Source organism: Melioribacter sp. Ez-97 (genome assembly GCF_051488665.1).
In the GTDB taxonomy this organism is placed as follows: Bacteria; Bacteroidota; Ignavibacteria; order Ignavibacteriales; family Melioribacteraceae; genus Melioribacter.
The window spans coordinates 173015-230685 of record NZ_JBPSEG010000004.1; the positions used below are offsets into that span (position 1 = coordinate 173015).

42 protein-coding genes (2 of these 42 running past the window's edge) are annotated in these 57671 nt (G+C 41.6%); 7 read left to right on the forward strand and 35 right to left on the reverse strand.

Annotated features, from left to right (window positions below):
- The 17 genes from ACSSWA_RS07170 to ACSSWA_RS07250 all read right to left on the reverse strand — a co-directional run.
- Window positions 1–1915 carry the 5' portion of a sensor histidine kinase gene (locus ACSSWA_RS07170; RefSeq protein ID WP_437355880.1) on the reverse strand. It extends 134 nt beyond the left edge of the window, so the window shows 1915 of its 2049 coding nt (coding positions 1–1915); it begins with the start codon at window positions 1913–1915; its stop codon lies off the left edge, out of view.
- The gene (locus ACSSWA_RS07175; protein ID WP_437355881.1) at window positions 1915–2766 is read right to left on the reverse strand and encodes an HDOD domain-containing protein; all 852 of its coding nucleotides are present in this window, start codon (window positions 2764–2766) and stop codon (window positions 1915–1917) included. Before ACSSWA_RS07175 ends, ACSSWA_RS07170 begins: the two co-directional genes overlap by 1 nt.
- On the reverse strand, window positions 2741–3082 hold the full coding sequence (locus ACSSWA_RS07180) for a hypothetical protein (protein ID WP_437355882.1): 342 nt from the start codon (window positions 3080–3082) through the stop codon (window positions 2741–2743). Before ACSSWA_RS07180 ends, ACSSWA_RS07175 begins: the two co-directional genes overlap by 26 nt.
- A gap of 502 nt (window positions 3083–3584) precedes the next feature.
- On the reverse strand, window positions 3585–5192 hold the full coding sequence (locus ACSSWA_RS07185) for a putative Ig domain-containing protein (protein WP_437355883.1): 1608 nt from the start codon (window positions 5190–5192) through the stop codon (window positions 3585–3587).
- Window positions 5193–6253: 1061 nt separating this feature from the next.
- The gene (locus tag ACSSWA_RS07190) at window positions 6254–8530 is read right to left on the reverse strand and encodes a cohesin domain-containing protein (protein ID WP_437355884.1); all 2277 of its coding nucleotides are present in this window, start codon (window positions 8528–8530) and stop codon (window positions 6254–6256) included.
- 743 nt (window positions 8531–9273) lie between these two features.
- The gene (locus ACSSWA_RS07195) at window positions 9274–10989 is read right to left on the reverse strand and encodes a putative Ig domain-containing protein (RefSeq protein WP_437355885.1); all 1716 of its coding nucleotides are present in this window, start codon (window positions 10987–10989) and stop codon (window positions 9274–9276) included.
- 100 nt (window positions 10990–11089) lie between these two features.
- Entirely contained in the window at window positions 11090–16921 is a 5832-nt protein-coding gene (locus ACSSWA_RS07200; RefSeq protein WP_437355886.1) for a FlgD immunoglobulin-like domain containing protein, read from the reverse strand.
- A gap of 739 nt (window positions 16922–17660) precedes the next feature.
- The gene (gene rpiA, locus ACSSWA_RS07205) at window positions 17661–18449 is read right to left on the reverse strand and encodes a ribose 5-phosphate isomerase A (protein ID WP_437355887.1); all 789 of its coding nucleotides are present in this window, start codon (window positions 18447–18449) and stop codon (window positions 17661–17663) included.
- Window positions 18450–19486: 1037 nt separating this feature from the next.
- Window positions 19487–19615, reverse strand: a complete 129-nt coding sequence (locus tag ACSSWA_RS07210; RefSeq protein ID WP_437355888.1) for a hypothetical protein — start codon at window positions 19613–19615, stop codon at window positions 19487–19489.
- A 159-nt stretch (window positions 19616–19774) separates the two neighbouring features.
- The gene (locus tag ACSSWA_RS07215) at window positions 19775–20812 is read right to left on the reverse strand and encodes an MlaD family protein (protein ID WP_437355889.1); all 1038 of its coding nucleotides are present in this window, start codon (window positions 20810–20812) and stop codon (window positions 19775–19777) included.
- 10 nt (window positions 20813–20822) lie between these two features.
- Entirely contained in the window at window positions 20823–21560 is a 738-nt protein-coding gene (locus tag ACSSWA_RS07220; RefSeq protein WP_437355890.1) for an ABC transporter ATP-binding protein, read from the reverse strand.
- Window positions 21557–22366, reverse strand: a complete 810-nt coding sequence (locus ACSSWA_RS07225) for an MlaE family ABC transporter permease (RefSeq protein WP_437355891.1) — start codon at window positions 22364–22366, stop codon at window positions 21557–21559. The genes ACSSWA_RS07220 and ACSSWA_RS07225 overlap by 4 nt, the downstream gene beginning before the upstream one ends.
- A gap of 513 nt (window positions 22367–22879) precedes the next feature.
- Entirely contained in the window at window positions 22880–23167 is a 288-nt protein-coding gene (locus ACSSWA_RS07230; protein WP_437355892.1) for a GIY-YIG nuclease family protein, read from the reverse strand.
- A gap of 710 nt (window positions 23168–23877) precedes the next feature.
- The gene (locus tag ACSSWA_RS07235) at window positions 23878–24495 is read right to left on the reverse strand and encodes a ribonuclease HII (RefSeq protein ID WP_437355893.1); all 618 of its coding nucleotides are present in this window, start codon (window positions 24493–24495) and stop codon (window positions 23878–23880) included.
- Entirely contained in the window at window positions 24485–26182 is a 1698-nt protein-coding gene (locus ACSSWA_RS07240) for a BamA/OMP85 family outer membrane protein (protein WP_437355894.1), read from the reverse strand. The genes ACSSWA_RS07235 and ACSSWA_RS07240 overlap by 11 nt, the downstream gene beginning before the upstream one ends.
- Window positions 26163–27131, reverse strand: coding sequence for a 1-phosphofructokinase family hexose kinase (locus ACSSWA_RS07245; RefSeq protein ID WP_437355895.1), 969 nt, complete (start codon window positions 27129–27131; stop codon window positions 26163–26165). Before ACSSWA_RS07245 ends, ACSSWA_RS07240 begins: the two co-directional genes overlap by 20 nt.
- Window positions 27132–27380: 249 nt before the next feature.
- Window positions 27381–28850 carry an RtcB family protein gene (locus ACSSWA_RS07250; protein WP_437355896.1) on the reverse strand — a complete coding sequence of 490 codons (1470 nt, stop codon included), beginning with the start codon at window positions 28848–28850 and terminating at the stop codon, window positions 27381–27383.
- A 100-nt stretch (window positions 28851–28950) separates the two neighbouring features.
- Here ACSSWA_RS07250 and ACSSWA_RS07255 point away from each other — a divergent pair, with 100 nt between their 5' ends.
- The gene (locus ACSSWA_RS07255) at window positions 28951–29337 is read left to right on the forward strand and encodes a YraN family protein (RefSeq protein WP_437355897.1); all 387 of its coding nucleotides are present in this window, start codon (window positions 28951–28953) and stop codon (window positions 29335–29337) included.
- Window positions 29338–30517: 1180 nt separating this feature from the next.
- Here ACSSWA_RS07255 and ACSSWA_RS07260 read toward each other — a convergent pair.
- The 10 genes from ACSSWA_RS07260 to ACSSWA_RS07305 all read right to left on the reverse strand — a co-directional run bounded on the left by ACSSWA_RS07260 (window position 30518) and on the right by ACSSWA_RS07305 (window position 43641).
- The gene (locus tag ACSSWA_RS07260) at window positions 30518–31828 is read right to left on the reverse strand and encodes a TrpB-like pyridoxal phosphate-dependent enzyme (protein WP_437355898.1); all 1311 of its coding nucleotides are present in this window, start codon (window positions 31826–31828) and stop codon (window positions 30518–30520) included.
- Window positions 31829–32119: 291 nt separating this feature from the next.
- Window positions 32120–34819 (reverse strand): CUB domain-containing protein, encoded by a 2700-nt coding sequence (locus ACSSWA_RS07265; RefSeq protein ID WP_437355899.1) that lies wholly within the window; start codon window positions 34817–34819, stop codon window positions 32120–32122.
- 220 nt (window positions 34820–35039) lie between these two features.
- Window positions 35040–35522, reverse strand: coding sequence for a hypothetical protein (locus ACSSWA_RS07270; RefSeq protein WP_437355900.1), 483 nt, complete (start codon window positions 35520–35522; stop codon window positions 35040–35042).
- 100 nt (window positions 35523–35622) lie between these two features.
- Complete coding sequence (locus ACSSWA_RS07275) at window positions 35623–36381, reverse strand: hypothetical protein (RefSeq protein WP_437355901.1); 759 nt, start codon at window positions 36379–36381, stop codon at window positions 35623–35625.
- Window positions 36382–36405: 24 nt separating this feature from the next.
- Window positions 36406–36813 carry a hypothetical protein gene (locus ACSSWA_RS07280; protein WP_437355902.1) on the reverse strand — a complete coding sequence of 136 codons (408 nt, stop codon included), beginning with the start codon at window positions 36811–36813 and terminating at the stop codon, window positions 36406–36408.
- Window positions 36810–37130, reverse strand: coding sequence for a DUF898 family protein (locus ACSSWA_RS07285; RefSeq protein ID WP_014855221.1), 321 nt, complete (start codon window positions 37128–37130; stop codon window positions 36810–36812). Before ACSSWA_RS07285 ends, ACSSWA_RS07280 begins: the two co-directional genes overlap by 4 nt.
- A 152-nt stretch (window positions 37131–37282) precedes the next feature.
- The gene (locus tag ACSSWA_RS07290) at window positions 37283–38686 is read right to left on the reverse strand and encodes a hypothetical protein (protein WP_437355903.1); all 1404 of its coding nucleotides are present in this window, start codon (window positions 38684–38686) and stop codon (window positions 37283–37285) included.
- A 351-nt stretch (window positions 38687–39037) separates the two neighbouring features.
- Window positions 39038–40492 (reverse strand): hypothetical protein, encoded by a 1455-nt coding sequence (locus tag ACSSWA_RS07295; protein WP_437355904.1) that lies wholly within the window; start codon window positions 40490–40492, stop codon window positions 39038–39040.
- 52 nt (window positions 40493–40544) lie between these two features.
- Window positions 40545–41576, reverse strand: a complete 1032-nt coding sequence (locus tag ACSSWA_RS07300) for a hypothetical protein (RefSeq protein ID WP_437355905.1) — start codon at window positions 41574–41576, stop codon at window positions 40545–40547.
- 121 nt (window positions 41577–41697) lie between these two features.
- A complete protein-coding gene (locus tag ACSSWA_RS07305; RefSeq protein ID WP_437355906.1) occupies window positions 41698–43641 on the reverse strand; it encodes a chemotaxis protein CheW in 1944 nt (647 codons plus the stop codon).
- A 229-nt stretch (window positions 43642–43870) separates the two neighbouring features.
- Between ACSSWA_RS07305 and ACSSWA_RS07310 the strand changes: the two genes are divergently transcribed.
- Window positions 43871–46159: a glycosyltransferase family 4 protein gene (locus tag ACSSWA_RS07310; RefSeq protein WP_437355907.1), complete on the forward strand. Its 2289-nt coding sequence runs from the start codon at window positions 43871–43873 to the stop codon at window positions 46157–46159.
- 14 nt (window positions 46160–46173) lie between these two features.
- On the forward strand, window positions 46174–47142 hold the full coding sequence (locus ACSSWA_RS07315) for a glycosidase (RefSeq protein WP_437355908.1): 969 nt from the start codon (window positions 46174–46176) through the stop codon (window positions 47140–47142).
- A gap of 97 nt (window positions 47143–47239) precedes the next feature.
- On the opposite strand, the gene ACSSWA_RS07320 is transcribed toward ACSSWA_RS07315, so the two are convergent.
- Both ACSSWA_RS07320 and ACSSWA_RS07325 read right to left on the reverse strand, forming a co-directional pair.
- The gene (locus ACSSWA_RS07320) at window positions 47240–47659 is read right to left on the reverse strand and encodes an archease (RefSeq protein WP_437355909.1); all 420 of its coding nucleotides are present in this window, start codon (window positions 47657–47659) and stop codon (window positions 47240–47242) included.
- Window positions 47660–47661: 2 nt separating this feature from the next.
- Window positions 47662–48117, reverse strand: a complete 456-nt coding sequence (locus ACSSWA_RS07325) for a hypothetical protein (protein WP_437355910.1) — start codon at window positions 48115–48117, stop codon at window positions 47662–47664.
- A gap of 125 nt (window positions 48118–48242) precedes the next feature.
- Here ACSSWA_RS07325 and ACSSWA_RS07330 point away from each other — a divergent pair, with 125 nt between their 5' ends.
- On the forward strand, window positions 48243–49751 hold the full coding sequence (locus ACSSWA_RS07330) for an NTP transferase domain-containing protein (RefSeq protein WP_437355911.1): 1509 nt from the start codon (window positions 48243–48245) through the stop codon (window positions 49749–49751).
- A gap of 36 nt (window positions 49752–49787) precedes the next feature.
- Here ACSSWA_RS07330 and rpsT read toward each other — a convergent pair whose 3' ends face one another.
- Complete coding sequence (rpsT, locus tag ACSSWA_RS07335; protein WP_422880759.1) at window positions 49788–50054, reverse strand: 30S ribosomal protein S20; 267 nt, start codon at window positions 50052–50054, stop codon at window positions 49788–49790.
- A gap of 132 nt (window positions 50055–50186) precedes the next feature.
- Between rpsT and queE the strand changes: the two genes are divergently transcribed.
- Window positions 50187–50825, forward strand: coding sequence for a 7-carboxy-7-deazaguanine synthase QueE (gene queE, locus ACSSWA_RS07340; protein ID WP_437355931.1), 639 nt, complete (start codon window positions 50187–50189; stop codon window positions 50823–50825).
- Window positions 50822–51241 (forward strand): 6-pyruvoyl trahydropterin synthase family protein, encoded by a 420-nt coding sequence (locus tag ACSSWA_RS07345; RefSeq protein WP_437355912.1) that lies wholly within the window; start codon window positions 50822–50824, stop codon window positions 51239–51241. Before queE ends, ACSSWA_RS07345 begins: the two co-directional genes overlap by 4 nt.
- Here the strand turns inward: ACSSWA_RS07345 and ACSSWA_RS07350 are convergent.
- The 5 genes from ACSSWA_RS07350 to ACSSWA_RS07370 are packed head-to-tail and all read right to left on the reverse strand — an operon-like array spanning window position 51227 to window position 55791.
- Window positions 51227–51985, reverse strand: a complete 759-nt coding sequence (locus tag ACSSWA_RS07350; protein WP_437355913.1) for an SIR2 family NAD-dependent protein deacylase — start codon at window positions 51983–51985, stop codon at window positions 51227–51229. The genes ACSSWA_RS07345 and ACSSWA_RS07350 overlap by 15 nt on opposite strands.
- A gap of 1 nt (window position 51986) precedes the next feature.
- The gene (locus ACSSWA_RS07355) at window positions 51987–52760 is read right to left on the reverse strand and encodes a tetratricopeptide repeat protein (RefSeq protein WP_437355914.1); all 774 of its coding nucleotides are present in this window, start codon (window positions 52758–52760) and stop codon (window positions 51987–51989) included.
- Between the two features lie 17 nt (window positions 52761–52777).
- On the reverse strand, window positions 52778–53782 hold the full coding sequence (locus ACSSWA_RS07360; protein ID WP_437355915.1) for a 3'-5' exoribonuclease YhaM family protein: 1005 nt from the start codon (window positions 53780–53782) through the stop codon (window positions 52778–52780).
- Window positions 53783–53784: 2 nt separating this feature from the next.
- Window positions 53785–54297, reverse strand: coding sequence for a UpxY family transcription antiterminator (locus ACSSWA_RS07365; protein ID WP_437355916.1), 513 nt, complete (start codon window positions 54295–54297; stop codon window positions 53785–53787).
- 9 nt (window positions 54298–54306) lie between these two features.
- A complete protein-coding gene (locus ACSSWA_RS07370; RefSeq protein ID WP_437355917.1) occupies window positions 54307–55791 on the reverse strand; it encodes an ATP-binding protein in 1485 nt (494 codons plus the stop codon).
- A gap of 114 nt (window positions 55792–55905) precedes the next feature.
- On the opposite strand from ACSSWA_RS07370, the gene ACSSWA_RS07375 reads away from it, so the two are divergent.
- A protein-coding gene (locus ACSSWA_RS07375; protein ID WP_437355918.1) for a TonB-dependent receptor crosses the window boundary here: on the forward strand, window positions 55906–57671 show its 5' portion. The gene runs 499 nt beyond the window's last position; 1766 of the gene's 2265 nt are visible here — the first part of the coding sequence; its start codon is at window positions 55906–55908; its stop codon lies off the right edge, out of view.

The window sequence follows — 57671 nt, forward strand, 5'->3', positions numbered from 1 at the left end:
TTCTTTTGTGTCCTTCGCTTGCCTGCCGGAATTCCTGAAATATAATTTCTTTATCCGCATCGTCAATACCGATTCCTGTGTCCTTAATACTGATTAAATTCCATTTAACGTCTTCTTTTTCGATTGCATCAGCGGATATGCTTACCTCCCCTTTCGAAGTAAATTTTATTGCATTGTCAATAATATTGCCTAACGCTCTGGTAAAAAGATTATTATCTATCTCCGAATGCAGCTCAAACCCGGGTAAATTCAGTTTAAATTCGAGTCCTTTTGCCGCTGCGATAGGAAAGAAATAATCATACTGCTTTTTTATCCATCCGTTTAATGAAGATTTCGATAATTGCAAATATCCGGAGAGCGATTCGAGCTCAGATAACTGAAGCACGCTGTCCAGAGTATTCAACAGTCTTTTGCCCGCCGAATTTATATCTCCCACAATTTCTTTGGTTTCCTCGTTAATGTCGTCTTCAAGCAGAAATTCCGTAAAGCCGAGAATGCCGATCAACGGAGTGCGAAATTCGTGGCTCATGTTCGCCAGCAGAGAGGATTTGAGCCGAGCGGCTTCTTCGGCTTTTTCTTTAGACCTGATAATTTCTTCTTCGGCTTTTTTCTTATGTGATATATCCTCGTAGACGGTAAGATAATGCGTAACTTGCCCGCGATCGTTGACGATGCCCGAGACGGAAGCGGAAACCCAGATAAATTCTCCCGTTCTTGTTTTAATCTTAATATCTTTGCGCCAGACTTTATCCTGTCTGATTGCTTCGATAATTTCATCTCTATACGTATTGCTGTCGTCCGTAACGACAACGTCGGCGATTCTTTTGCCGATTACATCGTCGTAATAAAATCCTGTAAGATCGTAAAATTTCGGATTTACGTAGTCTATTTTACCTTCCAGGTCTACAATTACCATTGCAACGGGACTCTGATAAATCGCATAGTAAAGTTTTAATTTTTCTTTTTCCAGCTTCGACCGCGCTTCCATTTCCGATTTCAATTTATCGTACGCGGCTTTCAGTTCCTTTGTTCTGTCTTCCACTTTTTGTTCCAACTCGTATTTCAGTTCGAGCAGTTCGTCCTCAAGTTTTTTTTGTTCGGTTATATCGGAAAAAGTGGATAAAATAAATTGTTCGTTTCCGAGTTTAATTTTTTCTTCGGTAAGCAACACGGGAATCACATTACCGTCTTTTCTTTTCAGTATCGATTCAGAACCGAGCAATTTGCCGAACTCTTTATAGTCCCACGAATTTAGAAGAAAAAGTTCTTCGCGTTTCATGCCGATCAAATTTTCTTTCGACCAACCAGTCAGTTTCTCGGTCATGCTGTTTGCGTCTTCGACAGCTTGAGTAATCGGATTAATCAGCACGATTCCGGCCTGAATCGAATCGAGTATGTTTCTGAGATTCTGTATTCCCTCGAGCAGAGCTTTATTGTGATCGGCGCTTTGTTCGACTATATTTTTATTGTTCGTATCGCAGCCGTTCTTTTTTTGATTGTTATCGAACCAGAGCGAGAGCAATTTTGAAAGCGTCGTATAATCGTCTTCAACCGCAGCCTCATTAACGTATTTAATTATAATAAAACCGAATAAATTTTCTTTGGAGGCAATTCTGATAACTATATCGGTTTTATTACATATAACGGGCAGCTCCGAATTTATCAGACTTGCAACAATTCCATCGTCGATTAACAATTCGTATTCCGATTCAATTTCTTTCGTGTCGCAATCTGGATATATCCGGGAGAGAGTGAAATCGTGGGCTTCTTTGTCGTGAATGTAAAAAGCGCACCATTTTATTAAATTATTGGAATTGGCAAGCGCTTTCAACGCGGCGTCGAATAGAAAATCAACGTCGTCTGAATCGATTGCTTTTAAGATACCGGACAATATGTTTACTTGAGCGGCGTTCATCAGTTAATCATCAGCATCTTAAATATATGTTCGTATTCAAGTATTATTTTTTTACGGTTGTTCGAAAAAAACTTTCCCGGAAGAGACAATTTACGCCAGGCTGTATTTACGGGTTGTTTTATTACCGGGTCGCCCGAATATCCGAGCGACAAGAGCTTTGAAGCGATATCGCCGATATGAACGGCGGCTACCAGAGTTTCCTGCGACGGCAAATCGGAAGTCCCTTTGTGATGATTTTTTAAGGTATTGATAATTATTTCAGGAAGTTTCCATTTCTCAGCCAATTTTGCTCCCAGCTCCGCATGAGTTATTCCGATTCTATCCGCTTCGACCGCCGAAATATCAATTTTGTTTTTTTGTGCAATTTCGAGAGCTTCGGCGTATTCTTTATTCAAATACTCGATAAATAAGAGCTTGCCGAAGTCATGTAAAACTCCGGCGAGAAAATAGTTCTCGATTTTTTTATCCTTAATTTCATTGCCGATAATTCTGGCAACTACGCCCACCGATATCGAATGCGCCCATAAATCAACGGGTTTTAATGCGGATAATATTTTGCTTCCGGGCATAATTTTGAGTAACGAAACCGTAAATAAAATATTTTTCACTTCATTATGCCCCAGGTATAATATAGCCTGTGTAATCGTATCAATCTTGCCCCGGAATCCGAAGAGCGGCGAGTTTGCCACTCTCAATATCTTAAATGAAGAGGACTGATCGGCTGATATAATCTCGGCAATCTTTTCGTTTGTTATATAAGGGTCTTCCATTGCTTTGGAGACCGTCGTATAAACCGTTGGTAAAGTGGGAATGTCATGAATCCTGTCAAGTATTTGTTCTTTTGGTATCATAAAACTTTAACTGTTCGAGTTTATGTTCGGCAGCCATATTTATCAGATCTTCTTCAAACGGATTATCGGGTTTCCATCCGATTTCTTTGAGCAATTCTTTTTTCTTTTGTTCTTTTTCTTCTTCCGTTATAACAACCTTTTCTTCGCCTTCTCCTACAATTGAAATAACCGAAACACCCCAGGTTTTCAGCAGGCGCACATGCTTTTCATTAAGGACGGTTTCGGCGGCTATCAGTAATTGTCCGTATCTGTTTTTAATGTCTTCCGCCAATACCATACCGTTTTTAATCTCGTCGATCGATATAATTTCGGACATCTCAACCTATTCCCGTTCATGAAGGAAAGAATTCCACATATTATTATCGTATTAAATTAAAAATAATTGAGAATGAAACTTAATTTTTCGGCAAGAAATTGATTAATTAAAACGGGCAGTCATTAAACTGATCATTAAAAATATTTAACTTTCGGATTGAAGAAGAATTTACTTCATCTGCCTCTCTTGAAGTCTCACAGACTTATAAATCCTGCGCGTTCTTAATAAAGGATGAGTCGGGCTCTATCGACGTTTACTTTCTGTTGTTACACCGCTACGCTAATGTCTTGCTTCACGAGCTTACAAGCCCGTCGTCCGTTCTTTTTCATTTAATTATTACTCTGTCCCCCCGACTAATCCCCATTAACCAACCCCTAATCCCTAACCACTAATCCCTAGTCCCTCATAATGAATTACAAACAATACGCCTTAAAAGATTGACAATCATAAACCTGCACAAAATTCAAGGCTAATGCCGGTTTGAAACCGATTAATATAAATTCTATTTAACCAGCATCATTTGTTTAATATCGGTAAATTTATCGGTAATAATTTTATAGAAATAAACGCCGGATGTGAATCCGGAAGCGTTGAATTTGAGTTCGTAATTGCCAGCCTGCTGATGGCTATTTACAAGCGTTTCAATTTCGTTGCCCAGCATATCGTAGACTTTAAGACTTACAAAAGACGCCTCGGGAAGCTGATATTTAATCGTAGTTGTGGGATTAAAAGGATTGGGATAATTCTGGAACAATGCAAACTCAGTCGGCTTAACGTCTTCGTTAACCGAAACAACCTGACTCGTGGTTATAACCGAAGTGTCGTTGACAAAAGTGTGCGTATCGAATGCAACCACTATTATCGTAAAAGTTTTGTTTGCCTGGTCTTGAGTGGGAGTCCAGGTGAATAACCCGCCTGCTGTTATGCCGGCTCCGTCAGGAACCTGAAGCGGTGCAAACGTAATCGGGTCGCCTTCGGGATCGGCAGCTTCGTACTGAAAAGAAAATTCAACCGGCACGTTGTGAACGGTTACTATTTCACCGTCCAAAGTTTTGGTAAATACCGGGGGCTGATTTGCGTCATTTACAATAATCGTCAGTTCCTTTGTATCCCTGGCATCATATTCGTCTCTAACGGCAAAAGTAATTGTATAAGTGCCCGCCTGGTCGTATCCCGGAGTCCATGAGAATAAACCGTCCGCCGTCAATTCGGCTCCCTCCGGAAGTGTGCCCAATGTAAAGAATAACAAAGTTGCGCCCGGGTCAGAGTCGTCAGCGGTCAATTGCAATTCGTAATTTTCTCCTTCGTCGATATTCACGGGACTGGTAGTATTTAAATTGAGCGTGGGCGGACTGTTTACATTGTTAACGACAATATTAACAGTTAAAACCGAGGAGGAATTTCCGTCGTTCGCAATAAAGTCGACTTCATACGTTCCCGCCTGGTCGTATCCCGGCGTCCATGTAAATGTCCTGGCGTTGGGATCAAAGGAAGATCCATCGGGCAGTTTATCCGCAGAGTATGTAATCGGGTCTCCTTCGGCATCCGTTGCATTCACGGTAAAGCTTAAAGTTTCGCCTTCGTTTACGGTTTTATCTTCCACCGGGTCGAATACCGGCGGATTGTTTACGGTACTTACCGTAGCCGAACCGTTCTGCCATGTTACAGTAAGAGAAGAAGGACCGAACGATTTCGGATTCACGTTGCCGTTGTCGTAAACAATGTCTCCGAACTCCAATGCGGTTGTGCCCGAGCTTTTGAATTTGATTTTAATATTCAAGAGCGTTCCGCTGCCGGACAGAGGCGACGAACTTGCCCAGGCTACTCTTAAATATCCCTTTGCAGTATCGACTTTAATCGTTGGACTGTTTCCGGAAACTTTTGTGCCCGTTGTGCTGATGCCTGTAATATAAATGGCGCTTTTGTCATAATTTACCTGAAACTGGAACGACGTCACTTCGAGTCCCGTAAGATCGCTGACCGTAATCGGTGACAGAATTTCCGTTCCTGGCGAACCAACCGCATCAGGCAGCGATACGGTTACCTGAGCAAAAGAAAAAGACGTAAAAAACAGCGTTATTATTAACGATTTGAATATATTCCTCTTCATTTCGGAGCCCTTCATAATTGTTATTAATCGAGGTAAATATAAAGTAAATTTTAAGCTTTATCAAAAAGATTTTTATCTCTTTTTGACGTTAAGCACACTGCGGACTTTCTAATTACGGATCGAACAGATCTTTGCTGACAGGTATTACGAGTGAAGCAATAAAACTTCGTCTTTGCGAGGAGTGAGCAAAGCGAGCGACGAAGCAAACCCAGACAAATACCGTTGAGATACTTCCCCCGCCTTCAGCGGGGTCAGTATGACAATTTCGGATCGAATAGGTCTTTGCGACCCCGCAGTATGCGGGGGAAGCAAACTCTGAACAAACTTCGTCTTTGCGAGGAGCGAGCATAGTGAGCGACAAAGCAAACTCACATGAATACCGTTGTGATACTTCCTCCCGCCAAAGGCGGGACTCAGTATGACAAATGACGGATTGTGCAGGTCTTTGCGAACGAGCGGAGCGAGTGAAGCAAACTCTGAACAAAACTTTGTCTTTGCGAGGAGTGAGCAAAGCGAGCGACGAAGCAAACTCAAATGAATACCGGTGAGATACTTCCTCCCGCCAAAGGCGGGACTCAGTATGACAAATGGCGGCTGTGTAAGTCTTTGCGAACGAGCGGAGCGAGTGAAGCAAACTCTAATTAATGCGTGAGATTACTTCGTCCCGCTTACAGCGTGACTCGTAATGACATAATAAACATAAATAAGTCTTTGCGAGGAGTGAGCAGCGCGAGCGACGAAGCAAACCCAGACAAATACCGTTGAGATACTTCCCCCGCCGTTGGCGGGGTCAGTATGACAATTTCGGATCGAATAGGTCTTTGCGACCCCGTAGCATGCGGGGGAAGCAAACTCAAAAGAAAAGACGATGAGATTACTTCGTCCCACCAAAGGCGGGTCTCGTAATGACAGTACAGACATAAGTAAGTCTTTGCGAGGAGCCCCGCCGGCAGCAAGACTCGTAATTACAAACAAATAAAAAAAGCCCCTTATTCAGGGGCTTTAAAAATTGCATCATAAACTAATCCCTAATCCCTAGTCCCTAATAACTAATCCCTAACTTACTTCATATAAATCATCTTCTTGATCGATACGTAATCACCGGCTTCGAGTTTATAGATATAAATTCCGGCATTCAATTCATTTGCGTCGAAAGATACTCTGTGATAACCCGCGCTTTGATTTTCGTTAACGAGCGTCATAACTTCCTGTCCGAGCACATTGTATACCGTCAGGCGCACATGAGCTTCTTTCGGCAATCCGTATTTAATAACGGTAGTAGGATTAAACGGATTCGGGAAATTCTGCAATAACTTGAATTCTTTCGGAATTCCTTCTTCTTCGACGCCGGTAACAACGTCGCTTACTTTGATAATTTTGTTCGATACAGCCGTTAATTCGCCGTCCGAGACTTCAACCATAAGTACATACGATTTACCCGCCTGGTCTGGCATCGGCGTCCAGGTAAATCTTCCGTCAACAGAAACAGCTCCGGGACCGCTGATCTTTCTGAATGTAACCGGATCTCCGTCCGGGTCTTCGGCTTCGAACTGGAATTGATATTCAACGGGAACGTTATGAACGGGAATCAATTCGTTATCCGGAATTTCGGAAGTGAATTCCGGCGCGCGGTTTACATTCGCTACGGTTACTTCGGCTTCAACCGATGCCGACAAACCGCCCTGGTCGGTTACTTTGAATGTCATTGTATAAGTTCCAGCCTGATCATAGGAAGGAGTCCATGTAAACAATCCCGTTTCGGAATCGACGCTTGCGCCGTCGGGTAAATTCTCTCCCGAGTATGTAAGCACATCCGCAGAATTCTGATCGCTGCCGACAAGCTGAACCGTAAGCGTTTCATTTTCATTAACTGCAAAAGGTCCTGCCGGGTCTAAGCTCAAAGAAGGAGCCACATTAGCTTCTGCTACCGCTACGATTCCGGCGTCCGCTGCAACTACCGGCGCGCCGGTGTTAAATTTGAATGCCGTAAAATCAACATTTGTAACTCCGGCCGAAACTGCCGTACCAACCAAATATACTAACGTTCCGCTACCTACAAGATTGCTGCCGCTTGCAAATGCAAAATTAACGGAACCGGGATTTGTCGTATTAATCGAAGCGCTACCGCCTTCGCTTAATGTGCCTGCCAGTTCATAGCCTGTAATATTAATAATTGAAGAATTGTAAGTTGCCGTAAAATCATAAGACAACACGCCTTGAGCTGCGGTCAATTCGGTTACCAATACCGGAATCATAATTTCGTCGCCGGCTGTGGCGCTGACCGAACCGCCCTGAACCAGTACGGAGGCGGATTTTGCCATGCCTGCGGTAACAATTGCCGCGGGCATTCCGCCGTTAATTACAAAACTGTTTCCGGTAGAAAGCGTAGTCATACCGGCGTTGTTAAATTTCATATTTAATTTCAGCAGGTCGCCTTCGCCGCTCAATGCCGGATAACCTGCCCAAGCGACCAACAATTTTCCGTTAGCAGTATCGGCGTTAACTTCGAGCGTGCCCTGTCCTTCGAGCAAAGTTCCGGTTACGTCGGTTCCCAGAACGCTGACAACGCTCTTGTCGTACGTTAATGTAAACTGAATTGACGTAACGTTTTTGCCCGTTAAATTATCTACCGTTATAGCGGCTGTTTTTTCAGAGCCGGGCGTGCCGGAAACTTTCGGCAATGCCACGTTAACGGGCGCGCTCGCGCTCGATTCGTCAATACTCGTACCAATAATTCTCACGTCCTGTACGTAAAGATATTTTGAGGTAGAAGGCGAACTGTCATACCAGGGATAAATTCTTACAAAGAGCGTATCGCCGTATTTAACAAGCTTATTCAGTTTATATTCCAAGAGCTCAACAGCATTTTTAACCAGATGCAATGTAGTATCGTTTAATTGGACAGGATTATCGAAGGAAGAAGAAACATCATAGACAATGTTGGCTCTGATATGATCGGTGCCTCCGCCTCCGAGATAAAGAGAAAGAGTGTCCGCCTGGAAATAATATCCGTTTTCCGGAGTTACGGCAAACTGCACATAGCGGTCCGGATTCGGACCTGTTTCATTACCCCAGGAGATAGCGCTGTTTCCGTCATTGGGCCACCATCTTTGATTGTTGCCCAATGGACCTGCCGAGGTTCCCGAATAGCTTCTTACTCTGAAAATAGGCGTTCCCGTTTCAGGGAAAGCAATGATATGCCCCACCAATTCGGATACATTTTGACTGTCCGGTTCCACGCATTTCCATCTTGCATATGCATTATCCTGCGCATTTATCACTCCACCGAGACCTAACATTATCAACATCAATAAGATTGACTGTGCAATTTTTTTCATGGCACCTCCTTAAAATGATTATTTATTTTATTTGAAACTTTTGCCCCACTTAACCGATTAATTCATTTTATTCTAATATTTTAAGCAAATTTACCTAAGTATTTTGTGTAATGCAATTTATTTTTTCATTTTTTTCGCTCTTTTCTATTATTTAATCTAATATCCTTCATTCGATAATTCAACAGTCAATTATGCGCGGGTTTTTGAGATAAATATGTTGGCGGTGTCAGTATGACAAATGGCGGATTGTGTAGGTCTTTGCGACCCCGCAGAATGCGGGGGAAGCAAACTCTGAACAAACTTCGTCTTTGCGAGGAGATCCGACGAAGACGGAACGGCTAAGAATCTGAAGTTGACTTTTGATTGTTATTCAAAAACAATAATTTATTGAGATTACTTCGTCCCGCTTTCAGCGTGACTCGTAATGACAAATTACGGATTATGCAGGTCTTTGCGAACGAGCAGAGCGAGTGAAGCAAACTCTGAACAAACTTCGTCTTTGCGAGGAGTGAGCAAAGCGAACGACGAAGCAAACTCCAACAAATACCTTTGATAATACTTCGCCCCGCTAAAGCGGGTCTTGTAAAGACAGTACTGACATAAATAAGTCTTTGTGAGGAGTCCCGCCAGCAGCGGGACTCGTAATGACAAACCAATAAAAAAGCCCCTTATTCAGGGGCTTTCAAAATTACATCTATAAACTAATCGCTAATAACTAATCCCTAGTCACTAATCCCTAATTCCTACTTCATCAAAATCATCTTCTTAATCGATGTAAAGTCGCCAGCTTCGAGTTTATAGATATACATTCCCGTGTTCAGGTTGGAAGCGTCGAAACTAACGGTATGATATCCAGCGGATTTCAAGCCGTTAACGAGCGTTGCAATTTCCTGACCGAGCACATTGTAGACCGTAAGTCTAACATGCGCTTCTTTCGGAACCGCATATTTAATTGTAGTTGTCGGGTTAAACGGATTCGGGAAATTCTGCAAGAGTTTGAATTCTCTCGGAATTCCGTCTTCTTCAACTCCCACAACTGTATCGCTCACTTTGATTGTTTTAGTCGAAACTGCAGTCAATTCACCGTCCGAAACTTCCACCATCAAGACATACGATTTTCCGGCTTGCGACGGAGTCGGAGCCCACGAATATTCGCCTGTAGCGGAAATTTCGCCGGGGCCGCTTACGATACGGAATTGTACGTCGTCGCCGTCCGGGTCTTCAGCTTTATAGATGAATTCATAAGCTACCGGCACGTTATGAACCGGAATAACTTCGTTGTCGGGAATTTCAGCGGTGAATACAGGCTTTCTGTTAACGTTGTTAACCGTTACAGTTGCGGTAGCATTTGCGCTTAAACCGCCCTGATCGGTAACCGTAAAAGTAAGAGTATATTCTCCTGCCTGCTCGTAACCGACATTCCATGTAAATGCGCCCGTTTCGGCATTGACGCTTGCGCCGGCAGGTAAATCAACTCCTGCGTATGTCAAAACGTCGCCGCTGTTTGCATCGTCGCCAACAAGTTGGATAGACAATGTTTGTCCTTCGTCAACTTCAAAAGGACCTTCGGGATTCAGCGTTAAAGTAGGAGCAACGTTAGCGTCGGCAACAGCTACAACAGCCGGATCAGCCGCTACGGGTATGTTGCCCGTGTTAAATTTAAAGGAAGTAAACTCGACTTCTGTCGTACCTCCTGCAACCGCAGTGCCTACAAGATAAACCAGAGTGCCGTTTCCGGTAATTTTGCTGCCGCTTGCAAATGCAAAGCTTACAGAGCCTGCGGTGGTTGTATTGATCGACGCGCTTCCGCCTTCGCTCAATGTGCCGGCGAGTTCAAAACCGGTAATATTGATAACGTCACTGTCGTACGTAGCCGTAAAGTCGTAAGACAATACGTTTTGCGCATCGGTAATTTCAGTTGTAAGAACCGGAATCATAATTTCATCGCCTGCGGTAGCGCTTACCGAACCGCCCTGAATAAGAACGGCAGCGGTTTTAGCTTCGCCTGCCACAACAGATGCGGCGGGCGTGCCGGCGTTGAATTTGAATGTGCCGCCAAAGTCGAGCGCGGTTGTTCCGGCGTTTCTGAACATGAAATTCAGTTTAAGTAAAGTTCCTTCGCCTTCAAGAGCAGAACCACTTGCCCATGCTACGGAAATCTTTCCGTTTGCAGTATCGGCGTTCACCTGAATGGAGCCGAGACCATCTACCAATGTACCGGCTTGATCGACGCCGGTTATATAAACAACATTCTTATCGTATGTAAGAGTAAATTCAAAAGACAAAACATTCTGTCCTGTCAAATCACCTACAGTAATTGCGCCGCTTTTCTCAATACCGGCGGAACCGGCTACATTCGGTAGAGTCACACTAACCTGAGCAAACGTACTCGTTCCTAACATAAGCATTGCTGCCGCAACAGCCAGAAACTTTACAACGCTTATTTTGAAACTTCTCATTTATTACCTCATTTTAATTTCTACATTATATGTTAACACACAAAACAAACTTTAATAAAACCGGGGAGCGGTTAGTCCGCTCCCGGTTTATGAAGCGCAATTACTTCAACAGATTCATCTTCATTGTAGAAGTATACTTGCCGGCTGTGATTCTGTAGATATAGATACCGGAAGATACTCTGCTACCGAAGTCGTTTGTTCCATCCCATCTTACCGTGTAGTAACCAGCTTCCTGTTCCTGATCAACCAAGGTCTTAACTACCTGTCCGAGCATGTTGTAGATAACCAGACTTACTTTAGCATCCTGAGGAATGCCGTATTTGATGTTTGTAGTCGGGTTGAACGGGTTCGGATAGTTCTGGCTTACGGTAAATTCGGTCGGGATTTCTCTAACTTTAACCGACATCTGACCGCCGATCTGATCGTTCAATTTAGCCGAAGCGGTGAGATTAACTGCAGCTTCTTTGTCTTTAAGAGCAATACCGATCAGAGCGACATCGCCGTCTGTCAACGGAGTCGTACCGGCAAGAGCTAATTTGAGCACGCCGTTTTCGAAGTTGGAGAACATTACCCAACCTTCGGGCAGTCTCGGAGCTACGTTCTTGAATTCAACGGCGTCGCCAAGCTGAATTTCGGCGGATACCGAAAGAACGCCCTGAGCTTTCATTAATGTGACAGGTAAGGAAAGAACTCCGTTTTCGCTAATTGCGTTACCGAATTCAACTGTACCCATTGTAGCGCTGACTTTAGCAGTCGGGAATTCGCCGTTAGCAACATAGTAGAGAACCCATGCTGCGTCGTAAGCGCCGACAATGCCGTCTCCGTTAACGTCTGCAGCGTACATTTGTTCAGCGTTAAGTGTATCAGTGCCAACCACATATTTAAGAATTAATGAAGCGTCGTCCGCTCCGGGTTGACCGTTGCCGTTGAGATCGCCTTTAGCAAGGCTATACATAACTGAAACAGTAGCACTTGTAGTATCACTTGCAGTTCCATCAGTAACAACAACTGTTACGACATAATCATTACCTGCATCTGCGGTAACTGGAGTCAGTGTAAGAACGCCTGTTTGTGCCGACATTGTTGCAGTTCCATTGAAGCCAGGAACGCTAACACTATATGTCAATGCATCTTGATCTACGTCAACTGCATTGTAAGTAAACGACAACGTTTCATTTGTCTTAATTGTAGTATCAGCTAAAACAGCAGCGCCTGTTGCCGTAAAGCTGGGAGCTCTATTTACGTTGTTAACAGTAACAACTACAGTATCCAGTGTTGTTTTCGAACCGTCTGTTGCAGAAAGGATTATTGTATGAGTTCCAGCATCAGTATATCCAACAATCCATGTTAGAGTATTGGTCGACTGATTAAAGGATGCTGCGCTGGGCTTCTGTATTATTGCCACAGATGGAGTTTGTCCTATATCGGGATCGGAAACAGTCCAAGCAACGTTTACCGTATCTCCTTCATTCACGGTGATGTCCGCAGGATGTGATACAACCGGAGCTTTATTTAACTGGCTGTAAGTAAATCGAGCGCCTTGTGCAGATATAGCGCCTGTTGCGCCTCTTACGATTACTACCGGCGTTGTACCATCCGTAAAGTTGTCGTAGCTTGTACCGCCTTGAGCAACCCACTGATTATTAACGTTTCCGTCGAATCTTCTAACAAATCTGATATTTTGAATACCATCTGTTTCAAATTCAGTATATCCTTCTGCTCTTGCTTCGATATCATAAGAAACCGACGGTTGTAAAGTTAAATCTGATTTTACTAACCAGTAAAAGTCAGGGTAGTTAGTTATCACAAGATTACCCGAGGTAATTGGGAATCCGTTAGTACCTTGCGGATTTTCTGCGACATGAGATACTGTTAAATTAAAGCCCGAAGTCGGCAATGTAGTAAACTGCAATGCCAATGGACGATAATTTGGAGCTGACGCAGGAGCAGTACCAACCGGGAATTCAACTCTAGTTAATCTTATAGCTGCATTACTAGAAATTGGATCAATAAATTTCTTAACATTACCAACTATATGGCTTGCATTAGTACCAGTAACACCGCTTCTATCAAAACCTTGAACCGGCTGCAAACCGTTATCACTGTGTTTTAATACAACAGTATTGCTACCGGTTACCAATACACCGTTCTGGAAGTAAAGAGTTGCCGAACTATCTGCAAAGTTGAGATCGCCGCCGCTCAATGTAACTGTAGCTTCATTGCTTGATTTGGCAAGTCTGAATTTTACCTTATCATCAACAGTCCATTTAGCATTCAATGACAAAGTAGTATTATCTGCACCGGTAAAGTTCAAGAAAGCAGCGCTTGATGCTACAAAAATACCACCGTTTGATGTTTGGGTAACATTACCAGAAACGTTCACATCTTTGCCATTGATATCAAAATTACCGCCGTCAAACTTAACATTACCGTTCAAAGTTAACTTGTTATCCAACTGAACATCAGATTTGAATGTTATATCGCCGTTATATGTCGGATAAGCTCCGCTTGAAGGCGTACCTAATTCTCTTGCTGTAGTTTTTGTAGCTCCATTGTAAACGAGCATCATCGAACCTGCTTTTGCAACTGCTTTATCGAGAGCTTTGTCACCATCTATCTTTAATTCTAAAGTAGAACCGTCTGCCATCGTTACTGTCTTAGTACCCAACGTTAATGTATCGGCTAAGCTTAAAGTTCCATTTACAGTTACATTGGCATTCAAAGTTACACCACGTGGAGTAGTTGAACCCCCTACAATTGTAAGATTTCTTACAGTTGCGGGTAATTCTTTTCCTGTTGTTATTACCGCTGGTCCAGTGTATGTAGAATATTTAACATCTGTATTAGCACCGAAAGCTGGTAATTTAGCAAGAGTTGCCGTACTTGCTGTTCTTTCAATTAAACATCCATCACCAAGTGTTAATTTACCATCAGCGCTTGTTGTAAGAGAATTTTTTAATACTAAGTTTTTGTTAACTGTAAATGCTTTTGTGCCAACATCTACAGCGGCATTTACAGTAAGGTTATCAATCGAGAAGCCGGAAGAAGGAATTGTTACTGTGCCACTTCCCCAGGTAAGCATTCCTGTTGTCTGAGTAATTGCGCCTGCTGTAAATGTAAATGAACCAGTTACATTCAGGTGATTAATACCCATTGCCAACGTGCCGGCAGTATTCTTAAAGGCAGAGCTTACCGTAAGTGTTCTTGCAGTCGGAGAAGAATCTTCATCGTCAGAATGCACTTCAACAGTACCTGAACTGTTTATAGTAAGCGTAGGTATTGTGTAATCTTTTTTAAGCAATACATTTGCGGCTGAATTTGTAAGCAGCATGCTGCCCGTAAATGTGCCTGCCTGAGCATTAACTGTAACATTAGCGCCAGAAACTATAAGATGCGTAGAAACTGTTACAGATGCAGAATCCCCCATGGTTAAAGAATTCGACACTTCAACTGTGTCAGTATTTATAGTAATTGTTTTAGTAGATAATCCTGCAGTACTTAAGTTAGGAACAACAAAGTCAGAACTTGTACTTAATGTAACATCTGCAGTAGCGGCATTTAAGACCAGAGTACCGTTCGTAAACGAACCGTTATCAGTTCTTAAATAATTTGCGTCTTTTTGAGTATACTTAAATCCGCCTGCATCTATACTACCTTTAACTTGGCTTGTTGCGCCTTTAACCGTTATATCGGAACCTAATACCAATGTACCGTCATTTAATGTAACTGCATTAATTGGAGTAGCAACAGTAAGCGTCAATGTGCCTTTATTTAATGTAAGATTACCGCCGACCGTGGAAGTAGAACCCGGTATTGTAATAGATGCAGTTGGGCCAACAGTAGCATTACCTACTTCAATATTTCCCGTTACGGTACCGTTGCTTGCCAAAGTAACAGTTGCGGATGCGCCAGTTTTTGTGCTGGTTTTTTGTAATTCTAAAACACCACTAATTACTTTAAGGTTAGAGGATGTAAATGTTGCGCCGTCTGCAGCTGGTTCAAAAGTCAGGTTATTAACGGTTGCAACATCGCCTGATGCTGTTGAGCCGTTAACAGCCGAGCCGCTGCCGGTAACTTCCAAAGTACCGTTAACTACAGCGCCTTTAATAGAGTGTGTTTTAGAATCACCAGAAAGTGTATAAATATTTCCGCTTACATCTAATGTATCGCCTGTATTAACAGTTAGTGTTCCAGCTATGGTAGAAGCAACATTAGGTCCTGTAACTGTTTTACCGCTGGCAACAGCTATTGTAACGTCATTTAAATTAGCAGCTAAATCATTCCATTCGTCGCCGGCTGTATAACTACTATCTCCAAGATAATACAAGCTTACTTTTGTGCCCGTGGCAACAGAAACCGAACCCGTCAAAGTTCCATCATTACCAAAATAAGCACTATCAGCCCCGGTGGTGTTTATTTTAATAATCGGGCTGGCGAGTGTACTTGAAAACGTAATTGTCTTTGTAGCAGCTACGTCAAAATAACTCTTGTTTATATATAAGATACCGGAAAAATTGATATCATCATTTACCGTAACGGAATCTTCTACAAGAATATTTCCAAAAGTTCCGCCGCCGGTGATTGTGCTATTATTTTGGAAAACAATAAATCCGTTTCCGGAAGTTGAATAATAGTTACCTGAATTAGTGAAAGTTTTATTTGCGCCTTTCATGTAAATATTATTGCTGCCAAGTTCGAGCTGTCCGCTGGTAATAGTCAGGTCACCATTCATTTCTACCGAGGCGGAAAGAGTAACTTTTTTGCCCGTACTTTTAGCTACCTCAAGGTTAAACAGAGTTAAATTGGCGCCCGGATTAAATACAACGTCATTCGAACCGGAGAATTTAAGTAAATCGTTATCGAGCAAGAAATTGCCGACAGTATTATTAGTTCTGTATAAGTTACCTTTAATATCAATTGTTTTAGTAGAACCCGTTACAGTAAAAATACCGCTTGCTATAGTAAGATCGCCTTCTAAAGTTAAGTCATCTTTTACATCAAACGTACCCGTAAAGGAAGAAGGCAAGGATAAATTAGGTAATGTTGCAACGTCTCCTGCAGTCGTTGTAATATTTTTCGAACCCGTTAGTTCAACAATACCGTTACCGGGCGTGCCGGCTGTAACTGAGTGAATGTTTCCTAATTTAGTCAAAGTGATATCAGCCGTAGGAGCAATAGTTATTTTATACCCATTGGCAAATATTTTACCCGAGTTATCAATATCAGTTGTTACGGTAACATTGGAAGCAAGACTAAATGTACTGTTTGCATCCGTTTTAATTGTGCCTGCCAATACAGGAGTAGTAATAGTAACCTTTTTGTTTGAGCTCATTGCGCCTTCGAGAGTACCGCCTTTTAAGTCAGCGGGCAACTCTGCACCCGAATTAATATCAGCAGTATTCGTGTACTTAATATTAATTTTACCGCTGTAGGTTGGCGTGGTGTTAATGGTGCCGTCACCGCGTGTTAATGTAGCATTAGCGCCTAAAACTACATTTGCGCTCGAAATGTTTAATGTGCCGGCAGTTAATACAAGAGCAGAGGCTCCAGTACCAAGATTAAACACTCCGCCTGTAACGCCTAAATTAACAGTTTTACCGGAACCATTAACAGTAATACCGTTCGATATATTAACAGTATTGCTGTTATTAAACACATAAGTGACAAATGTTAAAGACTTTGCAATACTAACATTTGTTTCCGTATATGTACCGGCTGCTACGTTGATAATATCACCATCCGCAGCCTGACCAATGGCATAAGCGATTGTTGCAAAAGGCTGGCTTGTGCTCTTGCCATTATAAACATTAATATTATCGATACCTCCCGTTGAGTTCACGTACCAGTTAGTTTGGGCAAACGTAGAGCCCGCAACAAACGTGAACAAAACTACGAGGAACGATAGTTTTGTTAAAATGTTGTTTAACTTCATTTTTTTCTCCCTAATTGGTTGAGAAATATTTAACAATAAAAAGAATAACTTGATTAAAAGATTGTTTTGCACGCAAACAAACTTGTTTTGTTTGGGGTTTCACGCCCTAAGTAGGTATTGGTTTTCTCATCAGCATTTACCTCCTTGCTTTGTTTGTTAATAATTTGTTTGTTGTTTCGTTCATAATATATATGTAAATCAAACTTTTACCGCGCTTTTAAAATCAAAATGTCAAAGAGCGCAATCCTTCCTTCCCGGTTCAGATTTACTCTTTGTTTTACAATAAGTTACAAAACTTATATAGAGTTTTGGTTTAAAATATCAGAATCCCTCGTACTTGTCAACTCTTTTTTTAAATATTTTTTCATTATCGAAGCTTAAGATATAAATTTGGCGCCGTCTTGTCAATTAAAAAATGCGTTAACCGTTCAACGTTTTGCGTTCAACGTTCAAGGTTCTTGGTTCAACGTTCGTTGTTACGAAGTAATCTCACACACTCATTCGAGTTTGCTTCGTCGTTCGCTTTGCTCTCTCCTCGCAAAGACAAAGTTTTGTTCAGAGTTTGCTTCACTCGCATTCTGCGGGGTCGCAAAGACCTACACAATCTGTCATTCGTCATCACGAAGCAATCCAACAACCAAAACTCTTGTACGGAAAAATCTTCTGATTATTCCGCTTCCATTATATAAAGAACTTACGCGTCCTCCGCGGTTAAGTTATATTGCAACCGCCAGGCGCGCTAAGAAACGCCAAGTATTTCAACGCCGTCGTTCGAAGAACAGTAAACCGAATCTACGAGTTTATTCAGAAATATGCCGTGTTCCACGATACCGGCTCTTTCATTCAATAAAGAGTTCAACTCGGCCGGATTTTCAATTTTTCCGAAATTGGCGTCTATAATATAATTGCCTTCGTCCGTAACGAAAAATCCGCCGTCGTCGCCTTTTCTTATATTAGTTACAGCGCCGAGCGATTCGAGAAAATTAATTTCGCTTTCGAGCGCGAACTGCAGAACTTCCACCGGCACAAAGAACTTTTCGCCCAGTCTGCCGGATAACTTTGTTTTGTCGACAACAATCAATAATCTTTTGGTGTTCTGAGCGATCACTTTTTCCCTCAGCAAAGCGCCGCCGCCGCCTTTAATCAAATTCAAATCGCTGTCTACTTCGTCGGCGCCGTCGATTGTTATGTCAATTAAGTTGTTTCGTTCGGCGTTCTTCGTTCTTTGTTCAACGTTCAACGTTCGGGGTTCAACGTTCAATGTTCTTCGTTCAAAGTTCTTGGTTCTTAGTTTAAATAGTTGATTTAAGGACAGCAACGGGATTCCGTGTCCTGCGGCTAATTCTTCCGTTTTTTTTGAAGTCGGGATACCGTAAATATTTTTCAAATGTCCGTCCTTAATTTTTTTAGCGATTTTAATGGTAGCAAACTTAGCCGTCGAACCCGTGCCCAGACCTACTATCATACCGTCTTTAACCTCTTCAACCGCCTTTTCAGCCGCAATTTGCTTCAGCTTGCTATAATCCATGGTTTTATTCCTAAAAAATTTCGTGCCAAGTGGAAATAATTTGATTTCTTTAAAATATTCAATTTTTCGAAGAAAACAGGTGCGAAAAATTTTCGGGGTTTAAAAAATTTTTGCAGTTGCCTATTTATATGAGTGAATCTGTCATTACGAGTCCCGCTTTAGCAGGGCGAAGTAATCTCATACACTCATTAGAGTTTGCTTCACTCGCTCCGCTCGTTCGCAAAGACTTATTTATGTCTGTACTGTCATTACGAGACCCGCTTTAGCGGGCGAAGTAATCTCACAGGTATTCATTTGAGTTTGCTTCGTCGTTCGCTTTGCTCGCTCCTCGCAAAGACTTGTTCGATCCAGCGTTCGTCATTACGAGTTACGCTGTAGCGGCACGAAGTAATCTCAATCAATTATTGTTTTTGAATAACAATCAAAAGTCAACCTCAGATTCTTCGTCGTTCCGTCTTCGTCGGGTCTCCTCAAAGTGAGGGATTAGGGATTAGTGACTGGGGATTAGGAAATTGTCATACTGAGTCTCGCTTTAGCGGGGCGAAGTAATCTCACCGCTATTCATGTGAGTTTGCTTCACTCGCTCCGCTCGTTCGCAAAGACATGCACAATCCACCACTTGTCATACTGAGTCCCGCCTTTGGCGGGAGGAAGTATCTCACCGCTATTCACATGAGTTTGCTTCGTCGTTCGCTTCGCTCGCTCCTCGCAAAGACTTGTTTGATCCTGCGTTCGTCATTACGAGACCCCGCCTCTGGCGGGGCGAAGTAATCTCAATCAATTATTGTTTTTGAATAACAATCAAAAGTCAACCTCAGATTCTTCGTCGTTCCGTCTTCGTCGGGTCTCCTCAAAGTGAGGGATTAGGGATTAGTGACTGGGGATTAGGAAATTGTCATACTGAGTCTCGCTTTAGCGGGACGAAGTATCTCATTGGGATGCATTTGAGTTTGCTTCACTCGCTCCGCTCGTTCGCAAAGACTTACTTAGGTCTGTGATGTCATTACGAGTCACGCCTCTGGCGGGACGAAGTAATCTCACAGGTATTCATTTGAGTTTGCTTCGTCGTTCGCTTCGCTCGCTCCTCGCAAAGACTTGTTCGATCCAGCGTTCGTCATTACGAGTCCCCGCCTCTGGCGGGGCGAAGTAATCTCACCGGCATTCATTTGAGTTTGCTTCCCCCGCATACTGCGGGGTCGCAAAGACGGAGTTTTGTTCCGGATATGCTTCGCTCGTGATACTCGCCTGCAAGGACCGGCGTTTGATCGGGTATAGTTATGTACTTAAAAGTACAACGAAAACCAGCAGAGCTATGATTTACGTTCTCACTCTTTTACGTCGAGTTTCTTTTCGAGTTCGAGCAATTCTTTTATTTTCATGTCGAGCAGTTGATTCTGCCTTTTTAATTCCCCGATTCTTTTTTCGATGTCTCTTTCGTATTCGACTTTGTTCCAATAGCCCCGTTCTTCGAAGTAGCCTTTAAAGAGCCAGTTATGTTTGAGAGCTTCCATATTTTCATAGAGACTCGAAGTAGCCATGCGGGCTTCGTCCGAAGTGCGCGTCAAATTCGAAATAACCTGTTTGAGCGAGTCAGCCATTTTTTGGTCGCTCACCAGAACGCCGAGGACGCCTTCGCCTCTGTCGACTTTGTCGACCACTCTTTTAACGTCGTAAATCGCCGAATCGACATTCGAAATAATCGATTTAATGCTGCCCGTCATTTCCACAATAATATCCGAGACGTCCGTCAATCGTTTGGTCACCTGCGTTAAACTCCTGTCGGCATTTTGAGTAATGCTGACGGCCGATTCGTAGAGGCGGTCGTCGTTTACTATTTTACCAATAGTGCCTTCGCCTCTGTTCACTTTGGCAATAATTTCAGCGAGGTCTCTTGTAAGGTCTTTCAAATAAGAAATAGTCGATTCGGTCTGTTCCATAATAACGGAAAGATTGAGAGGATTTTTCGATTTAATAATGCCGCCGTTTTTAATAACCGGCTGATCTGCCGAGCCGGGCGTAATCGTAACGATCTTTTTGCCGACGAGTCCTTCCGTTTCAATCGACGCTTCGCTGTCGAGCCGTATAAAATGGACAAGGTCGTTGTCGATTCTCATAACCACTTCGACGTTTCCTTCTTCGTCGCCGACCAAAGAAATGGAGCTTACGCTTCCGACGTCGTATCCGCTCAGCCGGACCGGAGCTCCGGGTTTTAAGCCTTCTATCTGGTCGAAATATGTTTTAATTTCGATAGCGCTAGTAAATAAATTTTCCCTGCTTCCGATAAGAAAGATTGAAATTATCAACAGTACGGTGCCGATAAAAATAAACAAGCCAAGCCGCGCGCCTTCGAGTTGTTTTAACATTACTACCTCGCTAAGCTTTAATTAATTCGTGACTGAAAAAGTTTTTAAGGAACGGGTCGTTCGATTTGGTTAATTCTTCGATCGTTCCTTCGTAAGCAATCTTAGCGTCTTTCAAAAAGATTGCCCTGTCGGCTATTATCTCCGCGCAGATCAAATCGTGGGTGACAATAACCGAAGTCATATTGAATTTATTTTGAAGATTGAGAATCAGTTCGCTGATTTCTTTAGATGTAATCGGGTCGAGACCCGTAGTCGGTTCGTCGTAGAGCATAAGCCGCGGGTCGGTAATAATCGAGCGAGCAAGTCCGATTCTTTTTTTCATACCGCCGGACAATTCCGAAGGCATTTTATCGATTGCATGTTCGAGCGAGACAAGTTCGAGCGTATATTCCACTTTATCGTTAATTTCCTTTTCCGTAAGATTCGGGAAATTCCTTTTGAGCGGGAAAGCCAGGTTTTCGCGAACCGTCATCGAATCGTATAGAGCCGCGCTCTGGAATAAAAACCCGATGTTTTTTCTTACTTTGTTCAATTCGTTCAAATCGAGGTTGATAATACTTTTGCCGTCAATAATAATAGTGCCGCCGTCGGGATTTAATAAACCGATTATGCATTTCAGCAATACGCTTTTGCCCTGTCCGCTCCTTCCGAATACAACGAGGTTTTCTCCTTTGGAAACTTCGAGCGAGACGTCGTCGAGCACAATAAGTTGCCCGAAACGTTTACTAAGGTTTTCTATTTCAATCATCCGAGAGTCGGCCATAACCACAACGTTATTTTTACCAAAATCATGTCAAATATCAAAATCAAAAGCGAAGCGAGCACTACGGCGGTAGTCGAAGCCCTTCCCACGCCTTCCGTTCCGCCTTCGGTTGTATATCCTTTATACGCGCCAACTATTCCCACTATATAACCGAATACAAACGTTTTTGCAACGCCGGGAATAAAATCTCCGAATTCAATCGACCTTATCACCGAGTCGATGTAATAACGAAAGTTAATGCTTTCGGTAATAAGGATTGCCAGATACCCGCCGAAGATTGCAATGACAATAACATAAACAGTAAGAACAGGCAATATCATTGTTGTTGCGACAACGCGCGTAACCACGAGATATTTAAACGGATTAACTCCTGTTACTTCCATGGCGTCGATTTGCTCGGTGACTCTCATCGATCCGAGTTCCGCTCCGATTCCGGAGCTGACGCGTCCGGCAAAAATCAAGGCAGTTATAACCGGACCCAATTCCCTTACAACCGAGAGAGCAACCATACCGGGCAGAAAGTCCGAGGCGCCGAAACGCGCCATTACAGGCTGACTCTGCATTGCAAGCACCAGCCCGATTATAAATCCGGTTACGCTTACTATGCCGAAAGTTTTTACTCCGAGTTCGTCCATGTGCTTTTTGATTTCGGGAATTTCATAGGGAGGCAAGAATGCCTGTTTGAAAAACTCCAGGTTGAAAACTGTTAGTCCCGTAATCGTAGCAAAAAAATTATAGACCTTGTCGAAGAAATTTAATTTTCTGCCGTATCTGTGTTTGGGTAGTTTCATTAATAATTAATTATTCCAAATCGCCTTTCCAAAATAGTAAAAGTATTTTATAGTTTAAAAGGGATTAGGGGTTAGGGATTAGGGGTTAGGGGGCGCTTGGTTTGGGAGTTCAATGTTCTTCGTTTTGGAGTTAATGGTTTGTCATTCAAAGTTATACAACAAAGAACGCCTGTACTTCCGCACGCTCTCGTCTTTGCGAGGAGTGAGCGAAGCGAGCGACGAAGCAAACTCATATGAATAGCGGTGAGATTACTTCGTCCCGCTAAAGCGGGTCTCGTAATGACATTACAGACATAAGTAAGTCTTTGCGACCCCGCAGTATGCGGGGGATTCAAACTCTGAACAAAACTTCGTCTTTGCGAGGAGCGAGCGAGGCGAGCGACGAAGCAAACTCATGTGAATAGCGGTGAGATTACTTCGTCCCGCTAAAGCGGGTCTCGTAATGACAAAACCGACTAAAATCTGTTTTTTAGAAACGACGCATAATACTCTGTCAGGCATTCTCTGATTAATTCAAATCAAATCGTAATATAAATCTTTCCATTCGGGGTTTAGCTTGTTAATTAAATCGAGTTTCTTTTTACGCGAACCGGCTTTGATTTGTTTTTCTCTTTTTATTGCGTTAACGGGAGTATCGTGAATTTCATACCAGACAAGTTTTGTGCAGTTGTATCTTTTAGTAAAACCGTTTGTCAATTTGTTTTTATGTTCATAAACTCTTCGTATAAGATTGTTAGTCATCCCTGTATAAAGCGTTGTGTTGTGTTTGTTGGTCATTATATATACATAGTACTGATTCATATCGGAAGCCCCGCTGCAACAAAATATAAAATGATTTATTAAAAACAACAAGTGAGATTACTCCGTAATGACAACCGACGGATTGACTAAGTCTTTGCGAATGAGCGTGCGAGTGAAGCAAACTCTGAACAAAACCCCGTCTTTGCGAGGAGTGAGCTAAGCGAACGACGAAGCAAACTCGAATGAATAGCGGTGAGATTACTTCGTCCCGCCAAAGGCGGGTCTCGTAATGACATTACAGACATAAGTAAGTCTTTGCGAATGAGCGTGCGAGTGAAGCAAACTCTGAACAAAACCCCGTCTTTGCGAGGAGTGAGCTAAGCGAGCAACGAAGCAAACTCGAATGAATAGCGGTGAGATTACTTCGTCCCGCCAAAGGCGGGTCTCGTAATGACGGACGCCGGATTAAACAGATCTTTGCGAGGAGATCCGACGAAGACGGAACGACGAAGCAAACTCTGAACAAAACTTCGTCTTTGCGAGAAGTGAGCGAAGCGAACGACGAAGCAAACTCATGTGAATAGCGGTGAGATTACTTCGCCCCGCTAAAGCGGGTCTCGTAATGACATTACAGACAAAAATAAGTCTTTGCGACCCCGCAGTATGCCGGGATGCAAACTCAAATTAAACTTCCGTAATGACTGACATAAAAATCAAACAAGCCTTTACGAACTCTGCGTTTATAAAAACCCGATGCGCGGGAAGACAGTCTATTCGGATATAATTATTTTTTTCAAAAATGTTTTTCTGTGGAGCGGAGTAACTCCGTAAAGCTTTATTGCTTCGAAATGATCTTTTGTAGGATAGCCTTTATTTTTATGCCAGCCGTACTCGGGATAAAAGAAAGCGTAATTTTTCATTATCTCGTCGCGCGTTACTTTTGCCAATATCGACGCCGAGGCAATCGCAAACGACTTTCTGTCGCCGCCCACAATCGCGCTGCATTCTACTTCGGTTTCGAATTTTCTGTTTCCGTCGATGAGGATTAAATCCGGTTCAACGCTCAGCTTTGCGGCGGCGGTTTTCATTGCCTTCAACGCCGCATTCAAAATATTAATCCTGTCGATCTCTTCATGATGAACTATTCCCACACCGTACGACAAAGCGTTTTTAACAATCCAATCGAAAAGCGCTGTGCGTTTTTTTTCGCTCAATTTTTTCGAGTCGTTGATCTCGTCGTTCCACACATTTGCGTTGAACACTACAGCGGCGGCTACAACGGGACCGGCTAAAGGACCGCGTCCGGCTTCGTCCACGCCGCATATCAGTTTACGACCGTTTTTCATGAATGAATTATCGAATTCTTTTAAATTCATTCTAAAACTCATTGACAATTCCGAAATGAATTTTTCCTTCACCGAACGAGTCGCCTTTGCCGAGCGCAAAACTGACGCTCATTATACCGAATGCGGTTTCGAAATTAATTCCCAATCCGTATCCGATTTTATAGTCCGAAACTTCGTCGCGTTTGAAATAGCCGGCGTCGAAAAACAGGAAAGCGTGAGTTTTATTTGTCAGGAGATATCTGTACTCGATATTCGACCAGAGAATTCTTTTGCCGGCAAATTGATTTTCGATATAACCGCGCAGGGAATTGGCTCCTCCCAACAAATACATGTCGCTTATTTCAATATTGTCTCCCCTGATTTCACGCGCATGAAAAGCAAGCGCCAACACCTGTAATCGAAATACTTCAAGAAAATAGCCGAAGTCGACTTCGAATTGCTGCAAACTGAAACTTCTGTTTGCGGGCAGGTATTCAGCGGGACCGTTGATTTTTTTTGAATTGAGTTTATACGTATTGGCAAAAATGATTCCGCTTGAAGGAGAATAGATATTGTTTCTTGTATCGATACTCAAATTGACGCCTGTAATCAAAGAAGTCGAATTATAAACCGTAAATCTTTTCACGCTGCGTTCGGTTGGAATTGTGGAACGATGCGCAATCGATACGGAACCCGTTACGTCTTCGGAAGCCATAAAAATCAACTCGCCCGAAAGATTTCTTTGCACGTAAGTAGTATCCTGAATTCTCTGAAACAATCCCGTTCTCAAATTCAAAGGGAAGCCGAACAGCCACGGTTCGAGATATTTTATTTCGAGCTCCTGGGAATTGCGGTTCTCGCTCTGCCAGCGGAAGGAAAGATTTCTTCCCGTGCCGAAAATGTTTCCGAGTCCGATATTTACCAAGCCCGTCAGATAACCTTTTTCGGATTCGCTTCCCGGAACGTATCCTATTATGCCGTCGAACTGATTTGTCTGTTTTTCTTTTACTTTTATTTTCAGAATGCCTTCGTTTTTATTGTCGATAAAAAATTCAGGCTCTTCAACGCTCTCGAAATATCTTAATTTCATAAGCCTCGAAGAAATTTTATTAATTTTTTCGCGAGAGTAAATATCGCCGGTTGTTATTCCCGCGTTCCGAAGAATAACGATATCTTTCGTTTTTTCATTGCCTTCGATTTCCACTCTGTCGATTTGTGCTTTAAGTCCTTTTTCTATTTTTAAATAAATATCCGCAAGATGTTTATCTTCTTTGTCGAAGAAATAAACCGAAGCAATTCTGATTGCAGCGAAAGGATATCCGAGTTCTTCGTAATAATCCAGCAGATAATTGACGCTCTCCTCGAACTGCGGCGCCGAAAAAATCTCGTTATCGAACTTGCTCAATATCTCTTTTACAAACGTCGAATCCTCGTTCAAGCCATCGGCAATTATATTATTTATGAACGTCGGTTTCCCTTCGTCTATTTCAATCTGAAATTGATTGCCGCCGGACTCCCGTATTTTCACACCGGTATGATAATAACCGTAGTAAGAATAAAATTTCTTAATTGAGGAGATTATCGAATCGTCATCGGCTTTTTTAATTCGAGTTTCGAGATTGCGCAGTAAGGTCTTCGTATCGAATGTTTTATTACCGGTAAAAACGAAATTACTTTCGGACTGAGATAAGGCGTTAACTCTTAAAAACAAAAAGAGGAAAAAAATAAATTTAATATCTCGGCGTATCATCGATTATTTTCATTTTCTTTCCAATTTGTTCCACATGCGCTTTTTCGATTAAAGCGGAATATTCTTCTACCGTAACCGAGCTCGTTTCGAGTTTGGAAGCGTTAGCCGAGCCGGCGGCGGCGGCAATGCGAATGAATTCGTCGAAAACCATCGCCTTTTCCAGACCGTATGCGATTCCCGCCACGAAAGAATCTCCGCTTCCGGTAGAATCATAAACTTTTATTGCGGGCGGAATAATTTTATAATGGAAATCGAATTTTGCAGCGTAAAACGGTTTGTCGCCGTCCGTAATAAAAATAAGCTTAATTCCTTTCGCATAGAGGTCGTTCATATAAGCGCGAATCTCTTTTTCGCTTTTCAGCGAAATACCGAGCGACTTTTCTATTTCTTCCCTGTTATTGTGAACTGCCGTTGGCGCGGCATTCAGACAATCCTCGAGATGACTTCCGTATGTGTCGAGTATCGAAATTTTATCGTATTTATGGGCGAGTTCAATTCCATACGGAAAAATCGAATTTGCCGATTCCGAAGGCGAACTGCCCGAGAAAACTACAATCGAACAGTTTTGAATCATCTTGTCGAGTTTCGATTTGAATTCTTCGGCTTCTTCATAAGTCACGTCGTTGTTCAATCCGAAAAATGTGGTAACCCGTTGATGGTTTTCTTCGATAATCAATTCCGCCGCGCGCGTTTCGGATTTGGTCGATTGAACGGTAAAATTTATTTTTTCGTTAGTCAGAACCGAGCGCAATATTTTGCCGTTGTTTCCTCCTAAAAAAGTAAACGCCGTATTTTGAATTCCGAATTTATTTAACTGCCGGCTGACGTTTATTCCCTTCCCGCCTGCGGCATAAATTTCATTTTTACATCGATGCGATTTGCCCAACTCAACTTCGTCGAAGAATTTTCTTCTTTCGAGCAAAGGATTTAATGTTACAGTAAGGATCATAATCAATTCGCTTTGTTATTCGATACGCTAAAATATCGATATTTCATTAAAGTTTCCTTGAGTTTCACGGATGACAGCCGGCAGGTTTAAAAAAAGGATTCAAATACACAGAGAGCAACGACAAACTTACCAAACCGGTAATCTTGCAATTTGTTAATTTGGCAATTTTGCAATTTGCCAATTTGGTAATCTTGCAATTTGGCAATCTTGTAATAAAAAACCTCTCATCCATACGCTGAAAATTTTCATTCATCCTTTAATAACTCCGACGGGTTTAAGCTTTGCCACTTTATTGCTTATGCCCGCTCGGTGAATTACTTCAACAACTTCAGAAACGTCTTTATAAGCGCCGGGCATTTCTTCGGCAATAGTTTTTTTTCCTTTAGCCTGAACTGTAATGCCTTTATTTTTCAATTCGCCGATAATGTCTTTGCCTTTGGCGGATTTCAGAGCTTGATGACGGCTTTGGAGTCTGCCCGCGCCGTGGCATGAACTTCCGAAAGTTTCTTTCATTGCGGATTCGGAACCCGCGAGCACAAACGAGTAGCGTCCCATGTCGCCGGGAATCAATACCGGCTGTCCTGATTCTTTATACTTTTCGGGAATGTGTCTGCTGCCCGGCGGAAAAGCTCTGGTAGCTCCTTTACGATGCACGCAAACTTTTTTTAGTTTTTTGGAGCCGTCTTTTTCGGTAATTACGTGTTCTTCGATCTTTGCAATATTATGGCATACGTCGTAAACAAGTTCGAATCCCAATTCCCGTTGCGATATCGAAAGAGTTTCGATAAGAGTTTTCTTTGCCAGATGCATTATGATTTGTCTGTTGTTCCATGCAAAATTAGCCGCCGCTTTCATAGCGTTCAAATAATCCTTCCCTTCGACGGATTTTATCGGAGCGCAAGCCAGTTGTTTGTCCGGCAGGTTAAAGCCGAATTTCTTTTCCGAATTTACAAGCAGTTTAAGATAATCGTCGCACACCTGATAACCGAGTCCTCGCGAGCCGGTATGAATAAGAATGACCAGTTGACCTTTGAAGAGTCCGAATATATCTGCGATTTTTTCGTCGTAAATTTCTTCCACCAGATCGACTTCAAGAAAATGATTGCCCGATCCGAGAGTGCCGGCTTGGTCGGCGCCTCTTTCGATTGCCCTACGGCTCACGGCGTCGGGGTCTGCGCCTTCAAGCCTCCCGTTTTCTTCCGTAAAGACCAGGTCGTTTTCCGAACCGAATCCGTTTTCAACCGCCCATCGCGAACCGTTAACCAATATTTTTCTTATTTCTTTTTCGGACAGTTTTCGAATAGCGCCGCTCGCCCCTACGCCGGTCGGTATATTCCCGAATAAATTTTCAACCAATTTCGGTATTCTTTTTTCCACATCGTCTAATTTTAAATTCGTGCGCGCCAGTCTGACGCCGCAATTGATATCGTAACCGACTCCGCCCGGAGATATTACGCCCGTTTCAATATCCGTAGCCGCTACGCCTCCGATCGGGAAACCGTAACCCCAATGAATGTCCGGCATGGCTATGCTATACATTTGAATACCCGGAAGATGGGCGACGTTTACAACCTGACGCACCGCTTCGTCGCCGCTTATTTGATTCCGCAGCATATTTTCCGTCGCATAGATTCTGCCCGGCGCGAGCATTCCATCCTGCGCCGGAATTTCCCATAGATAGTCATGAATTTTTTCTATTTCATAACCGCTGATTTTCATTTGCGTACCTTTTCTTAATTTTACTCACTCCGTCGGTGAATATACAATTCTTTCGATTCTTCATAAAGAGATGAATTATTCCTCCCAATGAATTATTTTTATGATGAAAATCAAGAAGCAAACGATGGGCGGCGTCAACAAACGCGAGAGGGGAAATCTGGGCGAAGAGATCGCATGCAATTACCTGATTAATAAAGGCATGACGGTTATCGACAGAAATTACCACTACGGACACGGCGAAATCGATATAATCTGCAAGGACAACGATACTATCGTTTTCGTCGAAGTTAAATACAGAAAGTCGCTCAAATACGGCGAGCCGGAATTTGCAATAACAAAGAACAAACAAAGACAAATCCGGAAAATTGCCGAGGCTTACCTCTACGAAAAAAAGATTACCGACCAGCCCTGCAGGATAGACGTTATTACAATCGTTCACGAGGCGGGAAAAGAACCCGCGCTTACTCATTATCGGGATGCGTTTTAATGTAGCGTTTGACCGTTGACAGTTTTGATGTTGGGGAGTTCTTGGTTTAGAAGTTTGAGGGTTTTGGAGTTTGGGGGTTTTGGAGTTTTGGGGTTCAACGTTTTTCGTTTTGGGGTTCCAGGTTTGGCAGTTTGTTTTTTGTACAAAACTGTATAAGAAGAACCCCGTCACGCGTGCACTTCCGCACGTCCTCGTCTTTGCGGACGGGCATCACATGTGAACAAACTCTGAACAAAATCCCGTCTTTGCGAGGAGCGAGCAAAGCGAGCGACGAAGCAAACTCATATGAATGCGAGAGATTACTTCGCCCCGCTAAAGCGGGTCTCGTAATGACATTACAGACATAAGTAAGTCTTTGCGGAGAGTGGTATGTGGGAAGCAAAATCTAAGCAAAATCCCGTCTTTGCGAGGAGCGAGCAAAGCGAGTGACGAAGCAAACTCATATGAATAGCAATGAGATTACTTCGTAATAACGTTACAGACTTAAATACGTCTTTGCGGACAGGCATCACAAGTGAACAAACTCTGAAAAAAACGTCGTCTTTCTGAGGAGTCCCGACGAAGGCGGGACGACGAAGAATCTGCGGATGACTTTTGATTAATATTCAAAAACATTAATTGATTGAGATACTTCCCCCGCCGTTGGCGGGGTCAGTATGACAAATGACGGATTGCGTAGGTCTTTGCGACCCCGCAGTATGCGGGGGAAGCAAACTCTGAACAAAACTTTGTCTCTGCAACCCCCGGAGTATGTTGGGGATTCAAACTCTGAATAAAACCTCGTCTTTGCGAGGAGCGAGCAAAGCGAACGACGAAGCAAACTCATATGAACAGCGGTGAGATTACTTCGTAATGACGGACGCCGGATTGAACAGGTCTTTGCGAACGAGCGGAGCGAGTGAAGCAAACCCTAAACAAAACACTGTCTTTGCGAGGAGATCCGACGAAGACGGAACGACGAAGAATCTACGGATGACTTTTGATTAATATTCAAAAACATTAATTGATTGAGATACTTCCCCCGCCATTGGCGGGGTCAGTATGACAAATGATAGATTGCGTAGGTCTTTGCGACCCCGCAGTATGCGGGGGAAGCAAACTCTAATGTATACCAGTGAGATTACTTCGTAATGACATTACAGACTTAAATACGTCATTGCGAACTAATCCGTTTATTTACTCACCCGCCGTTCAATTGATTTTCCAGATAAAGTTCATAAGCTCCGAGGTCGAGAAATCCGTGTCCCGACAAATTAAACAAAATCGTTTTTGATTCTCCGGTTTCTTTGCATTTCAATGCCTGTTCGACCGCTTCTTTAACGGCATGAGAACTTTCGGGCGCGGGCACAATACCTTCCGTCTGAGCGAAGATTTGAGCTGCTTTGAAAACTTCGAGTTGTTCGTAAGCCGACGCCGAAATAATGCCCTGATTATAAAGGTGAGATATCGAAGGAGCCATACCGTGATATCTCAATCCGCCGGCGTGAATTTTGGGCGGTATAAAATCGTGACCGAGAGTATACATTTTCAATAAAGGCGTCATGCCCGCTTCGTCGCCGAAGTCGTAATCGAACTTGCCTTTTGTCAAAGTGGGACACGAAGCCGGCTCTACGGCGATAACTTCGAGATTCTTTCTTTCGCCGCTCAGTTTGTCTTTAATAAACGGGAAAGCCAGGCCGGCAAAGTTGCTGCCGCCCCCTGCGCATCCGATTACAATATCGGGATAGTCGTCCACAATTTCCATTTGCAATTTGGCTTCTTCTCCGATTACGGTTTGATGCAGCAGAACATGATTCAAAACGCTGCCGAGACTGTAATTCGTATCGTCCCGTTGAACGGCGACTTCAACCGCTTCGCTGATTGCAATGCCGAGCGAGCCGGGAGAATCGGGATCGGCTTCCAGTACTTTTCTGCCTGCGTTCGTTAAATTAGTAGGACTCGCATGCACAGTAGCCCCGAACAATTTCATAAACGTTTTACGATACGGTTTTTGATTATAGCTGACTTTTACCATAAAGACTTCGCATTCCAAACCGAAATGTTTGCATGCCATTGAAAGCGCGCTGCCCCATTGACCGGCTCCGGTTTCGGTAACGAGTTTTTTGATTCCGGCTTTTTTGTTGTAATAAGCCTGGGCGTACGAGGTATTTGTTTTGTGGCTTCCCGTCGGATTTGCGCCTTCGTATTTGAAATAAATTTTTGCGGGCGTGTCGAGTTCTTTTTCGAGATTTGCGGCGCGAATTAACGGCGTCGGTCTGCTTATTCTATATAGATCTCTTACTTCGTCGGGAATTTCGATATACCGTTCGGTAGAAACCTCCTGCATAATCAAATCCATCGGAAAGATAGCCGATAAATCCTCCGGACCGGCGGGTTGTTTTGTTGCGGGATTCAACGGCGGGTCCATCGGAACGGGCAAATCCGCAAGAATATTGTAATAATGAGTTGGCATTTTAGATTGTTCGAGAAAAACTATTTTGTTGTCCGACATTTTTTTAACCTCCGATTTATTAGTGAGAAAAATCTAAGCCCGTATAACAAAAAAGCCGTGAACGGTTCTACCATCCACGGCTTTATTGATTGCAAAATATTTAAAGTCCTAGGACGGCAGAGAGGAATATCTCCACTGCCACCAGAACAAATTAACTTTAGCGATATTTAATTTTCCGTTCATTTGAATGCAAAGATAAATTTTAAGAATTCAATAGTCAATAAAAAATATCAGGGTTCGAGTAAAAATTACTCTCCCCCCGACCACCCTCAAACAATTATTATGGAATGATTACTTTAAAAGAATGAGTTTTTTAGTTTCGGAAAACTCGCCGGACTGCATTCTGTAAAGGTATATACCGTTGCTCAGATTACCGCCGTCGAATTCTACTTCATAGTTGCCAGGAGATTTTTCTTCATTAACCAGCGTTGCAATTTCTCTGCCGAGTATATCGTAAACTGTAATGTTTACAAAGCTTGTTTTAGGCACAGAGTATTTTATTTTCGTTGACGGGTTGAAGGGGTTGGGGTAATTTTGATACAAAAAATAATTTTTTGGTACATAAATATTGTTTGTTACATATGTCAATGGTTCATCCGAACCTAAGATAAACTCACTAAAATTTATTACTGTTGTGAACAAAGTATTGCTTGTTGCGTCATATGTACTTGGTAATTCATTAAATAAGCCAATTCCTGGGCTAGAACGACTGTAAACCTTAATTGTGCTTGGATTTATAATTCTATCTGGTAATTGAGATAAATCAATCATAATTTCAGCAACGAATGATAAAAGCCCTACTTGATTTATAACCCAACGATATTTGCTAATATTCTTCGGTGCTTTTCCTATGAAACCGATTTGATCGGGTTCTTTTGCAAAAAAATTTACAGTGCAACTACCTAAACCATTTATAGATTTGAAATTTATTGCTGCGGCAGTTTTATTGCCGTTAGAATTGAAATTATAGATACCCTTGGATGTAACTATTTGAGTAACAGATATACCAGGTTCACCAAATGGAACAATATGCACAATTTGCCCCGAGAATGTTTTGTAATCTGGTATGCAGCCATTATTTTTTCCACCCCCATTTCCTATTTTGACCGTTCCATCTTGGTAGTATACAGCCCAATCATAAAAACAAAAATCAGGGTGAACGTAGTTATAGTTTCCATCACCAGTAAATACTTCTACTGGACCAGGGAGAGTTACAATTATTGGGGGACCAAAAAATTTTCTATAATTTTCTGGTATTATATATTTCTGTGAGATAATGTTGTAAATGCATTCTTGATAAGGGAATATAGATTTATCTTTCCAATTGTCATTGTTAATTATTTTTCTGGGATAATGAAATTTTGGGTCATTTCCATTGTAGTAGCTTTGTCCAATATATTTTACTGCTCCATTATAATAAGCAAGAGGGTAATACCAATTTTCAAGAATTCTTGCATCGTCTTCTGCGCCCCCCGAACCAATTGGGTATGGGGCAATTTTTTTTGCTACCAAAAGCCTAGTCCCAATTTCAAGATTGTACCTCCAATTATGCTTTAGAAAGTCAATATTTACCTCAACTAAATCATAATAAATATAAAAATTATTTTCTCCTTGTTCATGTCCCTCTTCAACATTTGTAGCTAAATATAATTTAGTTTTATCAACATTAACAGGTACAGTTACCTGCATTAATCCCCATCCTTTTTTAACTATATTCCCATAAGCGTCTTTTTCGTTATGAAAGATTGGACTACCATCATCATTAAATTGTCTCCAACCCGATTCCTGTTCTACAATTGCTTTAATAATTACTGATGGCACTTTGTATTTCAAAGATAATTGTTCAATATAATCAGAAATTTCCTGATAAGTTGGTATCCAGGAAGAAGATTCATATTTTGCAGACCATCCTTTACTAGTTGTCAACCAATCAGTGGTAAATCGCACAAGCATAGACCCCTGAGAAGAAGTAATTGATGATGGTATAGTATTTCCGCTAAATTTTCCAATGATTGGTGAATCAGCATTAGAACCATCATAAACAGTAACAAAATCATAATCTTTTTCTGTATCAAATGATAGAAATGTTAAAATAATATTTTCCGCATTATCTGGTTTTATAAGGTAATAGAGGTCTAAGTTATTATCATAATTATCATTGCCGCTTCCATCATCAAAAGTAAGTTTATCTTTTGTTAAAATAACTTGATTTCCGGTTTCAAAATTATTGACGGAAGAAAATTGACTTATTGAATTTTCATTAATTGCAATAACTTTACAGTAATAATAATTAACTGGTTTTAAGTTAGTATTATAAGTTAGTTCATTTTCATTCGCCATATAATAAGTAAATCCACTAAAAATGCTGCTTGTACTCCATTGAATTTGATACCAGTTTGCATATTCAACCCTATTCCATTGAAATTCCACATTAAGCCATGGAATTGTTGAATTATTTTCCGGATAAATTATTTGTGATTTTTCTAATGATATACCTGAAGATACTGTTGTATACTCATAAACCTCCGACCAATCGCTGGTTTCATATGTATATGTATTTAATGCTCTAACACGCCAGTAATATGTTGAATTATTCTTAAAATCTTGGGGATATCTTATAGCTGGTGCAAAATAAAGAGAATCAATTGTTAGTGGTTCTTCAAATTGCCAATAAGGATTCGAGATTATATTGAAATAAAAATATTGGTCTGTTGATATTTGCAATTCATAACGATTAGCATTTGGGATTGTACCAATTATGAAAATTGGTACAATTGGAATATCTGTTGAGTTATTTTCAGGATATATCATTTTGGGGGTACTTAAATTAACTATGTAATTTATCGTTCCATTTTTTGAAAGATGATTTTGATTGTCTATATCCCCCTGAATTCCGTTCGGGGTTTTTGATTGAGAGAAACTATTATTAATTAATAAAAATGAATAAATTAAAAAAAATAGTTTTTTATAGGTTGCTCTATTACTGCACATAATGTAATGAACCCCTCTTACTTTTATAGTTATTTTATTATTATGGCCCGGACCTGTTATTAAATAATGACTCCCCTTCTAAATCCTTATTTTCAACTATCAAGTTCAATAATACTAGTCTAAATCCCGTAACTGTAAATCCTGAGATTAATAAATAATAAGAAGAAAATTTTATATGTAATAAGTTGCTAAATTAGATTTGTAAGTATTTATTTAAACACTATCTGCTCACCACCTTCTCTCCCTTATCTCCTTCTGTAATAATTATTCCCGTTGGAGTGGAAGCGGTTGCATAATCTGGAAAAACATTATCTACACGTATTATTCCTTTTTTAGTTTTTTCTTTAATAACTTTTGAACCTATTTTAATTTCTTTGCCAATGCCAATTACCTCAAATTCATCACCAACAGAAATTCCATTTCCATCTGAAGCATAACAGTCAAGGGATAATTCAATCTCATATCTATTAGCTAAATTAACGGTGCCAATAATGAATTTGGGAACTATCGGAGCATCTATTGCATTATTCTGCGGATACACCATTTCCGGTATACGTAAAGTCGCCGCTTGTTTATTAAGATTTTTTAAATCATCAGCTTCTATGTTAGAAATTACGCACATAATTCCTTCGAGTACTTTTGATTGTCCGAAATCATTTCCTATCATTATAAACCATATAATAATGGTAAGAAAGAATTCCAAGCGAAATCTCCTTTCGTAATACATTTGTGTTATTCCTTCATATTAACAATCTAACCAAGCGAACAAAACAATGATATTATTTTCAAGCTTTTACTGTGAGTTACCGTCCAATTCCAAAATTAACCCCTAATCTTACTTCCGGACCCATTAACTTAAACGGGGAATCGTTTGTCCTTTTATTATCAATATAAAATGCGAGGTTATTTGCATCTAGATCTTCATTTGCTGTTACATTTGTTCCATTTTGATCCGGACCCGTAAAGCTAACTTCCGGTTTTAGGTCTATATTTATTGAATAACTACCCGATAAAATTATTTGAGCATTAGGGCTTACATCGATTACAAAAGCTAAATTCGGTCTAATAAAAGCATACCATCCAACCATGCTTAAATCAACATTTGCAAAATTTTGAAACCGGGTATCATTTACCTGTATCCAAGTTGTATGGTTTTCCAATGTTCCAAGTGATTTATTATAGTACCCTACTCCCCCAGAAATGCTTGGCAAGAACGAAATATTTTTTTCACCAGTAATAAAGAAAGGATAGCCGATACTACCGCCACCATCTATACCAAAGTATTTCCCCAAAAACAAATCCACAAAAGCGTCCCAATACATATTTTGAGTTTTTGAATAATTGTTATAATTAAATCCCAAATTAAAAACCGTCTTGCCACTTAATTCAATGTCAGTAAAAAAATTATCCGGGGCTGGTGATTCATCACGATACCAAAACCAGATATTGGAACCCCTGTATTCAATAAATTTTAATCCTCCATATACTGTTACATTTCTTTGAGCCGATGCATGCTCGCAAACAAATAAAAATGCAACAAATAATATTGTAAAAGTTTTCATTTTGCCTCCAATTATATGAAAAAATTAATCTCTTTTTTCGAGTTCACAATCAATAGGATACATACAAATATTACTGCTAAATTTTCCGATAATTCTACTACCATTTAACTTTCCATGTATATTTATTTTTATTGATGAACCTAACACTGAGCCGGCTTCCCCATTTAACGAAACTGCCTTGCCTTCAATAAATCCTTGTACATCAATAGTATTTTGTTGAGGGTTATTTTGCAGACTCATCGTCAGTAACCCGTTTAAATTTTTTTCATTCTGACTAAGAAGTAATTCAAGCTGTAAAGTTGTAACTTTATTACCCCTTATCTCAGTAGCAGTACCCCTCCAATTACCGGATAAGTTCGGTTCATTTGAACAACCAAAAGAATATACTATAAATGTAATTAACACAAATTTTATCGAACATCTTTTATTCATATTTCCCCCTCAAACTCCATATGCTCAACAATCCATTTTTGTAAATCAGGAATAATCCATATGGCATAAATGCCGAAAGTGACTATTAACAGGAAGAACCATTTAATCCATAAACCGAACAAACCAGCACCGCTGCCAATAAATTTGCAGCGTCTGCCATTGATAATTGTGTGCTTTGCTATCCATTGTTGTTTAAGAACAACCGCCCATGGGAATGCAAGACCGAGTGATAATAACGTAATTAAAAAAGCCGCAACGGCAGTACCGAAAAATGTCCCGGCACCTCCATCGAATGAAAAGTTTTTTGATTTTGTCATAAATTTATTCTTCTTAAAAATGGTAGAATTTTACTTCTCATCTGTTTTTCAACAACAAACCATATGATGCTTAACTTGCAAGCAAATTCACTTAAATTTTATCAATTTTTTCTCATTGGCAACCACTATTTACATATGTTCATACAGATAAATTATCTGCTCAACTCCTTCTCAATCCATTCACTTAACTGGTCATATAATTTTACATTCCATTCCCTCTCAACATCAATGTCTCTTGAAGGTGCATTATTCCCTCCTGGATATTGAACTGTTACCGGTTCTTTCGATACTGTATGATATTTTCCAAATCCTGTTTTAACATCAACTACACGACCCTGAATCTCTATCCCATAAGTGACCATAACGTTAGCGAGAACGCGTCTTGTTTTCGTTAAACGCTGCTTTGTGTTACTATCATATTCATCATATTCTTCATCTCGGTAGATAGGATTTCTCAATACTTGTGTTTTTTTCAAAAATTTACCATATACAAGCTTGTCTACTCCAAGAAGTTTACCGGTTTCTTTTTCCGATAAAGATGATTCTAATTGTAATAGTGAAAGGAAGTAATCGCGGTCATAAACATTGAAATTCGATTGTGCTAATCTTGTGCTTATAAAGACGGATGCCAGCCAGCCATCGGCTTTATCATTAATTGCCTTTGTATCAAATTCCATTACTGCAACATTAGGTGCGTCTTTTTTATATGCAGTTAATCCTCCACTAGCTGCTTTTGATTCAGATTCAGCTTCAACCAGCGTTTGCAATTTTTTTCTTGCTTCAGAAAAAGCTTCGGGTTTTATCCGTTTGAAAATGCTTGTTTTTTGATTGTTATCTTCAGCCATGTTTAAGGCATTGAGGGCATCTCCAAATCGCCTCTGGGTTTCATAGAGATTTGCTAGATTCCCATAAAGTAGGGCTCTTTCAAACCCAGGTTCGTAAGATTCAATAGAAATCTTTATTTTATTTTCCGCTTCATTGAACTTGTCGTTTTTCAAGAGTGAAATAATTTCATCTTTATTCTTATCATCGGACGGAAAGGTGTAGCGTATATAATCGCTTATTTCCTTTTTATAGCCTCCGAGTATTTTTACAATTTGATCCACATAAGAAGCTTCTCCATATCCCTTTAAAAATCGAGCAAATGCTATACGTCCATCTTTTTCAATTATTTTGAATGCAACCTGTCCTCCAATATCCTCAGCAACAAGGAAAAGATCTACATTAGTTTTGTAGCCGAAATTGCTAATACTTTCATTTGTCGCCTTGAGTTTTCTTTCGTGTACAATACTTGTTAATTGCTGGATATCAATAACATTCACATTCAGTTCTTTTTGAAGTCCTTCCATAAGTTTCGCTTGCAATGTTTGATTATCATCAGTTATTGTTGGAAGCACGGCAATTGTTTTGATCCCTTCGAGCTTAACCTGTGGAGCAATGTCGTACGAAAACGATTTAACTCCCATATCTAAGGTTGATAAGGAGGGAGCACACCCGTAAAAAAATAAAACTATAGAAACTACTGCTAAAATTTTTAAAGTATATTTTTTTCCCATTTTTCGCACCTCATTTTGTTTTTGAAAGGATTATTTAAATCAATTATATATTTACCCGAACAGGTAATTTTGCGGAAAATCCTCTGAAAATTTTTTTCAAAAAATTTTTAGAGGTGATATAAATCACGCTTTATGAAATGGGGAGTAAAGTGGCAAGTCATTATGCTGCGAGGGGCGCCAATCATTGTTTTATTCTTTGCAGAATGATCGACAATTTTATTTCTGAATAATTTTAATGCGGATTGCTGTGTCATTAATAATTGCTTTCCCTCAAACTCGCTCGTTTTCTTGAAACTTTTTACTACTTAAGCGGGGAAAACGACGGCCAATAAAGTTTACAGCCAGGTCTTCTTACTCAGGCAGTTTAAACTTCTCGTTCCAATATTTATTCTTTGCCGGGTAGTTAACAAACTTATCCCCATCCCAAAATTGCAACGAATCTTTATATGCGGCTAAATAATCGTTTATTATATCCGGCGAAGTAATTTTTATTTTTTTTATTTTTTCATATTCGTAAAGATATGTCGGGGTTGCTGTTATATATTGTATATTAAAATTCTTATCCAAGACGAATTGTAAGGCAACTTCGATTTTTTGATCAAAATATTCCAATGATTTCACTACTATTCCACTGTCATTAAATTTAGATATGTCGCTTACTCCAATACTTTTAGTTCTTGATAGAGCAGAAGCTAATGCTGTTACCGGGAATAAAATATAATAAGAAGCATTGCCTTTTACTTTGTGACCAATAGAATAAAAATCGGGCATAACTCCCATTAATGTATCACGATCAATTACCATTAAAAACGGCTTGTAGTAACTGCTAACTCCTCCGAAAAATATTTCTTCATCTCCATCCATGTCGATATCAATATTAGCCGCCGCCGTAATATGCCCTGAATGATATAGAGACGATTTTATATTACCGGTTGCTGGACTCAGAGTCGACACAACGCATCCTCCAAAATCATAATCGTGCGCTATTATAAATAATAAATTTTTCTTACCTCTTTTTGCCACAAGGAATTGGTTTATAACCCATTTTGTCCTTTTCCATTTGGGAGCATAATTAAATCTTTCGCTTTCCGGAGCAGCTTTCCATCTTAGGCTGCCGTCGTAATTAAAACAGTAAAGCGTATCGGGATGGTAATTTCCGACATCGTATTCGCCACCTGTTAGAAGCACCTCATTCAAATTATCGCCGTCTATATCTTCCAACATTAATCGACGTCCGTGGTAATTCGTACTCATTAAAGAATCGATATTTCCGCTCAAAGCTCCGGATACGTTCTTCTTCCAGAGCAAATCGCCGTTTATATTGTAAGCTTCGAGCATAAAATCGTTTAGTTTTAACGCAACGGGATTATATTCCGTGTAATCCGTCGGTTTAACCTTGAAAAGCAGTAAGATCAGAATAAACGAGAAAACAAAACTGTATGAAACGGCTTTGATCGGATTTCGTTTAATCCAATATCTTACATTTTTAATTATTCCACGGGGATTTCTCTCAACAATTTCGAACTCCGCGTCGTGTACTTGAATCGAGTCATTTTTCTCCGGAAGACGTTTTCTGTCAAAACCGGAAAAGCCCTCTTCTAATTTATCCGCCAATAGACGATCCAATTCGTCAGGCTCTTTTTTAACAGCCTCTTTGAACCCTCTAAACAGATTGAAATAAGTATCGTATATATCCCTGCAATAAGCGCATTCATCCAAATGCAGCTTTATATTTTCGCTCTCTTCCCGTGTAAATTGCTCCGGCGAGCCCGCGTATAACTCCAATATTTTTTCGTCAATGTGCACCTTAATTCCTTTTTGCAATTAATAATTTAGATGAAACAATATCGCTGCGTAATTATTCGTCTGAAAAAAGATAATACCTGCATTTTTCTTTCAGCAATTTTATCATATACTCGATTTTAGATTTGTATCTAAGATTATATTCCGACTTGTCAATATCGATATATTTTTTCAAATAATCGTAATACGACAAGTTATTGCCTCCGTGAGCTATAAAATCGTGCAAGATATCGTTAACCGCTTCGTATAGTCCTCTGGACTGTTTTTCCGTTAATTTACTCTTTGCGTAGTAATCAATCAATATTTTGCTTTTAATTTCGTTCAAAATAAGATTTTTCAATTGAATAATTTCGTAGTCGTTCAATACTCCGTTAATATCGAATATATCGTCTTCCAGGCGGACGGATTCAAGCCCCATTTCATAATATTCTTTAAACAACAATACAGCGTCGTTTAATAGTATTTCTTTTCTGCAGTCGAGCTGCATAACGGTTTGATATAAAATATTCAGCAAATCTCTTGTTGTATGATTTTTACCGATTTGAGACAAGAAAACCGCTTTAAGTCTATCAAACCCTGCATAAGGTAATTTATCGTAATCTTCAGAACCTATGACATAAATTTCCGAGCCCCTAATCGACTTTCTCAAGGCTAAATTCTCGGTAGGCAAAGTATCTTTTATATTTCTTTTTATCTTAAATCCGGTAGGGTCCAATTCGGCATATACCCTGGCTATATATGCATCTGAAACTCTTCTTAAAAAACTCTGATATGCAAAAAATAATTTCTCGCCTTCTATTTCATATATACTGTCATCCAGAATGTTAATAAAAGAATTTATATTAACAAGATAACCCGATTCGTCCTGAATAAACAAATCTCCCATTATGTCTATAGCTACATCCGTTATATCGAGACCGTTACGAGCGGAGAGGTAAATAAAATTCGATTTAGTATTTATCAAATAGGAAACGATTATCGATTTTGTAATGGCGACGAACTCGCTCAGTTCACGCCTGTTGAGTCTCTTTTCCGAACTACCTATAAAATATGCCCGCAGGTTCTCTAATTTATCTTCCGGCAGCAATTTCCGCCCCGCTCCTCTTAAACGCCCTAAAGAAATAGTCGGCGGAAATATAGCCACTCGATTATTAATTAACAAACGAAATTTCGGTACGCGCTATTAATTATTGTCCGGATCACACCCTTTATCCCGCTTTTTGATATTTCTCCGGTTTCAGGATAACTCCCATATTGAGCAGAATAAAGATAGCCGATTCGGTTTTAGCCAGCGCCATTATATACTCGTCGCTGTCGCTGTTGCCGAAGTCGGGCGCATTTTCGATTTCCGAAGCTTTGACGTCGTAGACTGCTTCCACCTCCTCGACTATCAAACCGACTCTTATAAGCAGACCGTCCACTTCGTCTTCTACGATTACAATTCTCGTCTTGTCGTCGTATTCTTTTTCGGGCATATTGAGTTTTAATCTCAAATCGATTACCGGAACTATATTGCCTCTCAAATTAATTACGCCTTTCACATAGGGCGAAGTGTTGGGAACAGGAGTAATCGGAATAAGACGTATAATTTCTATGATTTTCAGAATCTCAATGCCGTAATGCTCGTTGCCGAGCGAGAAACGGAGATATTTACCTTCCATATTCAAGACCGCTTTGGTTTTACTATCTCTTCCGTCGGAATCGCTCTTTTCGAGCAGAGCTTTTGCCTTAGAGGCAAGGTCGATTTCGCTTACATAACTTTTTGCCGCCGATTTGTCGCTTTCGCTGCAAACCTGGTCGGCAAAACGCTTGTCCACGAATTTATTCAGATCGATAATCGAGCCGATGCCCATTTTGTCGTGCATATAACGCTGAATAAAATCGAGGTCCTGAACAACCGGGTAGAGATTGTTTGTTTTGATGCCTTTCGGCTCGGTCAATACGTTTTTGAGAATCGGGACTTTCAAACCGAGTTCTTTTTTCGGGTCGAGAAAATCGACGGCAATTTCCGCCGCCATCGAAGGTTTCTGCTCGATAAATTTGCCGCTATAAACGAGCATTTCCGTAAATTCTTTGACTGCGTCGGGATAATTATTTATCAACTCTTCCTGGAATGCCACAACGCAGCAGGGATGATTTTCCCACAGCTCGCTCGAGAGGAATTGAAGCTCGGCTATTCCCGATGCGATAGCTTTTGTGCCGAGCGGCTCGGCTACCAGATATCCGCTTGCGTCCGGATTGCCCGCAAGGAATTCCGGCATTTTAATCGGCGCAACCACTTCGAATTCGACGTCGACCCCTTTTTGGCCCGTTACGCCCGGATTCAATCCGATATTTCTGAAAAAGATATGACCCAGCATATTATGAATCGACATCGTATGAGGAATGTAGAAAGATTTACCGCGGAAGAAATCGGCGCCGTGACTGTCGTCTCCGCCGGTTTTATTTCTTACGCAACAGCTGCCGTTTTTATGAGCAAACAATACGAGTCTGAGAGGAACTCCGTAATTGTACAAATCCATCGCAAGGGGAGCCAGAATAAAAGCGACGTCGGCGGAGCCGTCTTCGAGCGCTTTTGCAACCGTATTCCACGAGGGCATACACTCGGTTTCCAATTCGAAATGCTTTGGATTCAGCTCGCCTTTTTTAATTAAATGTTTCATAACGCCGAGCGTAAGGTGATCGGTAATTTGAATATGAATCGCTTTGATTCGCACCTTGCCGCCGCTCGTAATTCTGGGTTCTTTCTTTTTGTCGGCGTTGCTTTCGGTTTTAATTCCGAAAGCTTCGTTTATTTTTTCCTGCAATTCGTCTTTGTTGAAAGGCTTGGAAATAAAACTGCTTACGCCGGCTTCGTTTGCTTTTTCAACTTCCTTTTTTTCGCCTCTGCCGGTAGCCATCAAAAACGGAATGGCAGCCGTCGGCTGATTTCCTCTTACCCACTTCAAAAGCTCGAATCCGTCCATCTCGGGCATGTTCCAATCGCTTATTATCAGGTCGATTTCGGGATTATCTTTCAGATAATCGACCGCGTCGACTCCGTTTTCCGCTTCGACTATATTTGTATATCCGAGTGAATTTAATGTTTTGATTTCCATCTGCCGCATTACGCCGGCGTCTTCTACGAGGAGAATTTTGATGTTTTTATCCATAATAAACTACCCTGATGAGATTTATCCGCATTTATCGATTAAATATTTTTATTGTTATCCGGTTTTATTATCGGATTTCATTCGCTTTTTTTTAATTGAAGAAAAGATCGCATATAATTTAAATTTTAATGGAGATTTTCCGGGAACCTTATCAGCCCGTCGATTTTAGAAAATTCCGACATTTCAAATTTCTTTTCGATTCGATCAACCATAAAGAGAGGAGTAGCTTATGTTGGGACAGCATAATATCAACAAAATAGCATTTGTAGGAAATTATCTCCCGCGTCAGTGCGGAATAGCAACCTTCACTTACGATTTATACAATTCGGTTTCCGAGCAGCATCCTCACGCGGAAACATTCGTCGCCGCGATTACCGATAGAGGTCAAAAATTCGATTATCCGCCGGAAGTCCGTTTCGAAATAATCAAACAGGATATCGACACGTATCAAAAGGCAGCGGATTTTTTGAATTATAACAATGTGGACGTCGTATCGGTGCAACATGAATTCGGTATTTTCGGCGGCAATGCCGGCAGTCACGTCCTTGCTTTAATCCGGAGTCTGAAAATGCCGGTGGTTACTACGCTGCATACAATCCTTCCCGAACCGAATCCCGACCAGCGGCGAGTTATGGACGAGTTGATCGCTTATTCTTCGCGCCTTGTAACGATGACAGAAAAAGGAAAAAAGTTTTTGAAAGAAATCTACAAAGCGCCGGAAGATAAAATCGATTTGATTCCTCACGGAATACCCGATATGCCGTTTGTCGATCCGAATTTTTATAAAGACCGTTTCGGCGTCGAAGGCAAATACGTATTGCTTACATTCGGACTTCTCTCTCCGGGTAAAGGAATTGAACACGTCTTGAAAGCGCTGCCCAAAGTAATTTCGAAGTTTCCGAATCTGGTTTATATTGTATTGGGAGCCACTCATCCGAACATAATTAAAGAACAGGGCGAGTCCTACAGAATGAGTCTTGAACGCCTTGCTCACGACCTCGGCATAAAAAACAATGTGATTTTTTACAACCGGTTCGTCGACGCCGAGGAACTCAAGGAATTTATCGGAGCCGCCGATATTTATATAACGCCTTATTTGAACAAAGCCCAAATTACATCAGGAACGCTTTCCTATTCGTTCGGATGCGGTAAAGCGGTGATTTCAACGCCTTACTGGCACGCAGAGGAATTATTGGCCGACGGTCGAGGCATCCTGGTTCCCTTTGCGGATCACGAAGCGATTGCAAACGAAATAATCAAATTGCTCGAAGACGAAACTCTGCGTCATTCGATCCGGAAACGGGCGTATATGCTCGGTCGCGAAATGGTATGGAGCAATATTGCGCATCACTACCTTAATTCGTTCCAGAAGGCAAGAAGACAACGGGCTATTAAATCGAACGGATATTTTCCCGTCAAGACATTGAGCGAAAAGAGGATGGAACTGCCGGCGTTTAATTTAAATCACCTTAAGAATTTGACTGACAGTACGGGAATTTTCCAGCATGCCCGTTATACTTTTCCTCGTTTCGAAGACGGATACTGTCTCGACGATAATTCGAGAGCGTTTCTGCTGACAGTATTGCTCGATGAACTCGGCATAGCGGACGATCAGATATATTCGCTTGCGTCGAGTTACGCGTCTTTCATCAATTACGCTTACAATCCCGAAAAAAGGCGTTTCAGGAATTTTATGGATTTCAGCCGCAGATGGCTCGAAGAAGTTGGCTCGGACGACGCTCAGGGCAGAACTATCTGGGCTCTCGGCGCATGCGTCGGCAGGTCGACTAAAAACAATTTCAAAGTTTGGGCGCATCAGTTGTTCAATGACTCGGTCAATTCAATCACCGAACTTACGTCGCCTCGAGCGTGGGCTTTCGCCCTCCTCGGCATTAACGATTATTTGAATAAAATGAGCGGCGACAGATTGGTGCTTAACATTCGGGAAGTCCTTACGGATAAGCTCGTTGCCCTTTATAAAAATTGCGCAGACGATAATTGGAAATGGTTCGAAAATATACTGGCATACGACAATGCCCGGCTTTCCCAGGCTTTGATTTTGAGCGGTCATGCCATGAACAATGCGGATGCGCTGAATATCGGACTTGAATCCCTTAAATGGCTTATGGAAGTTCAGACCAAAGAAAAGGGTTACTTCAGACCGGTCGGTTCCGAAGGCTGGTATCCGAAAGGCGGCAAGAAAGCCAATTTCGATCAGCAGCCTGTGTCCGCATACGACGCGGTTTCGGCTTGCGTCGACGCTTATCGTATTACGGGCGACGAGTATTGGTACGATATGGCGAAGACGAGTTTCGAGTGGTTCCTCGGCAGGAACGATCTTGGTCTGCCGCTCTACGACCCGAATTCCGGCGGCTGCTACGACGCTCTGCATGTCGACAGAATTAATCTAAACCAGGGCGCAGAATCGACTCTGTCGTTCCTCTTATCGTTAGCAGAAATTTACAGAATTGAAAATATGATTAAAACATTCGAAAGCGTTAATTCTTTTCACAATTAAAAAGGAGTTCTGCTATGGGTAATTCCAGAAAAGAATTGTTCAAACGCTATTCCGGCAATCCGATTATTACGGTTAACGATTTGCCGTATGAGGCAAATTCTGTCTTCAACTGCGGCGTTACAAAAGCAGGCGACGAAATTCTCCTGCTTATGCGCGTGGAAGACATGAGGGGAATTTCGCATCTGACCGTAGCCCGCAGCAAAGACGGCATAACGAATTGGAAAATCGACGAGAAGCCGACAATTCTGCCGGAACCCGATAAATTTCCCGAAGAGATATGGGGAATCGAAGACCCGAGAATTACATATATTGACGAACTGAAAAAATACGCCGTTACGTATACCGCATACTCGCACGGCGGACCGTTGGTTTCTCTGGCTTTGACGGAGGACTTCAAAACTTTTGAAAAATACGGGGCGGTTCTGCCGCCGGAAGACAAAGACGCCGCCCTCTTTCCCGTTAAATTCAATAACAGATGGGCAATGATTCATCGTCCTATAATTTCGACGCCTCAATCGGCGGCTCATATGTGGATTTCGTTTTCGCCCGATTTAATCCATTGGGGCGAGCATCGAATACTGGTTAAAGCGCGCGAAGGCGCATGGTGGGACGCAAATAAAATAGGGCTTTCGCCGCCGCCGCTTTTGATTCCCGAAGGCTGGCTCGTTATGTATCACGGCGTCAAAAAAACTGCCAGCGGCGCAATCTACAGATTGGGACTCCTGCTGCTCGACAAAGAGAATCCCACCAAAATATTAAAAAGGAGCGACGAATGGATTTTCGGTCCCCTTGAACCTTACGAAACCAAAGGCGACGTGGACAATGTCGTTTTCCCCTGCGGCTGGTATGCGGACGATAATACTCTTTATATCTATTACGGCGCGGCCGATACTTCGATTGCGCTGGCTACCGCTGATTTGAACGAAGTTCGATCGTACGTTTCTGGACTTCCGGAAGCCGAATCGCCGAAGAGGTGGGGTTAATTTCCCCTCCTCTTTGATTCTTAATTTTTACGCGCCCTCTCTCGCGATTTTTTGATCAATTTACTTTTTTGTTTCGGAAATTAAACGCAAAAATTTTTCAGATATCGAAGACTATAACGGTTTTATAAATATCGCCTTCTTTTACGATTTCAAGATTGTGAAAAGTAACGGCTTTGATTTCTATTTTAATTGACGTCGGATCGATGGCGCCGCCTTCAAGCGAAGCTATTAATTTTAGTCCGTCGTCTCCGGTTATTATATCGAGTATCGGAATTTTAACGCAAAGCCATTTTTTTGTAAAAAGGAGATAATTCAATTCGCTAAGGAATTCGACGAGCAATACTTCGTAAGACGGCGCGGAAAGCTCAATTTCTTTTTTTTCTACAGCATGGCTTTTTTCTTTTCCGGCTACCGTTTCTTTCCATGCATCGAATGCGGAAAGGAAAATCCCGGTTATAGATTTTCCCGTTATTTCCGCGGCTGCATCCGCCGTATGTTCAATAAATCTAAACGGCATGATCAATTCAAGTAATAACGTCCGCCGATTGCAAGATCCAGACCCAGACTGGTGGACGGAAAAAGATTGAAGACCGGCACGAATTCGAAGAAAAGATCGATTGGAATTTTGTCGCTCTGGAATACAAGTCCGGCGACTCCTCTGGCTCCGAAAGAATTTTTATCACCGTCGACAAATCTCATTCTGAATCCGAATCCGTAATAAAAAGGAATCGAATATCTCGATTCGAATACGTCGTCAATATGGTAAAGATAATCCGCGTGGAGCGAAACTGCAGTATGCTCTTTGGCAAACGAATAAGCTATTCCGCCGTCTACGGCGGTCGTTTGAGTAAGCCAGTACTTGCCGTTAATGCCCGTCGGCTCGCCGATCATTATTCCGATTCCGAATCCCTCTTTTTGAGCGTGAGCGTTTGAAATCATAAAACAGAAGAGTAAAATTGCCAGTAATTTTTTCATAAATACCCCGTGAAAATGGATTGCAAAATCAAACACAAAAATAGTAAAAGAAATTAACTCCTTCGATAGTTTTTACTATTTTCATAAATTGAAAATTAAAAAATTGATTAATCAGGGGGTTCCCTATGTCCGGAAATAACGGCTATAAAAAATTAACGGAAGAGTACTCGGACTCGTTCGATTATGCAAAAAATGAAACCGCAATAATACTTGCCGCGGGGCACGGCAAAAGAATAAAGTCCAAGGTTTCGAAAATGCTCCATAAAATCTGGGAAGTTCCGACAGTCGAACGCGTTTACAACGCGTGCAATAAAGGACTTCAAAACGCCAACACGATTCTTGTTGTAGGCATAAAAGCCGACGACGTAATCAAAACAGTCGGCAAAAGGCAATCGTTGATTTATGCTTATCAGGAAGTTCAGCGCGGCACCGGGCATGCGGTTCAAACTGCACTCGAAAAAATCGACCCTGCGAAATACGACGGGACTGTTTTTATTTTTCCCGGAGACATGGGATTGATAGACGCCGAAACCGTCGAATTTTTCAGAAACAGATTCCTCGAATCTTCCTCCGACATGATGGTATTGACCGGAATGTACGAAGGCGATACCGGGAATAATTATTACGGCAGAATAGTGCGCGTTAAAGAAAAAGTCGCTGAAGGAGCTCCTCCGGGCGACGACCTGGGCAACGTTATCGAAATAATCGAGTACAAAGACATTCTCAGCTTGAGCGATACGGAGCCGTACGTAACAAATTACAAAGGGAAAAACTATTCGTTTACGAAAAAAGAACTTCTCGAAATCAGAGAATTCAACAGCGGCGTTTTTGCATTCCGGTTCAAACCCTTGTCGGAATTAATTAATAAAATCTCGAGCGACAACGCCCAGAAGGAAATTTATTTGACCGACCTGATTGCTTTGTTTAATAAAAACGGATACAAAGTTTCGGCGGTTACGCCCGAAAGACAATACGCTCTGATGGGCTTCAACAACAAATCCGTTCTTCGCGAAATGGACAATATTGCGCGGGAACTCGCTTACGATAAATTGAAAGACATCGTAATGATTCACGACCCGGAAGACTTTTTTATCGACGACGGGGTGATCGAATACATAATCGAGATGGACAAAAACGGCGAGCCCCTCGATATCGAAATAGGTAAAGGAGCGTATCTGGGGAAAGGGGTAAAACCGAATTATAACGTCAAATTCAATAAAAACTGCCACCTTTCCGGCTGCGTAGAACTTGGCAGGAATATAATCATTCACGACGGAGCGCACCTGTCGTGTTTTGAAAATCAAACGATAACGATCGGAGACAACACTAAAATATATTGGAACGACGTCATAAGAGGACAGGTTAAAATCGGGAACAACTGCGCCGTCGAATCGGGCGTGCGAATAACCGGCAGCGACGATTCGCCCGCGATTATCGGAAACAATGTTACGGTTAAAGGAACTACTTATATTTTCGGTTCGGAAATCGACGATAATCTTCTAATAGAACATTCCGTATTAATCAACAAAAAAGTAAAGAATCCGAACGCCGACGGTTCTCTATTTAAGGTCAGGTTTTATATTCCCGAGACGGAAGGAGCCGAAGCAATTGAAGACAAAAAAGCCCGCATGTAGTATGCGGGCTCCGGTTAAAAATCTAATACGCTAAGATTATTCTGCTTTGGCTGCCAATTTATTGACGTGTTTTGTGAGAGCGGCTTTCTTGCGCGAAGCGTTGTTCTTATGAATTCTTCCTTTTGCCGATTCTTTGTCGAGCGCCGAAACTGCGGCTTTCAAATTCTTTTCAGCCGTTTCTTTATCCTCGGAAGAATAGACTTTCTTAATCAATGTTTTTACTTTTGAAAGAGCCGCTTTATTTCTTTTTGTTCTCGTCTCTGTCTGACGTATTCTCTTAATTGCCGACTTATGATGAGCCATTAATCTGATTTCCTGATTTTATTAAAAAACGTCTGTAAATATATTGTCTTTTTTATTCTAAATCAACTCCGGGTTCAAGCTTTAATCTGACACGGGATATTATTATTTTTGGCGTTCACAAAAATAGCGATTATGCTGAAAGTTAACGAAATATATTATTCGATCCAGGGCGAGAGCTCCAAAGCCGGTCTACCCTGCGTTTTTGTGCGTCTCACTTATTGCAATCTGAGGTGTTCTTACTGCGATACCGAGTATGCTTTTTACGACGGCATTGACATGAGCAAAGAAGAAATTCTCGAAAAAGTGGGCGGGTACGGATGCAAATTGGTAGAGATAACAGGCGGCGAACCGCTCGTTCAAAAAGAATCGCTCGATTTAATGAAATCTTTATGCGACGCGGGATATGAAGTGATGCTCGAAACCGGCGGAAGTCTTCCGATCGACAACGTCGACAAGCGCGTTATGATCATAATGGATTTGAAATGCCCTTCCAGCAAAATGGAAAAGAAAAACCGGTACGAAAACGTCGAATTCCTTAAACCGGGCGACGAAGTTAAATTCGTTATCGGAGACCGCAACGACTACGAGTGGAGTCTGAACAAAATAAAAGAATTCGAACTCGACAAAAAGTGCGGCGTCCTTTTTTCCGTCGTATTCGGGAAACTAGAACCCGTTACGCTGGTTAACTGGATACTGGAAGACAAGTTGAACGTTCGTTTTCAGTTGCAAATGCATAAATATATCTGGAAACCCGAAACCAAAGGTGTATGATGAAAATAGCAAAAGAATTCAAATGGGAGATGGGACATCGTCTTCCCTTTCATAAAGGGAAATGCAAAAATCTTCACGGGCACACATACCGGTGCATGGTTGAAATTGACGGCACGCCGGACGAAAACGGCATGGTACTCGACTATTACGAATTAAAAAGGATTATCGACCCGATAATCGAAGAGATGGATCATTCGTTTATGGTCTGCTCGAAGGACGCGGAGCTGATGAACATTTTGAAATCGCTCGAAACTAAAACCGTCGTTGTCGATTTCGATTCTACCGCGGAAAATATTTGTCTCTATCTGCTCGACAGAATAAAAAAAGCCGGACTTCCCGAAAACATCAAAAAAGTGAAAGTCCGGGTGCTCGAAACGGAAAACAGTTACGCCGAGGACGAATTAAGTTTGAGATGATTTGATTTCTCGCGCTACTTCTGCAATAACCGGAAGAGCCGTACCCGCTTTTTCGTAAATCGAATAGTTCACCACCCTGCTTATTTCCGTCGGTTCAATATTTATTTCCACCAGATACGAGCCCGATTCTCGTGCCGTAAAAGGAATGTAGGCGGCGGGATAAACTACGGCAGACGTACCTACAATAAAACAGATATCGCTCAAAGCGGCAGCCTGCTCTCCTCCGGTAAATTGATCCTGCGGCAGCATTTCTCCGAACCAGACTACATCCGGGCGAATCAAACCGCCGCATCTTTCGCATTTTGGAATTCCTCCGCGGAATTCCAATTCAGGCGAATTGTAAAAAGTTTTGCATTCTATACAATAATTACGCTCGATATTCCCGTGAAGTTCGAAAATTTTAGACGACCCGGCTCTTCTGTGAAGGTTATCGATATTCTGAGTAACTACCGTAACGTCGTAATATTCTTCCAGTTTTGCTATAGCCAGGTGCGCCGGATTCGGTTTTGTGTTCGAAATTATTTCCTGACGGTGTTTGTACCAGTCCCAGACCAGTTTCGGATTTCTTAAAAAAGCGTCGAAATTTGCCAGCTCTTCGGGTTTCATTTTATTCCAGATGCCGTCCTGACCGCGGAAGGTGGCAATACCGCTTTCGGCTGAAATTCCGGCTCCGGTAAAAAAAACAAGTTTTTCCGCATTCCTTAATTTTTCGACAAACTCTACTTTCAATTCTTCGCGTTTCATATTATTCGTCTTTAATTTCCTCCAGCAATTCCTTCGCTTCCTGTTTTCTGACAGGGTCGTCTTCGTCCTCGACAGGGCTTTCGAGAGCTTTTTTCAACATCTTTCGCGCAGTTTCATAGTCGTCTTCGCGAATTAACGAATGAGCGTAATCGACATAAAACATTACGAAATCCGGTTTGAGTTCGATTGCTTTTTTATATTCTTTGATTGCAATTTCGTTATCCGCCCAGCCGAGACCCAGCACGGAACGGGCGGGTTTCCATTTTTCGCTCGTCTTGGCGTGAGTGCGAGCCAAAACATAATGAGCGATTGCCTGGATATCGTTCCCCCCGTTGCCCAATTCGATAGCCTTTTCGAGATCGGCTTTGACGGAATTTACAACGGAAGCAACCGAAAAGACTCCTTTGTAGAGAGCGATTCTGCCGTTTGCTATCGCTCTTCTTAAATATGTAACGGATTTATCGGGAGCGGCTTTGACTGCTTTTTCGGCATATTCGAGCGCTTTTTGGTATGTTTTGAGTTGTTCGTCTTTTTGCTCGTCGGTGCTCGAAGGCATATGCTCACCGATATCGACATAAGCCCTGCTGATTCGCCAGAGCGCTTCGTAATTTCCCGGCTCCAGTTTTTCGGCTTTTTTGTAGAACTCGAGCGCTCTTTGATTGTCAAACTTTTTGTAGAATGAATCGCCTTCCGAAATGAGTTCGCCGAAAGTTTGAGCTTTCAGAGTAAAGAACGGCAGAAATAAAAAGATGAATACGATATTTAGTTTTTTCATAACAACCCCGCCTGTTTTTATGGATGATTTTCTTCCTCTCTAAATTCGCCCTCTTTCGATTCGCTTTTTTGAAAATCTTCCGGAATATAAAGATTTGTTTCTGCCAGATAAATATATTTGGTCCACTTTTTATCGCCCTCGCTCTCGGCTATAATTGCGTTTTTATAAGCGTTAGCCTTTGCGCTCAATTCGTCGGCGTGATACAATACGATTGCTTCGAGCGTTTTGGGAACCACGGGCGACGCAAACTCGAGTTTCCCCTGATGACTCAATATCAAATGGAGCGTTTGATTCTTCAATTCTTCCGGAAAGCCTTCGATTTTATCGATTGCTTTTTCGACTTCGATTGCCGCTATTGTAATATGTCCCAGCAGACTGCCTTTATCCGTATATCCGAAGGCTTTCTTGTAGTCGAGTTCTTCGGTTTTGCCGATATCGTGAAGCAATGCGCCGGCAATCAGGAGATCGCGATTTATTTCCGGATGAAAAGTCGCTACGAGGTCGCAAATTTTTACAATTTCGAGCGTGTGTTCGAGCAAGCCGTGAAGATATGCGTGATGCCACGATTTGCCCGCGGGCGTCATTATAAAACGCTCTTTGAGTTGTCCGTCGAATACCGAATCGATTAACTTTTTCAAATACACATTACTAATCGAATTGGTTACCCGGTCGAATTCGTCGAGCATTTCATCGAGCGGTCTTTTCGATACGGGCAGAAAATCTTCGAGTTTTATTCCGTCGGTTTCATTAGCTACTCTCAACCTCGAAATTTTAATTTGAATTCCGCCGTTGTATTCCAAGAGCGTCCCTTGAATTTTAATAATTCTTCCCGGTTCCAGCTCGTTCTTAACATCTTCAAAATTCTCCCACATCACAGCCGGAAATGTCAAAGCTTTGTCTTTTAGTTCCAGGGAAAGATAAGGCTCGCCGTTTTTCTTGGTTTTAACCTCGACCTTGGAAACAAGCAAAAACGCAATAAACTCTTCGTTAATGTTTACTTCGCTTATCTTTTTAATTTCCATATCTATACCTGTTTGACCACGCAGTTAGCCGGCAGCTTCAAAAGAATCGAACGTTTGAGCAGGTCTACGCTTACCGAGAGCCACTTTTCGTTGTTATACTGAGTTACCTGTCCGATAATTCCCGTAAAAGGTCCTTCGATTATTTTAACTTTTGTTCCTATTTCAAGTTTTTCGGACACAAAGACTTCGGGTTTTTCCTGCAGCAGTATTTTGATATTATCGATCTGCCATTCGGGAATAATCGAGGGCTTGCCTTCGCTGCAAATTGTTTTGACAATCGAAGGCTGGTGCAAAGCGGTCAGCCGTTCTTTTTCGTCCGCTTTTATAAAAATATACCCGCGGAAGAGAGGCTCTTTAATAACTTTTTTACGGTCGCTCCATTTTCGCACTACTTCAATAACCGGCAGATAATGCTCTATATAGAGTTCGTGAAGCTGCTGCTGCGCTTTGAATTCGTGTCTCGGTTTTGTATAGAGAGCAAACCAATATTTTTTACGCGTGTCTCTATCTATCATTTTACACCCTCACAGAAATAATGAATCTTTAATGGTATTCTTGAATACTTCCGGTTCCAGAGGTTTAATAAGAACTTTGAATACTCCCTGCTTCATATATTTTTTGGCGTTATCGTCGTCATGATCGTTCATAAGAATAATAAACGGAATATTTTTATGCGCGTCGTGTTTGTAAACGGCTTCGACCAATTGGAATCCCTTCATCAAAGGCATTTCGTGATTGGCGACAATAACCGCCGGTATTTGTTGTTTTAGAAATTTTATAACGTCGTAGCCGTTCTTAACGAGTTTTATTTCGAAATGAGGCAGGTTTTCGTTAATTAACTGCGTAATGGCGGCTATATCTTCCTGATTGTTTTCAACCAGGAGTATCAGATATTTAGCTTCCGGCACGGTAAAGTGGAATTCGCTGCCTTTTCCTTCTTCGGAATAGAGCCAGACTTTGCCGTTATGTTTATCGATTATTTCTTTCATTAAAGTTAGACCGAGTCCGCTTCCTTTTTCGCCTTCTGTGCCGGCAAGCGCAAATTTCTGGTCGATACGGAACAGTTTGGTCTGATTCTCTTCGGATATGCCGAGTCCCTCGTCTTTAACCACTATTTCGATCATGCCCTCCTTGAAGCGTTGGGCGGTAATATTAACTTCTTTGCCCTTGTGGGAATATTTAATGGCATTGCTGACGAGTATTACGACCGCCTGCGATATAAGCCGTTCGTCGGCGAACATATACAGATTATGCGGAATGTCAATTTGAATCGAAATATCTTTTCTTACGGCGTCGCCCGTAAGAGTGGCTACTGCATTTGCTATAGTTGTCCTCACGTTCAGTCTGGAGGCTTCCACTTTTACTCTTCCCGTCTGAAGCCTCGACCAGTCGAGCAGGCAATTGATCAGATTCAGTTCGCTCTTGGAAGCTTCGTAGATATATTGAATATATTCATTCTTTTCTTCTTCGGGTAAGTCTTTTTCGTTCAAAAGGATTTCGGAAAAACCCAGAAGCGTAGTAAAAGGAGATTTCAAGTCGTGCGAAATTATCGAAATGAATTTGTCCTTGTTCTCGTTGATTTCTTTTAATTTTCTGTTTTCGGAGGAGAGCTCCGCTTCCCGTTTTTTCAATTCCGTAACGTTAAACGCAATGCAGTCGCGGCGGATAATATTTCCTTCGTTGTCTCTTGCCGATTTGATTATCTCTTTCAGATAAAGCGTAGAACCGTTTTTTGCGATCGCTTTGTATTCGATTTCCAGTTTATTCATCGAAGAATCGCCGTCGAACTCGAGCAGCCGGTTTCTCAAATATTCCGAATCGTCGCCGGAAACGAGCGAGAGATGGCCTTCTTTCATGCTTTTTAATTCTTCAACCGTATACCCGAGAATCAACTCTACGTTATCCGAATAGAATTCAATTTCGCCCTCTTTCCAGACGCACATAAAAAAATCGCGCGAATCATTACTGATATAATTAAGAGTGTCTTTGTCCAAATTCCCGCCAAGCATAGTATTAACGCTTAATTTTCAGGCAAATATAAAAAATAATTGCAATTACTTCATTAGTTAAAGGAACCTATTTAAATTAGCAGGCGTTTAGCTGAAAAAATTGAGAATCCGAACATGAAAAAGTTGTTATTGATCATATTTACGTTAGCGGGCGTTATAACCGCTCAAAACGGAAAAATAACCGGACGAGTAATCGACAAAGACACAAAAGAGCCTCTGCCCGGGGTAAATATAATAGTAATCGGCTCAAACAAAGGCGCCGCAAGCGATATCGAAGGCTATTTCGAAATAAACAATCTCGAACCCGGCAGATATCGGATTAAAGCTTCTTCGATCGGTTACGAGCCGGCGATTAAATCCGAAGTTATCGTTACAAACGTCCGCCCGGCGGATTTGTTGATCGAATTGAATCAAAAAGTAATTGAGATAGAAAGCGTTACGGTCAGCTCGGGATATTTCGACGCCGATCCGTACGAATTAAACAGCGCAGCGAATTTCAGTTACGAAGAGATACGCCGCGCGCCCGGAGGATTCGAAGACGTAATAAGGGCATTGTCCGTTCTGCCGGGAATTGCTCAGGCGAGTCCCGGACGAAATGATCTTGTAGTGCGCGGCGGCGCGCCGTCGGAAAATTTATATCTCGTAAACGGATATCCCGTTCAAAACATAAATCATTTCGGAAGCCAGGGCGCCACCGGAGGACCGTTGAGTTATGTCAATCTCGATTTTGTAAGGGAAACGAATTTTTCCACGGGCGGTTTTTCAGTCGCTAACGGCGACAAGATTTCGTCCGTTTTGAAAATCGATTTGAGAGAAGGACGTTCCGACAGAATCGGCGGCAAAGCCACTATTTCAGCCACTCAATTCGGACTCGACATCGAAGGACCAGTATCGGAAAATTCCAGTTTTATAGTTTCAGCCAGAAGAAGTTATCTCGACTTCATTTTCGACGCAGCGGGGTTTAATTTCGTACCCGAGTATTACGACGCTCTCGCAAAATACGATCACAAAATCGACGCTCAAAATTCGCTCAGCTTTTTATTTATCGGAGCTTTCGACAAGGTTAAGTACAATAACAACAACGCAGACGACATATACGAAAACTCTCGTATACTCGGCTCCAATCAAAATCAGTATTTAACGGGTTTGTCTTACAGACATATTTTCGGCAACGGGTTTTACGATATTTCGTTAAGCAGAAATTTTTTCGACAACAATGCGTCGCAGAGGGATACGAGCTTAAATCCCATCTTTTTGAATAATTCCATTGAAGGAGAAAATACTCTCAAGTTCGACGCGGTTTATAAATTGAGCGGCAAATCGGAAATCAATTTCGGAGCCGAAGTCAAATCGGTAAAATTCAAAACCGATATCTTTTTCCCGCCGTTTGAAACTACATACGGCGACACATTGAACGTCGGCAGCGTTAACCTGAACGAACGGTACGGCAAATACGCCGCTTACTTTCAATACTCTGCAACCATGGGAATGTTTTTATTCAGCGGAGGTCTCAGGACGGACTATTACAGTTTTTTGAACTCCGGTTTTTACGTCTCGCCGCGTTTTTCGGTTTCATACATGCTTGACCCGTCTCAGATAATATCGCTCTCGGCGGGCGTTTACTATCAAAGCCCTTCTTATATCTGGCTGGCAGGCTCGGAAGATAACAAGAACTTAAAAGCCATTAGAGCAAATCAATTGATAGCCGGATACGAATTGAAACTGAGAGAGGACACCCGGTTGAGAGCCGAGGCATATTACAAATTCTATAGCGATTATCCGGTAAGCAAATTGAGACCTTATCTGATACTTACGAACACGGGCGCAGGATTCAGCGGAAGCGCCGATAACTTTTCTTCATTTGCGCTCGAACCGCTTAC

What these genes read in the sequence shown, in the direction of transcription:
- ACSSWA_RS07260 (WP_437355898.1), bottom strand. Translation starts at nt 31,828, where the DNA reads ATGTCGGACAACAAAATAGTTTTTCTCGAACAATCTAAAATGCCAACT.
- ACSSWA_RS07345 (WP_437355912.1), top strand. Translation starts at nt 50,822, where the DNA reads ATGATGAAAATAGCAAAAGAATTCAAATGGGAGATGGGACATCGTCTT.
- ACSSWA_RS07230 (WP_437355892.1), bottom strand. Translation starts at nt 23,167, where the DNA reads ATGAATCAGTACTATGTATATATAATGACCAACAAACACAACACAACG.
- ACSSWA_RS07195 (WP_437355885.1), bottom strand. Translation starts at nt 10,989, where the DNA reads ATGAGAAGTTTCAAAATAAGCGTTGTAAAGTTTCTGGCTGTTGCGGCA.
- ACSSWA_RS07220 (WP_437355890.1), bottom strand. Translation starts at nt 21,560, where the DNA reads ATGATTGAAATAGAAAACCTTAGTAAACGTTTCGGGCAACTTATTGTG.
- ACSSWA_RS07325 (WP_437355910.1), bottom strand. Translation starts at nt 48,117, where the DNA reads ATGAAAAAATTACTGGCAATTTTACTCTTCTGTTTTATGATTTCAAAC.
- ACSSWA_RS07310 (WP_437355907.1), top strand. Translation starts at nt 43,871, where the DNA reads ATGTTGGGACAGCATAATATCAACAAAATAGCATTTGTAGGAAATTAT.
- ACSSWA_RS07305 (WP_437355906.1), bottom strand. Translation starts at nt 43,641, where the DNA reads ATGGATAAAAACATCAAAATTCTCCTCGTAGAAGACGCCGGCGTAATG.
- ACSSWA_RS07360 (WP_437355915.1), bottom strand. Translation starts at nt 53,782, where the DNA reads ATGGAAATTAAAAAGATAAGCGAAGTAAACATTAACGAAGAGTTTATT.
- ACSSWA_RS07355 (WP_437355914.1), bottom strand. Translation starts at nt 52,760, where the DNA reads ATGAAAAAACTAAATATCGTATTCATCTTTTTATTTCTGCCGTTCTTT.
- ACSSWA_RS07175 (WP_437355881.1), bottom strand. Translation starts at nt 2,766, where the DNA reads ATGATACCAAAAGAACAAATACTTGACAGGATTCATGACATTCCCACT.
- ACSSWA_RS07255 (WP_437355897.1), top strand. Translation starts at nt 28,951, where the DNA reads ATGATGAAAATCAAGAAGCAAACGATGGGCGGCGTCAACAAACGCGAG.
- ACSSWA_RS07315 (WP_437355908.1), top strand. Translation starts at nt 46,174, where the DNA reads ATGGGTAATTCCAGAAAAGAATTGTTCAAACGCTATTCCGGCAATCCG.
- ACSSWA_RS07350 (WP_437355913.1), bottom strand. Translation starts at nt 51,985, where the DNA reads ATGAAACGCGAAGAATTGAAAGTAGAGTTTGTCGAAAAATTAAGGAAT.
- ACSSWA_RS07215 (WP_437355889.1), bottom strand. Translation starts at nt 20,812, where the DNA reads ATGTTAAAACAACTCGAAGGCGCGCGGCTTGGCTTGTTTATTTTTATC.
- ACSSWA_RS07370 (WP_437355917.1), bottom strand. Translation starts at nt 55,791, where the DNA reads ATGCTTGGCGGGAATTTGGACAAAGACACTCTTAATTATATCAGTAAT.
- ACSSWA_RS07285 (WP_014855221.1), bottom strand. Translation starts at nt 37,130, where the DNA reads ATGACAAAATCAAAAAACTTTTCATTCGATGGAGGTGCCGGGACATTT.
- ACSSWA_RS07235 (WP_437355893.1), bottom strand. Translation starts at nt 24,495, where the DNA reads ATGAGTTTTAGAATGAATTTAAAAGAATTCGATAATTCATTCATGAAA.
- ACSSWA_RS07365 (WP_437355916.1), bottom strand. Translation starts at nt 54,297, where the DNA reads ATGATAGATAGAGACACGCGTAAAAAATATTGGTTTGCTCTCTATACA.
- queE (WP_437355931.1), top strand. Translation starts at nt 50,187, where the DNA reads ATGCTGAAAGTTAACGAAATATATTATTCGATCCAGGGCGAGAGCTCC.
- ACSSWA_RS07190 (WP_437355884.1), bottom strand. Translation starts at nt 8,530, where the DNA reads ATGAAAAAAATTGCACAGTCAATCTTATTGATGTTGATAATGTTAGGT.
- rpsT (WP_422880759.1), bottom strand. Translation starts at nt 50,054, where the DNA reads ATGGCTCATCATAAGTCGGCAATTAAGAGAATACGTCAGACAGAGACG.
- ACSSWA_RS07200 (WP_437355886.1), bottom strand. Translation starts at nt 16,921, where the DNA reads ATGAAGTTAAACAACATTTTAACAAAACTATCGTTCCTCGTAGTTTTG.
- ACSSWA_RS07320 (WP_437355909.1), bottom strand. Translation starts at nt 47,659, where the DNA reads ATGCCGTTTAGATTTATTGAACATACGGCGGATGCAGCCGCGGAAATA.
- rpiA (WP_437355887.1), bottom strand. Translation starts at nt 18,449, where the DNA reads ATGGATTATAGCAAGCTGAAGCAAATTGCGGCTGAAAAGGCGGTTGAA.
- ACSSWA_RS07245 (WP_437355895.1), bottom strand. Translation starts at nt 27,131, where the DNA reads ATGATCCTTACTGTAACATTAAATCCTTTGCTCGAAAGAAGAAAATTC.
- ACSSWA_RS07240 (WP_437355894.1), bottom strand. Translation starts at nt 26,182, where the DNA reads ATGATACGCCGAGATATTAAATTTATTTTTTTCCTCTTTTTGTTTTTA.
- ACSSWA_RS07265 (WP_437355899.1), bottom strand. Translation starts at nt 34,819, where the DNA reads ATGTGCAGTAATAGAGCAACCTATAAAAAACTATTTTTTTTAATTTAT.
- ACSSWA_RS07290 (WP_437355903.1), bottom strand. Translation starts at nt 38,686, where the DNA reads ATGGGAAAAAAATATACTTTAAAAATTTTAGCAGTAGTTTCTATAGTT.
- ACSSWA_RS07275 (WP_437355901.1), bottom strand. Translation starts at nt 36,381, where the DNA reads ATGAAAACTTTTACAATATTATTTGTTGCATTTTTATTTGTTTGCGAG.
- ACSSWA_RS07330 (WP_437355911.1), top strand. Translation starts at nt 48,243, where the DNA reads ATGTCCGGAAATAACGGCTATAAAAAATTAACGGAAGAGTACTCGGAC.
- ACSSWA_RS07225 (WP_437355891.1), bottom strand. Translation starts at nt 22,366, where the DNA reads ATGAAACTACCCAAACACAGATACGGCAGAAAATTAAATTTCTTCGAC.
- ACSSWA_RS07250 (WP_437355896.1), bottom strand. Translation starts at nt 28,850, where the DNA reads ATGAAAATCAGCGGTTATGAAATAGAAAAAATTCATGACTATCTATGG.
- ACSSWA_RS07280 (WP_437355902.1), bottom strand. Translation starts at nt 36,813, where the DNA reads ATGAATAAAAGATGTTCGATAAAATTTGTGTTAATTACATTTATAGTA.
- ACSSWA_RS07210 (WP_437355888.1), bottom strand. Translation starts at nt 19,615, where the DNA reads ATGAATGCCGGTGAGATTACTTCGCCCCGCCAGAGGCGGGGACTCGTA.
- ACSSWA_RS07185 (WP_437355883.1), bottom strand. Translation starts at nt 5,192, where the DNA reads ATGAAGAGGAATATATTCAAATCGTTAATAATAACGCTGTTTTTTACG.
- ACSSWA_RS07180 (WP_437355882.1), bottom strand. Translation starts at nt 3,082, where the DNA reads ATGTCCGAAATTATATCGATCGACGAGATTAAAAACGGTATGGTATTG.